We start from the raw sequence: 56588 nt of genomic DNA on the forward strand, positions 1-56588 counted from the left end.
TTGCGTTAACAGGCCCTAGGGTTTCCCCCAGCATCCGGCGTCAGTTTCCCGAATGATTGCGGGAGAGAATCCGATAGCTACCAGGACCTCTCCCATGACTCGCAAGATCCAATCCTCCCGTCTTCTCGGCCCGGGCATTGCCCTGATGCAGCGCCTGCCGATGACGGTGAAGATGCTGGCCATGAGCGCCACGCTGGTGCTGCCCCTGTTGCTGGTCAGCGTGCTGCTGGCCCGCTCCTACTGGGAGGTCAGGCAGGAGGCGCAGCAGGAGCTGGTCGGCTTGCAGCTGGTGCAGCAGGTGACCCAGCTGGCGCAGCAGGTCGGCCAGCACCAGGGTCGGCTCAACCTGGCCCTGCAGGGCAGTGCCCAGGCCCAGTCGGCCTTGCCGGCGGTGCGCCAGCAGCTCAAGACGGCGATGGCCCAGCTGGACCAGGCCGTCCAGTCAGCACCCCAGCTCGATCTGGCAACGCATTGGAAGCCGGTCCGCCAGGTCCTGGAGTCGCTGGCGGCAGCATCTGGCGGCGCCAGCGAGGCCGAAGAGCTGTATGCCCGCCACGGCGAGCAGCTCGAGCGCCTGCGTCAGCTGGCCGCCCGGATCGGCGAGGTCTCGGGCCTGCTGCAGGATGATTCGGCCACTGGCCATTTCATGAAGGACATCGTCGTCGAGCGCCTGCTGCCGATGTTCCAGACCATCAGCCATCTGCGCAACGAGGGCAGCGCCCTGCTCGCGAGCCAGGAGCGCGACGGCTACAACGCCGAGCGGCTCAATGCCGCGGTGCGGCTGGGCAGCGGCCAGACCGACCTGTTGCGCGGCCAGCTGGGTCAGCTCGAAGGGCGCCTGCAGTCGCTGCAGAACGCTGCCGAGCCTGTGCCCAAGGGCTGGCCGGAGTTCAGGTCCGCCGCGCACAGCCTGGTCAGCAAGGCCAGCCTGACCCTGGGCTATGGCGCCTTGAGCGAGGATTCCAATGCCTTCTACGACGAGGTCTCGCAGGTGGTGCAGGCCCAGGCCGTCTTCGGCCAGTCCATGGCCCAGGGCCTGCAGACGCTGTTGCAGTCCCGTGCCGACCAGGCCGGCCGCCAGCTGATCGGCGTGACTGCCGGGGCGCTGCTGGTCATGCTGTTGCTGGCCTATGCCGTGACGGCCTTCTACCATGCGACCGTCGGCGGGCTGCAGTCGCTCAACGCGGTGATCGAGCGCGCCACCCAGGGCGACCTGACCGGCGTGGTCGACATCCCGGGCCGCGACGAGATGGCCACCATGGGCGCCAAGTTCCAGCTCATGCTCGCCAGCCTGGCGGCGCTGGTGGCAGACGTGCGCAGCGTCTCGGTCGTGCTCGGGCACATGGGGCAGCAGCTGGTGCGCGACAGCGGCCAGCTCTCCGAGCGCACCCAGTCGCAGGCGGCCAGCCTGGAGCAGGCCACGGCCAGCGTGCGCGATGCCGCCGAGACCGTGACGCGCAACGGCGAATCGGTGCAGGAGATCAGCCGCGTCGGCGAGGTGCTGCACCGCGAGACCGAGCAGGCGCATGGACTGATGCAGCAGACCGTGCAGGGCATGGGCACCTTGCAGGCGACCTCGCAGCGCATGAACGAGATCATCGGCGTGATCGACGGCATCGCCTTCCAGACCAATATCCTGGCGCTCAATGCCGCGGTCGAGGCGGCGCGTGCCGGCAATGCCGGGCGCGGCTTTGCCGTGGTGGCCGCCGAGGTGCGCAGCCTGGCGCAGCGCACCCAGCAGGCGGCGGGCGAGGTGCGCTCGCTGATCGCGGCCTCGACCGGCCGGGTCAAGAACTCGGTCAGCGAGATCAGCTCGGTCAACGAGGTGATGGAGCGGCTGGTCACCGGCATCCGCGACATCGCCGTGCGCATCGACGGCATGGCCGTGGCGAGCAAGCAGCAAAGCGTCGCGCTCAAGGAAGTGGCGCAGGCGATGGACGAGATCGACCAGGTGACCTACCAGAACGCCTCGATGGCGGACCGCACCAGCAGCCGCTGTGGCCAGCTGATGGACCGCACGGCGGACCTGACCCAGGCGGTGCAGCACATGGCGCTGACCCAGGGCACTGCCGATGTCGCGATGCGCCTGGCGCAGGCAGCGCTGGCCCATATCCAGGCCAGGGGCCTGGCGCGCGCCAGCGAGGATTTCTACCAGCCGCAGGGCCGCTTCATCGACCGCGACCTCTACATCTTCGTGCTCGACCGCGAGGGCGTCTACCGCGTCATGGGCGCCGACCGCAGCAAGTCGGGCAGCTCGGTCTTCGACGCGCCGGGCGTGGATGCCGAGCGCCTGCTGCGCGACGCCTGGGAACGGATCGACCAGGACGGCGGCGGCTGGATCGAGTACAACATCGTCAACCCGCTGACCGGCGACGTGCGCGGCAAGTCCTCCTTCGTGCTGCCGGTCAACGAGCAGCTGCTGGTGGGTTGTGGCGCCTATCGCAGCGCCCTCAACCACCACTGAGCGGCGCTTGAGCGAAAATGGCGGCTTCGCCTGCCATCTGCGCGGCCGGTCCGGGTCCAGCCCGGCGCCGGACGCCACCCCCAACGTGCCCGACACCCAGAACGACCCCCATCGCATGACTGCCGGCGAACGCCGCGCCAGTGTCTCGCTCGCCGCCATCTTCGCCCTGCGCATGCTCGGGCTGTTCCTGGTGCTGCCGGTGTTCGCGCTCGAGGCCAGGCGCTATCCCGGCGGCGACGACAGCGCGCTGGTCGGCCTGGCCATGGGCATCTACGGACTGACCCAGGCCCTGCTGCAGATTCCGCTCGGCATCGCCTCCGACCGCTGGGGCCGCAAGCCGGTGATCCTGCTCGGGCTGGCGCTGTTCGCGCTCGGCAGCGCGATCGCGGCCTGGGCGCCCAGCGTGCACTGGCTGGTGGCCGGGCGCGCGATCCAGGGCGCGGGTGCGATCTCGGCCGCGGTCACGGCCTTCCTGGCCGATGTCACGCGTGACAGCGTGCGCACCAAGGCGATGGCGCTGGTCGGCATCAGCATCGCGCTGATGTTCGCGCTCTCGCTGGTGCTGGCGCCGCTGCTGGCGGCGCAGATCGGCCTGCACGGCCTCTTCGGGCTCACGGCAGCGCTGGCGCTGACCGGCATGGCGCTGGTGGCCTGGGTCGTGCCGCCCGAGCCGGCGCTGCAGCGTCAGGCCAGCCGGGGCGGCCTGCGCCAGGTGCTGGCCCACGCGGGCCTGCTGCGGCTGGATTTCGGCGTCTTCGCGCTGCACGCGGTGCAGTTGTCGATGTGGATGGCCGTGCCAGCGCTGCTGGTCCAGTCCGGGCTGGCGGCCGCCGACCATTGGCAGGTCTACCTGCCGGCCGTGCTGCTCTCCTTCCTGATCATGGGCGGCCTGTTGTTCCGGCTCGAGCGCAAGGGCTATCTGCGCGCGGTGTTCCTGGTCGCCATCGGCCTGATCCTGCTGGTGCAGCTGGGTTTCCTGACCCTGCAGCAGGCGCCTTCGCTGGCCTGGGCCGCGCTGCTGCTGTGCCTGTTCTTCACCGGCTTCAACATGCTCGAGGCCAGCCAGCCCAGCCTGGTCTCGCGGCTGGCACCCCATGCGCACCGCGGCGCTGCGCTGGGCGTCTACAACACGCTGCAGTCGCTGGGCTTCTTCGTCGGTGGCGCCGGCGGCGGCTGGCTGGTCAAGGCCCAGGGCGGTGCAGGCGTGTTTGGCGCCTGCGCCGCGCTGACGCTGCTGTGGCTGCTGCTGGCCTGGCCGATGCGGGCGCCCGCGGTGTCGGGCCCGGTGCGTCGCTGAGGAGTCCCGCCAGGCCCGCTGTCGTCCGACTCAAGCCAGGGAAGACCATGCCGAACTTTGCCGCCAACCTCACGCTGCTGTTCACCGAGCAGCCCTTCCTCGACCGCTTCGAGGCCGCGGCGCGCGCCGGCTTCAAGGCGGTGGAGTTCCTGTTTCCCTACGCCTGGGATGCGCATGAGCTGCGTCGGCGGCTGGACGACCACGGCCTGCAGCTGGTCCTGCACAACCTGCCGCCCGGCGACTGGGACGCTGGCGAGCGCGGCATCGCCTGCCATCCGGACCGCGTGCAGGAGTTCCGCGCCGGCGTCGCGCGCGGCATCGAATATGCCCGCGTGCTGGGCGTCAAGCAGCTCAATTGCCTGGCCGGCCTGGCGCCGGCCGGCTGGCCCGATGCGGTGCTGCGCCAGACCCTGGTCGAGAACCTGCGCCATGCGGCGGCGCAGTTCAGCCAGGCCGGACTCAAGCTGCTGGTCGAGCCGATCAACCGCTTCGACATGCCGGGCTTCTACCTCAACTACACCCGGCAGGCGATAGCCATCCTCGACGAGGTCGGTGCCGACAACATCTATCTGCAGTACGACATCTATCACGCCCAGCGCATGGAGGGCGAGCTGGCCGCGACGCTGCAGCACTACCTGCCGCGCATCGCGCACATGCAGCTGGCCGACAACCCGGGCCGGCACGAGCCGGGCACGGGCGAGATCAACTACGCCTTCCTGTTCGCGCACCTGGACCGCATCGGCTACCAAGGCTGGATCGGCTGCGAATACCGGCCCTTGACCAGCACCGAGGCCGGCCTGGGCTGGATCGAGCGGCTGACGACAGGCTGTGAGCCGCACGGCGCGCCCAGCCGCAACGATCAGCCCAGCTGATCCAGCGCGGCCAGCCGGTAGCCGGCCTGTTCCAGCGCCTGCCGGATCAGGCGCGCACTGGCCACCGCCTCGGGGCCGTCGCCATGCACGCAGATGCTGTCGATGCGGGTCGGCAGCCGATGGCCGCTGGCCGCGACGATGGCCTGCTCGCGCAGCATGGCCAGCACATGCTCGACGCATTGCTGGGCATCGTGCAGCACGGCGCCTGGGCGCGAGCGCGGCATCAGCTGGCCGTCGTCGAGGTAGGCGCGGTCGGCGAACACCTCGTAGCGCACTGGCAGGCCGGCAGCCTCGCCGGCGCGCGCCAGCTCGGAATGCGCCGGCGCCAGCAGGATCAGCGCCGGGTCCAGGCTGCGCACCGCCCGGGCCACGGTGGCGGCGACTGCCGCATCGGCACAGGCGATGTTGCTGAGGGCGCCATGCGGCTTGACATGGGTGACGCGGCCGCCCTCGGCCGTCGCCATCGCCTGCAGCGCGCCGACCTGGTACAGGATGGTCGCCTCCAGCTCGGCCGGGGACAGCTGCATGGCGCGCCGGCCAAAGCCCTGCAGGTCGGGGAAGGACGGATGGGCGCCGATGCTGACGCCCTGCGCCAGCGCCAGCCGCACCGTGCTGCGCATGATGAGCGGGTCGCCGGCATGGAAGCCGCAGGCCAGGTTGGCGCTGCTGACGATCTGCAGCAGGGCAGGGTCGTCGCCCATCTGCCAGGCGCCGAAGCTTTCGCCGAGGTCGGCGTTGAGGTTGATCAGTCGATGGCTCATGTCTGGATACTCCGGATCAGGGTTCGGCGCGCAGCATGCCGCTGACGAGGTTGCTGCCGTAGAGCGCCTCGAGGTCGATGAAGCCGGCCGGCACGAAGGCTTCGCGCGTGGCCAGCCAGTGTTGCCAGTCGGACCGCTGGCCTTGCAGCGCCAGCCGCGCCTCGGCCAGGCCGACGGCCTGGAAGCGCAGCCGCGTGCCGGGCTTGAGGTGGGCCAGTCGCGGCAGGTCGGCGCCGATGACGGTCGCGATCTTCGGGTAGCCGCCCACCGTCTGGCTGTCGGCCAGCAGCACGATCGGCAGGCCGTTGGCCGGCACCTGGATCGCGCCAGGCGTCACCGCGTCGGACACGATGTCGGCGGCAGCCGCATCGACATGGCTCAGCGCGCTGCCGCGCAGCCGCATGCCCATGCGGTCCTGCTCGGGCGTGGTCTCCCAGTCCTGGCCGAGCAGGGTCGCGATCGCCTCCGGGCTGAAGTGGTCCTGCTGCGGGCCCAGGATGACGCGGATCGGGCCGTCCGGCAAGCTCCAGGGCGAGGCGCTGCGCCATTCCTTCGGGTCGGGCGAGTTCCACTGGCTGCAGGGCAGCTGGTCGCCCGGGCGCAGCGCCCGGCCCAGCACGCCGGTCAGGCCGGCGCGCCAGTAGCTGGAGCGGCTGCCCAGCTGTGGCGGCAGGCGCAGGCCGCCGGCGACGGCCAGGTAGGCGCAGCCGCTTTCCGCCGCGCCCAGCTGCAGCCGGTCGCCGGCCTGCAGGGTGGCGCTTTGCCAGGCCGGCAGGGTGAGCGGCTTGCCGTCGGCGCGCAGCCACTTGGCGGCAATCGCGCCGGCCAGCGCGATCCGCACCGGGCCGGCCTGCACCCGCAGCTCGGTACCGAGTCCGCGCAGCTCGAGCACTGCCTCGCCGCCGTTGTTGCCGACCAGCGCGTTGGCTGCCTCGGCCAGCGTGCCGTCGAGCCAGCCCGACTGCGGCAGGCCCACATGCCGCTGGCCACGGCGGCCGCGGTCCTGGATCGTGGTCCCGAAGCCGGGTTGCAGCACTTCGATCAGGCCGGACATGTCTGCTCCTCCGCTTGCAGGAAGCTCTCGCGCGGCAAGGCCCCGCCCTGGATCTGCTGCTGCAGCCGTTCGTATTCGTCGCGCGAGACCGGGTACCAGCGCACCCGGTCGCCGGCGGCCAGCATGGCGGGCTGCCCGGCCTGCTCCAGGTCGAACAGCTGCACCGGCGTGCGGCCGAGCAGGTTCCAGCCGCCCGGGCTGTCCCAGGGGTAGACCGAGCACATCTCGCCCGCCACCGCCAGCGAGTTGGCCGGCACCCGCTGGCGCGGGCTGGCCAGCCTGGGCATGGCCAGCTCGGGCGGCAGGCCGCCCATGTAGGGGAAGCCGGGCAGGAAGCCGATCATGTAGACCCGGAACTCGGCCGCCAGCAGGCGCTCGATCACCATGTCTTGGCCCAGTCCCTTGGCTTGCGCCAGCCGCGGCAGGTCGGGCGCGAAGTCGCCCTCGAAGCAGACCGGCAGCCGCCAGCGCCGGCCTTCGCGTACCTGTTCGCCACCCTCCCGGGCCAGTGCCAGCAGGCGCTCGCCCAGGGCCGCGGCGTCCGTTGTCAGCGGGTCGAAATGCAGGGTCAGCGAGCGGAAGGTCGGCACCAGGTCGCTCACCGTGGCGAACAGCGGGTCGTCCTGGCGCAGCAGCGCGAAGCGCTCGGCCAGGCCCATGACGCGGGCGTTGACGGCGGCGCTGATCTCGCGCCCGAACTCCACCGTCCAGGCCGCATCACCCAGCGCCAGCAAGCGCGGCGCCAGCAAGTCGGTCGTGCTCATGGTTCAGCCCGCCATCTGCTGCGGCAGCCAGGTCACGATGCCGGGCACGAAGTAGATCAGCAGCACCGCCAGCACCATCAGCAGGAACATCGGCACCGAGTGCTTGGCCAGGTAGTTGATCTCCTTCTTGGTCATGCCCTGCAGCACGAACAGGTTGAAGCCCACCGGTGGCGTGATCTGCGCCATCTCGACCACCAGCACGACGAAGATGCCGAACCAGACCGGGTCGATGCCGGCCTTCTCGATGGTCGGCAGCAGCACGCCCATGGTCAGCACCACGATCGAGATGCCATCCAGGAAGCAGCCCAGCACGATGTAGAAGCCCATCAGCACCACGATCAGCTGCAGCTGCGACAGGCCCAGGGCACCGATCCACTCGGCGAGCTGGCGCGGCAGGCCGATATAGCCCATCGACAGCGTCAGGAAGGCGGCACCGGCCAGGATCAGCGCGATCATGCAGTAGAGCCGGGTGGCGCCCAGCAGGCTGTCGCGGAACTGTTGCCAGCCCATGCCGCCCTGCAGCGTGGCGATGACGAGCGCGCCGACCACGCCGAGCGCGGCCGATTCGGTCGCGGTGGCGATGCCGCTGTAGACCGAGCCCAGCACGGCGCCGATCAAGGCGACGACCGGCAGCAGGTTGCGCGACTCCCTGAGCTTCTCGACGAAGGTCATGGAGGGGCCCGGCGGCGGGATCTGGCCCGGATTGAGCAGCGCCCAGACCATGGTGTAGCCCATGAACAGGCCGGCCAGCAGGATGCCCGGGACGACACCGGCGATGAAGAGCTGGGCGATCGACACGTTGGCCGCGACGCCGTAGACGATCATGATGATCGAGGGCGGGATCAGCAGGCCCAGCGTGCTGGCGCCGGCCAGCGTGCCGATGGTGATGTGCTCCGGATAGCCGCGCTTGGCCAGTTCCGGCAGCGTCATCTTGCCGATGGTGGCGCAGGTTGCCGCCGACGAGCCCGACACCGCCGCGAAGATGGTGCTGCCGATGATGTTGGTGTGCAGCAGCCGGCCTGGCAGGCGCTCCAGCCAGGGCGCCAGGCCCTTGAACATGTCTTCCGACAGCTTGGTGCGGAACAGGATCTCGCCCATCCAGATGAACAGCGGCAGCGCGGTCAGGGTCCAGGACGACGAAGCGCCCCAGATCGTGACCGCCATCGCGTCGCCGACCGGGCGGCTGGTGAACAGCTCCATGCCGATCCAGGCCACGCCGGTCAGCGTCAGGCCGACCCAGACGCCGCAGCCGAGAATGAGAAACAGCGCGCCGATCAGCAGCGCGGTGATGGTGATGTCCATGGCTAGTCCTTATTCGATGCGGGACGGCTCGTCACCGGCCGAGGGATCGCGCAGCGCTTCGCCGCGCAACAGCAGGATCAGGTCGCCCAGGAAGGCGAGCGCGAACAGCGTGGTGCCGATCGCCATGCCCAGCTGGGGAATCCAGAGCGGGGTGGCGTCCAGGCCGCTGGAGACGTCATGGAACTCGCGCGACTGCAGCATCAGCCGGATCGAGAACCAGGCCAGCGCGCCGGACAGCCCGATCGCCACCAGGTGGCACAGGATGTCGAGCACCCGCTGGCCGCCAGCCGGCAGCTGGTTGAACAGCAGCGTGACGCGGATATGCTCGCCACGGCGCAAGGTCGGCGCCAGCGCCAGGAAGGCCGAAATCGCCATGCAGTAGCCGGCGTAGGCGTCGGCGCCCGGCAGGTCGAAGGTGGGGTGGAGCCGACCCAGGATGCTGGCCAGCACCGCCAGCAGGGTGCCGATCAGGAACAGACCGGCCAGGTAGCCTACGGCGTTGAAGAATCGATCGAGCAGTTGGCGCATGGCCTGCCTTTCCGAAAGTGGATTGAAAAACCCCCTCGCAGGAGGGGGCGTCGGGTGGCGCTCCGCAGGCGCTTACTTGCGGAAGGCGTCGACGATGGCCTGGCCGTCGGCGCCGGTCTGCTTGGCCCAGTCGGCCACCATGGTGTCGCCGATCTTCCTGAGTTCGGCGCGCAGGGCCGGGCTGCCGGCTTCCACCGTCATGCCGTTCTTGCGCAGCTGGTCCAGGTACCAGTTGTTCTTCTCGGCGCTGATCTTCCAGCCGCGGGCTTCGGCCTCGCCAGCTGCCTTGGTCACTGCCGCCTGGGTCGGCTGGTCCAGGCTGTCGAAGGCCTTCTGCGACACGATCACCAGGTTCTTCGGCAGCCAGGCGCTGACGTCGTAGTAGTACTTGACCTGCTCCCACACCTTGCCGTCGTAGCCGGTGGCGCTCGACGACATGAAGGTGGTGACGGCACCCGTGGCCAGCGCCTGGGTCAGCTCGGCGGCCTGCACCGTGACCGGCTGCGCGCCGACCAGCTGCGCGATGCGGCTGGTGTTCGGGTTGTAGGCGCGCCACTTGGCGCCCTTGAGGTCGGCCACCGACTGGATCGGCTTGGCGCTGAAGATGCCCTGCGGCGGCCAGGCCACCGAGTACAGCACCTTGATGCCCTGCTTGGCCAGCGCGGCCTCGGTGGCGGCGCGCGAGACCCGCCAGAGCTTCTGCGCGTCGGCATAGCTGGTGGCCAGGAAGGGGATGGAGTCGAGGCCGAACAGCGCGTTCTCGTTCGAGTAGCCCGAGATGATGATCTCGCCGAGCTGGGCCTGGCCGCCTTGCACGGCGCGCTTGATCTCGTTGGCCTTGAACAGCGAGCCGCCGTCATGTACCGCGATCTTGAGCTTGCCTCCGGTGACCGTCGTCACGTCCTTGGCGAACTGCTGGATGTTCTCGGTGTGGAAGTTGGACGCCGGGTAGCCGGTGGGCATGTCCCATTTCTGCTGCGCCAGCACCTGGCCGCCGAACGACAAGGTGGCGGCCGCCAGGCCTGCGCTGGCCCACTGTTTCACATTGACCATGGTGTACTCCGTTAATGATGAAGAGAGCGCCTGGCGGCTGCCAGACTACATCGGTATCAACATATCGATGGAAAGATGTTAATAAAACGTTGATGTTTTGTCACTAAGGTTTACCCGTAATCTGCTGCTGTTGTTAACATGAGACGATATTTCCGTCCTGCCCCTGTTCACGGAGCTGCTCTCTGATGTCCGCCCATCCCATTCCTGTCGCCCCCGCCAGTGCCCCTGCCAACGACTCGCAGCGCATCGTCACCTCGGCGCACCTGGTGTCGGACAAGTCGCCGGAACTGTCCGAGTTCGAGTTCGGCCTCATCATCGCCACCCATGCCTTCAACCGCTGGCTGACCCGCTGCATGGGGGCGGCTGGTGTCAAGGACATGACGACGGTGGACGTGCTGGTGCTGCACCACACCAATCACCGGGCGATGGAAAAGCGCCTGGCCGACATCTGCTTCGTGCTCAACATCGAGGACACCCATGTGGTGTCCTACGCGCTCAAGAAGCTGATGGCCGCCGGCTATGTGCGCAGCCAGAAGAAGGGCAAGGAGGTGTTCTTCTCCACCACCGAGGCCGGCGCCGCGCTGTGCATGCGCTACCGCGAGGTGCGCGAGGCCTGCCTGATGCCGGGTTTCTCCGGCGCGGCCGAGGAGAATCGCCAGCTGGGCGACTTTGCCAAGCTGCTGCGCACCCTGTCCGGTCGCTATGACCAGGCGGCGCGGGCGGCCACCTCTTATTGATCGCTTGCGTCCAGCCTGGCTGGACAATCAGAAACTGACCCCAATTCACGATTGCCATGAATCCTGCCAGCCCTGACATCCAGCCCTCCCTGCGCATCGCCGTGCTCGGCATCGGCATGATGGGCCAGCCGATGGCGCGCCGCCTGTGCCAGGCCGGCCATGCCGTCAGCGTCTGGAACCGCGACCGCAGCAAGGCCGAGCGCCTGCTGGACGCTGGCGCGCGCGTCGCCGCCAGCCCGGCCGAGGCGGTGGCGGGCGCCGACTGCGTCGTCACGTTGCTGACCGACGGTGCGGCGGTGGCTGACGTGCTGTTCGAGCAGGGCGCGGCGGCCGCGATGGCGCCGGGTGCCTTGCTGATCGACATGTCTTCCATCATGCCGTCGCAGGCGCGCGAGCATGCGAGCCGGCTGCAGGCCCTGGGCCTGCATCACCTGGATGCGCCGGTCTCGGGCGGCACGCTGGGCGCCGAGCAGGGCACCTTGGCCATCATGGTGGGCGGCGAGGCGGCCGACTTCGCGCGCGCCGCGCCGCTGTTCGCGGTGCTGGGCCGCGCGACCCAGGTCGGGCCGCATGGCGCCGGCCAGCTCGCCAAGCTGGCCAACCAGATGATCGTCGGCATCACCATCGGCGCGGTGGCCGAGGCCTTGCTGCTGTGCCAGCAGGGCGGTGCCGATCCGGCCCAGGTGCGCGCGGCGATCAGCGGCGGCTTTGCCGACAGCCGCATCCTGCAGGTGCATGGCGAGCGCATGGTCGGGCGCGATTTCGCCAAGCGCGGCTCGATGCAGGTCCAGCTCAAGGACATGCGCAATGCGCTGGCAACCGCCGCCGAGCTCGGCTTCGACGCGCCCATCACCGGCCTGTTCGAGCAGCTCTATGCCGCGGGCGTCGCGCACGGCCTGGGCGAGCTCGACCAGTCGGCGCTGTTCGTCGAGCTGGCGCGGCGCAACGGCCTGCAATAACTGCAGCGCCTGCACTGCCAAGCGCCAGCCGTTGACTTCAGCCCCGGCAAGGCCAGTGGTGTACCCTCAGGCCTCCGATACCCAGAACTGCCATGGCCCGCCTCCATCGACTTCCTCCCATTCACACCCTTGCGGCTTTCGAGAGTGCGGCCCGGCTCGGCGGCTTCGCCCAGGCGGCCGCCGAACTGTGCATCACGCCCAGCGCGGTGAGCCACCGGATCCGGCAACTTGAAGCCTTGCTGGGCGAGCAATTGTTCGAGCGGTCGCCGACTGGTGTCCGCCTCAGTCCGGCCGGGCAGCGCACGCTGCAGGGCGTGCGCGAAGCCTTCGACAAGCTGGCACAGCTGTTCAACACGGAAACCCAGGGCATGCGGTTGACGGTCGGCTCGCCGCCTACCTTCGCGCGCAATCTGCTGATCCCGCACCTGCACGAGTTCTACCAGCAGTGGCCGGACATCGATCTCCAGCTGGCAGTGGCCGCACCGATGCAGGAGAAGCCGGAGCGCCATGACGTCGACATCCGCTTTGGCAAGCCACCTTTCGATGACCGGCTGTCGATCAAGCTGTTCGATGACCAGCTGCTGGTGCTGGCGGCTCCGGGTTATCTGGCCCGGCGTCCCCTGGCCTGTCCGGCCGACCTGGCCCATGCCGACCTGCTGCGTTCGCCGCTGGTGCCCTGGCTGCCCTGGATGGTCGCGGCAGGGCTCGAGGCGCGAGAACCTGCCCGGGGCCCGATGTTCACCGACCTGGGCTTCCTGCTCGAGGCTGCGGCGAGCGGCCTGGGGGTGGCCATCTGTCCAGGCCGCCTGGCACAGCACTGGCAGGAGAACGGTCAGCTCGTGGCGCTTTTCGAGGTCGCGGTCCCGTCGGAAAGCACTTACTACGCCCTGGTCAATCGCGAGGCTGCGCAGCGGCCTGAAGTCGGGGCCTTCCTGGACTGGCTGTGTGCCACTTTCGCCTGAGCCGCCGCGCGTTTCATTGACAGGCCTGGCGTGACTCAGCCAGCTACTTCTACCACCAGCACATGAAGGTAGCGCGGGCCATGCGCTCCCAGCACCAGGCTGCCCTCGATGTCGGTGGTGCCGCTCGCACCGGTGATCAGGTTCAGGTTGCGCGGCATCGGCTGGCCCGCTACCAGGGCGGCATAGTCGTCCAGGTAGGGCAGCAGCTTGTCGCCCGGCAGTACCACCAGGTGGTGCAGCGGCAGAAAGTTGCCCAGCACGGCCAGGTCCGGCCCTGAATGGAACACCAGTGAGCCGGTCTCGGCGATACCCCAGCGTGCGATGCCGACGGCCACCAGCTCCTTGGCTGCGACCGTCTCGTGCACCTCGAAGGCCGACCAATCCAGCGCCCGCAGTGCCTCATTCGGTTGCAGTGCGATCGACCGGGGCAGGCCCCAGGCCTGCAGGTAGTCGCTCACCGCCGCTGGCACCGAAGCCATCGAGGGCAGCCGGGTCGTGGTGGCCGCGACCCGCGGCGAGGTGACTTTCTCGATGAAGCGGTCGGCCAGGCTGCCCGCACCGGGCGCGGGGCGGGTAGCGTTTGGTTCTGCCAGCAAGGCCTGCGCCGCGCTGCGCACACTGGCCGCATCGACGCTGCGCTTGCCCAGGGCGGCGCGGACCTTGTTCAGGATGGCTTCACGGGTATTGCTCATGAGGATTGTCCTTTGCGGCGCTGGTACTGGGCCATGAAGCTGCTTGTCTCGGAGACCGGAAAGTCCCGGTGCCGGGTCCAGGCGCCCAGGCCGGGCATGCTGCTGATCCAGCCGTTGCGACCGAACAGGCGCATGGCGCGCAGCGCCAGGCCCTGGCCGAGCCGGTACAGCCAGGGCCGCGAGGCGACGAAGGTGAACAGGCCGAGTCCGATCCGGGTCGTGGTCGGCTCCAGCCCGTCCCGCCAGGAACGGTCGCGCCAGCCGCGCAGCAGGGTCGGCAGCGGAATCTTGACCGGGCAGACTTCCTGGCATTTGCCGTTGAGCGTGCAGGCATGGGCCAGGTCGCGCGATTTTTCCAGGCCGTCCAGCACCGGGGTCAGCACGGCGCCCATCGGGCCGGGGTAGGTGCCGCCGTAGGCATGGCCGCCGAGCTGGCGGAACACCACGCAGTGGTTCATGCAGGCGCCGCAGCGGATGCAGCGCAGCATCTCGCGCAGGCTCGCATCGGCCAGCATCTTGCTGCGCCCGTTGTCGACCAGCACGATGTGGAATTCTTCCGGACCGTCTAGATCGTCAGGGCGCCTGGGGCCGCAGTGGAAGGTGGTGTACTGGGTCACCTCGGCGCCGGTGGCCGAGCGCACCAGCAGCCGCAGCATGGCAAAGGCGTGCGACAGGCTGGGCACCAGCTTCTCGATGCCGGCGGTGACGATGTGCACGCGCGGCGGCGAAGTGGTCAGCTCGGCATTCCCCTCGTTGGTCACGGTGCAGGTGGCACCCGTGTCGGCGAGCAGGAAGTTGGCGCCCGAGATTGCCACGTCGGCGCTCAGGAACTTGTCGCGCAGCTCGCGGCGCGCGCTCTCGACCATGGCCTCGATGGTCTCCTCGCTGTGCGGCTGCTGGTGCGACTGCTTGAACAGCGCCGACACCTGCTCGCGGGTGCGGTGCATCGACGGCCAGATGATGTGCGAGGGCCGGTCGCCAGCCAGCTGCACGATATGCTCGGCCAGGTCGGTCTCGTAGCGCTCGAAGCCCGCCTCGTCCAGCGCGTGCGGCAGGCCGATTTCCTCGCCCAGCATCGACTTCACACGGGTCACCCGCTTGGCATTGGCCTGCTTGCACAGGTCGACCACGATGCGCGAAGCCTCCTCGGCCGTCGCGGCCCAGTGCACCTTGGCGCCCGAGGCGGTGGCATTGCGCTCGAACTCGAGCAGGTAGTGGTCCAGGTGGGCCACCACATGGTCCTTGATGCGCTGGCCCAGGTCGCGCGCGGCCTCGAACTGCGGGAAGGCCGCCACTGCCGCGGCGCGCTTCTTCTCGGCGTTGCCGGTGGTGCGGTCGATCGCGATTTTCAGCGTCGGATCGTCTAGCGCCGCCTGGGCACGGTCGTGGAAGGAAATCACCGAGGTCTGCATCGGGTCCTCACTTTCGGGCTGCGTTGGGAGGGAGTTCTGCCTTGCCCGCCAGCACTTCGGCGGTATGGAAGACGCGCACCGGCAAGCCCTGGCGCTGCAGCTTGCCGGCCATGTTCAGCAGGCAGCCGAGGTCGCCGCCGAGCAGGACCTGGGCTCCGCTGCGCTCGATGGCAGCCGCCTTCTCGCCGACGATGGCGTTGGAGATGGCCGGGTACTTGACGCAGAAGGTGCCGCCGAAGCCGCAGCAGACATCGTTGCCCTCCAGCGGCACCATGTCCAGTCCGTCGACCGCCGACAGCAGCTGGCGCGGCTGGGCAAATACCCCCAGCTCACGCAGGCCGGAGCAGCTGTCGTGATAGGTGGCGGTGGCCGGAAAGGCGCGTCCGGCGGGCCGGTAGTCCATCACGTCGACCAGGAAGCTGGTCAGCTCGAAGCAGCGCTCGGCCAGCCGGCTGGCCCGTTCGGCCCAGGCCGGGTCGTCGGCCAGCGCCTCCGGGTAATGGGCCTTCACCATGCCGATGCAGGACCCGGAGGGCGCCACGACATAGTCGTACCGCTCGAAGATCTCGATGAAGCGTCGTGCCAGCTTGGCCGTGTCCTGGGTGTCGCCGCTGTTGAAGGCCGGCTGGCCGCAGCAGGTCTGCTGGCTCGGCACCTCGACCTGGCAGCCAGCCTCCTCCAGCAGTTGCAGTGCCGAGAAGCCGACATTGGGCCGCATCGTGTCGACCAGGCAGGTCACGAACAGTGCCACCTTAGGGGAGGAGGGCTTTGTTTTCTTGACTCGGGAGTGGTTCATCTTCTCGGCACCTTTGGATGGCTGGAAAGCAAGACTCCCGGGAGTGCCGGCGGCGCTGTGCGCATACCGACGGACCCGGGTGATGTTCAGTGAGGCTCAGGGCAGTGTGACCCCGACCAGCGGATCAGTCCAGTTCAACACATACATGGAAATCATGGTCAGCGCACCCACCAGCGTCACGTAGTACAGGGTCGGGATGATGGTGCGACGCAGGATGGCACCTTCGCGGCCCATCAGGCCGACGGTGGCGGAGGCTGCGACCACGTTGTGGATGGCGATCATGTTGCCGGCTGCCGCACCGATGGATTGCGCCGCCACCATCGAGGCGCCACTGACACCCAGCAATTGCGCCACGCTGTACTGGTACTGGCTCAGCATCAGGTTGGATACCGTGTTCGAGCCGGCCAGGAAGGCTCCCAGTGCGCCCACGGTCGGGGCGAACATCGGATAGACGTCGCCCACCGCGCCCGCCACCCAGCGCGCCATGGTGATCGGCATGCTGGCCATCTCGTTGGCATTGACGCCCGACAGGATCATGATGCGCACCATCGGCACGGTGAACAGCAGCACGAAACCAGCGCCGACCAGGGTGCCGCTGGACTCGCGTGCCGCCTGGGCAAAGTCGCTCAGCTTGGCGCGATGCAGCACGACGGTCAGCAGGCAGACGAACACCATGATGCCACCCGGCAGGTAGAGCGGCTGGATCATGCTGCTGACGCCGGTCTCGCCCAGGATGTCGCGCAGGCCGAAGCTGTAGGACTGCAGCCAGGTCTTGAACGAGGGGATGGTCCGGCTCAGCACCAGGGTCAGGGCCAGCAGGCCATAGGGCAGCCAGGCCAGCCAGGTCGGGATCGAGCGGGTGGTGATGCTGTCGAGCTTCATCTCGATATTGCCCATCCATTCAGCCGGCCATTCCTTGGCGTCGGCAAAGTCCCAGCTTTTCTTGGGCATCAGGAAGCCCGAGCGCGCGGCCAGGGTCGTGATGGCCAGGCCCACCAGGCCGCCGATCACCGACGGGAACTCCGGGCCCAGGTAGAAAGCCGCCAGGGTGTAGGGCACGGTGAAGGCGAAAGCCGCGAACAGCGCAAATGGAATGGCTGGCAGCGCCTCGGTCCAGGAGCGGTTGCGACCGAAGAAGCGGGTCATGAACATGACCAGGAACACCGGAATCAGGGTGCCCGCGATCGCATGGCCCAGTGCCACCCGTTCCACCACCAGGTGGAAGAAGTCACCCCAGGTCTGGCCCTGGGATTGCAGCAGCTCCGTCATGGTTTCACGCTGCAGGCCACCTTGCACACCCACCAGCAGCGGGGTGCCGACGGCGCCAAACGACACCGGGGAGGACTGGATGATCATGCCGAACAGCACCGCCGACAGGGCCGGGAAGCCCACCGCCACCATCAGCGGACCGGCCACGGCGGCCGGTGTGCCGAAGCCGGAGGCGCCCTCGATGAAGCAGCCGAACAGCCATGCGATCAGGATCGCCTGGATGCGGCGGTCCGGCGTAATGCGGGTGAAGCCGCTGCGGATGCTGGCAATGCCGCCGGAATGCTTGAGCGTGTTGAGCAGCAGCAGCGCGCCAAAGATGATCCACAGCACCTGCACCGTGATGATGAGGCCCTCGATCGTGGCTGCGGCGACGCGGTTGAAGCTGACGCCCCAGGACAGCAGGGCGATCAGGGCAGTGACCAGATAGACCAGCGGCATGGCCTTCTTGGCTGACCAGCCCAGGCCTATCAACAGGACGCCTGATAGGGCGATTGGCGTGAATGCCAGCAATGCTTGAATGCCAAGGTTCATTGGATGCTTTCTTTGTTTTTGATATGAATTCCCAGCCACGCACTGAAGCGACAGCTGCTGTCTCGCAAGGATGTCAGGTGAATGGGCGCCGATTCTCTGGGCTAATTACTGGGCCGGCAAACGAATTTTTTTGATCCGGAGCGACAAAAACATTCAGTGCGGGTTAACCCTGATTTCGTGCGTCCGGCGCTTCCTGCACTGCTGCCCGACTGGTTCAATTGCACCGTTCTAATCCGTATCCGCCTTGCTCTTCAGGCCTGTTCCCCACAAGGGGTCCGGCCGTCCAGATCCGAACCAACCCTGATGAATCACATGAAAACCCGACCCGTCCGTTCCCTGCTCGTCGCCAACCGAGGCGAGATCGCGATCCGCGTGATGCGGGCCGCGACCGAGATGGGACTGCGCACGGTGGCGGTCTACTCGCACGAGGACCGCTTTGCGCTGCACCGCTTCAAGGCCGACGAGGCCTACCTGGTGGGCGCCGGCCAGAAGCCGATTGCCGCCTACCTCGACATTGCCGAGATCATCCGCGTCGCCAAGGAAGCCAAGGTCGACGCGATCCACCCGGGCTACGGCTTCCTGTCCGAGAATCCCGACTTCGCCGACGCCTGCGAGGCCGCCGGCATCGCCTTCATCGGCCCCAAGGGCGACGTCATGCGCACCCTGGGCAACAAGGTGGCGGCGCGCAACCTGGCGCAGTCGGTTGGCGTGCCGGTGATGCCGGCGACGCCGCCCTTGTCACGCGATTCAGATGAGGCGCTGGCCGCCGCCGCCGAGATCGGCTATCCCGTCATGCTCAAGGCCAGTTGGGGTGGGGGCGGGCGCGGCATGCGCATCATCGCCAACGAGCAGGAGCTGCTGACCCAGATGCCGGTCGCGCGCAGCGAGGCGCTGGCGGCCTTTGGCAACGATGAGATCTACCTCGAGAAGCTGGTGCAGCGCGCGCGCCATGTCGAGGTCCAGCTGCTGGGCGATGCCCACGGCCACCTGTTGCACCTGTACGAGCGTGACTGCACCGTGCAGCGGCGCAACCAGAAGGTGGTCGAGCGCGCCCCGGCCCCTTACCTCGATCCCGCCACCCGCCACGCGCTGTGCGAAGCCGCGCTGAAGCTGGGCCGCGCGGTCAATTACACCCACGCCGGAACGGTCGAGTTCCTGATGGACGCCGACACCGGCGCCTTCTACTTCATCGAGGTCAACCCGCGCATCCAGGTCGAGCACACCGTGACCGAGCAGGTCACCGGCATCGACCTGGTCAAGGCGCAGATCGCCATCACCCAGGGCGCGCAGATCGGCGTGGAAGGCGGCGTGGTGCCGATCCAGGACGGCATCCGGCTGCGCGGCCATGCGCTGCAATGCCGCGTCACGACCGAAGACCCCGAGAAGGGCTTCGTGCCCGACTACGGCCAGCTCTCGACCTATCGCTCCACCGGGGGCTTTGGCGTGCGTCTCGATAGCGGCACCGCCTACTCGGGCGCGGTCATCACCCCCTACTATGACAGCCTGCTGGTCAAGGTCACCACTTGGGGCGCGACCTCGGACGACGCGATCGCGCGCATGGACCGCTCGCTGCGCGAATTCCGTATCCGCGGCGTGGCCACCAACCTGGCTTTCCTGGAAAACCTGATCGACCACCCGCTGTTTAGGAGCGGCGAGTGCACGACCCGCTTCATCGACCAGACGCCCGGGCTGCTCAAGGTCGCGCCCAAGCGTGACCGCGCCACCAAGCTGCTCAAGTACCTGGGCGAAGTGACCGTCAACGGCCACCCCGAGATGAAGGGCCGCGTGCTGCCCACGCTGCCGCTGGCCGCGCCGATCAAGCCGGCCTGCGACCTGAGCCAGCCGGTGCCGCAGGGCACGCGCGAGCTGTTCAAGACCTTGGGCCCGGGCAGCTTTGCCCAGTGGATCAAGGGCCAGCAGCGCGTGCTGCTGACCGACACCACCATGCGCGACGCGCACCAGTCCTTGCTGGCCACCCGCATGCGCACCCACGACATGCTGGAGATCGCGCCGCACTACGCGCGCCTGGCGCCTAACCTGTTCTCGCTCGAATGCTGGGGTGGCGCGACGTTTGACGTCGCGATGCGCTTCCTGGGCGAGGACCCGTGGCAGCGCCTGGCGCAGATCCGCGCCGCGGTGCCCAACGTGTTGCTGCAGATGCTGCTGCGCGCCTCCAACGCGGTCGGCTACACCAACTATCCCGACAACGTCGTCAAGTACTTCGTGCAGCAGGCAGCCAAGGGCGGCATCGACGTCTTCCGCGTCTTCGACTCGCTCAATTCGGTCGAGAACATGCGGGTAGCGATGGACGCGGTCAACGAGACCGGCGCGCTGTGCGAGGCCGCCATCTGCTACACCGGTGACCTGTTCGACCCGAGCCGCAGCAAGTACGACCTGGCCTATTACGTGAAGATGGCCAAGCAGCTCGAGCGCGCCGGCGCCCATGTGCTGGCGATCAAGGACATGGCCGGCGTCTGCCGCCCGCGTGCCGTGTCCGCCCTGGTCAAGGCGCTCAAGGAAGAGACCGGCCTGCCGATCCACTTCCACACCCACGACACCAGCGGCCTGGCCGGCGCCAGCGTGCTGGCGGCGATCGACGCCGGCTGCGACATCGTCGACGGCGCGCTCGACGCCATGAGCGGCCTGACCTCGCAGCCCAACCTGGGCAGCATCGTCGCGGCACTCGAAGGTTCGCCGCGCGACCCGGGCGTGAGCCAGGAGGCGCTGCGCGGCCTGTCCCACTACTGGGAAGGCGTGCGCCGCTACTACAGCCCGTTCGAGAGCGAGATCCGCTGCGGCACCTCCGACGTGTACCGCCACGAAATGCCCGGCGGCCAGTACACCAATCTGCGCGAGCAGGCCCGCTCGATGGGCCTGGAGCCGCGCTGGCCCGAGGTGGCCGAGGCCTATGCCCAGGTCAACCGGCTGTTCGGCGACATCGTCAAGGTCACGCCCACCTCCAAGGTGGTCGGCGACCTCGCGCTGTTCATGGTCGCCAACGACCTGACCCCGGCTGACGTCGCCAACCCCGAGCGCGAGATCGCCTTCCCCGAGTCGGTGGTGCAGCTGATGCGCGGGGAGCTCGGTTTCCCGGCCGACGGCTTCCCCGAGGCGCTGCAGAAGAAGGTGCTCAGGGGCCAGGCGCCGCTGACGGGTCGCCCGGGCGAGCACCTGCCCGCCGTGGACCTGGAGGCCGCGCGCGAGCAGGCGCAGAAGCTCGTCGGCCACGCAGTCAACGACCAGGAGCTGGCCTCCTACCTGATGTACCCCAAGGTCTACCAGAGCTACAGCCGCCAGCGCAGCCACTATGGCGACGTCAGCGTGATCCCGACACCGGCCTACTTCTACGGCCTGCAGGACCACGAGGAGATCGCGGTCACGATCGACCAGGGCAAGACGCTGCACCTGCGCCTCGAAGGCCGCACGCCGGCCGACGATGAAGGCCGCTGCCGCCTGTTCTTCGAGCTCAACGGCCAGCCGCGCATGACGCGGGTGGCGCTGCTGGGCGCGGCGGTCAACGCCAAGGCGTTGCGCCAGGCCGAGGAGGGCAACCCGGCCCAGGTGGCCGCACCGATGCCGGGCACGGTGGCTCGGGTGGCAGTCAAGGAGGGCCAGCGCGTGCTCAAGGGCGATGTGCTCGCCAGCATCGAGGCGATGAAGATGGAGAGCCTGGTGCTGGCCGAGCGCGAGGCGACGGTCAAGGCGATCCATGTGCGGCATGGCGATGCGGTATCGGCCAAGGCGCTGCTGATGGAGCTGGCGGACTGAATAATGGCCCTGGTGGGGCCTGTTGTCGCTATTTCAAATGCTGCACAATCCCAGCCCTGAACACAGCTTAGAGAGGTCCCAACTATGGCATCCGTCAACAAAGTCATCCTGGTCGGCAACGTCGGCCGCGACGCCGAAATCCGCTACCTGCCCTCGGGCGCGGCGGTCGCCAACGTCACGCTCGCGACCTCGAGCCGGCGCAAGGACCGCAACAGCGGCGAGATGGTCGAGGACACCCAGTGGCACCGGGTCCAGTTCTTCGACCGCCTGGCCGAGATCGCCGGCGAATATGTCAAGAAGGGCCGCCCGATCTACGTCGAGGGCCGGCTGAAGTACGGCAAGTACACCGACCAGTCCGGCGTCGAGCGCAACACGGTCGACATCATCGCGACCGAGCTGCAGCTGCTCGGCGGCCGCGAGGGCATGGGTGGCGGTGACCGCGGCGGCATGGAAGAGGGCGGCGAGCGCCCGGCCTACGCCCCGCGTGCGGCGGCCCCGGCTGCGCGTCCGGCCATGGCCGCACGTCCTGCTCCGGCACCGCGTCCGGCTCCCGCACCGGCTGCAACGCCGGCCCCGGGTGGCAGTGGTTTCGACGATTTCGACGACGACGTGCCGTTCTAAGCCTTCGCGCCCGAGCGTCAAAAAGCCCGCTGCAGGCAACTGCAGCGGGCTTTTTTTCCGCCAGCCGGCCTCAGTTCAGCCAGAGGAAGATCGCGCTGGTGACGAGGGCGCCCAGCAGCAGCGCCGCCAGCCCGTAAGCAAGGCTCTTCATCCGGTTCGGCGCCGGCGGCGCGGGCTGCTGCGGCACTGGCTCATGCCGGGCATGGTGCTCGTGCGGATGGTGATGGGCAGGATGATGCGCCGCCTGCGTCGGCCTGCTCGCGGCCTTCGATTGCGTGAGCTGGTTCACGATGGCGTTGACCTCGGCGTCCGACAGGATGACCTTCTTGAAGCTCTTGATGTAGTCGGTGAAGCCTTCCGAGATCACGTTGTCCGGCACCTCGCCCTTCAGGTAGACCTGGCCGCTGGTGAAGAACACGGCGGCATGGAAATGGCTGCCCGGCAGCTCGAGGGCTTCCTGCAAGGCATGGGCCTCGTGGCTGACCTGGCGCACCGGGTTCGGGATCTCGATCGATTGCTCATCGCGGTACTGGGTCCAGTTGATGCCGGGATTGGCCTGGAACGAGCCCGAGTCGCTGTTTTCCTCGATGACGAAGATGCCGTAGTTGGACACGATGACATGATTGGCCCGGGTCGTGACGCCCGAGTGCCGGATCGTGACCAGGCCGAGTCGGTGATAGGCCCGCGGGTCGAGAAACAGCCAGGGTATGTCCTCGCTCGAGGTCGAGGCATAGGGGGCGTGGGCGGTCGCGTGGGGATGGGACATAGGGGCTGGGATGCTTGTTCAGTCATGCGCAGGGCGGTCGAGGCGCTGTAACTGCCGCAGGGCAGGGGCAGTATTCCTCAATACCGGCACCGCTCCTTCAATCGACTTCTAGTCAAATTGCTGCGCTTCTTCGCCTGCTTGATACGCCAGGCGGCAGCGCAAGCAGCCAAAATCAGGCCGCTGCCGATCAGTCCGAGGGTCACCAGTTCCATTTCTGCCGGATTTTTGATTCATTATGCCGAATTAGGCCACATATCCTGCATGGTAGCCGAGCGCTCACGCTCTGGGTACCGAATCCGGGCCTTGGCTTCGCTGCCCGGCCGTCCCTCTTGCGCTGGACAGACAAAAAGCCAGCCCGTCCTGCGACGGCTGGCTTGGGGTTCGGTGGGCGCCACGTCGGGCGCCCGGGCGCGGGGCTTCAGCCCAGCTTGCCGGCGCGGAAGTCCTGGATCGCCTGGTAGATCTCGGCCTCGCTGTTCATCACGAAGGGACCGTATTGCGCGATCGGCTCGTTGAGGGGCCGGCCCGCGATCAGCAGCAGCTTGGCATCCGCGCTGGCCTCGATGCGCACGCCGTCGGCACCCGGATCGTTGGCCAGGATCGCCATGCGCTGCATCGGCACCGCCTGGCCGCCCAGGCTGACCGCGCCGCGGTAGACATAGACGAAGGCGTTGTGGCCCGCTGGCAGCGCCTGCTCGAAGCGGGTGCCGGCCGGCAGGTGCAGGTCCAGATACAGCGGCTCGGTCGTCTCGCGCGTCACCGCGCCGGTCACGCTATGGCTTGCGCCCGCGATCACCGTGACCGCCACGCCCTCGGCCGTGGTGAAGCGGGGCAGCTCGGCCTGCGGGATGTCGCGGTACCAGGGCGGATTCATCTTGTCGCGCGCCGGCAGGTTGAGCCAGAGCTGGAAGCCTTCCATCACGCCGGCTTCCTGTTGCGGGATTTCGGAGTGGATCAGGCCGCTGCCGGCCGTCATCCACTGCACGTCGCCGTTCTGCAGCAGGCCTTCGTGGCCTGCGCTGTCGCGGTGCAGCATGCGCCCGGCGATCATGTAGGTCACGGTCTCGAAGCCGCGGTGCGGGTGATTCGGGAAGCCGGCGATGTAGTCGTCCGGGTTCTCGCTGCCGAAGGCGTCGAGCATCAGGAAAGGGTCGAGCCGGCGCTGCAGGTCCTGCGTCAGCACGCGGGTCAGCTTGACGCCAGCGCCGTCCGAAGTCGGGTGGCCGACGATCAGGCGTTCGACGCGGCGCGGCTGGCTGACGATGGTGGAGGGGAGGGCGTTCGGGGTCATGGTCGGCACTTTCCTGATGGCAGGGCGCTATCCCGGCTGGGCGTGCCCTGCGTTCTATTCAATCGAGGGGGATCAGGCAGCCAGCGCAGCTTCCAGATCGGCTTCGGCCTGGGCGAAACCCTTGGCGGCGGCTTCGGGGCCCATGTTCAGGCCTTCGGCGAACACGAAGCGCACATCGCTCATGCCCAGGAAGCCCAGCACCGACTTCAGGTAGGGGGTCTGGCTGTCGTTCGGGGTGTCGCGGTAGATACCGCCACGGGCCAAGGCGACATAGACCGTCTTGCCCTGGACCAGGCCGACCGGGCCGGTTTCGGTGTACTTGAAGGTCACGCCGGCGCGGGCCACGGCGTCGATCCAGTTCTTCAGCTGGGTCGAGACGCCGAAGTTGTACATCGGCACGCCCAGCACGATCGCGTCATGGGCCTGCAGCTCGGCGATCAGCGCGTCGTAGCCAGCGACGGCGGCGGCCTGCTCGGCGCTGCGCTGCTCGGCCGGGGTGAACAGGGCACCCAGCATGGCTTCGTCGAGGGCCGGCACCGGCTGGACGGCCAGGTCGCGCAGGGTCACGGTCGCGCCCGGATGGGCGGCTTGCAGGCGCTCGGTGACGCGGTTGGCGACCTTGGTCGAGTTGGCACCTTCGCGGCGGGCACTGGCGTTGATTTGCAGGATCTTCATGGTCGGTTTTCCTTGGGTGGGGAGGGAATGGCGCTACTGTATTTGTTGTTTAAACCGATGTGAATCCGTCTGGATGGATATCATTGTTCCTGTAATGGAACAATCTGCCGCGATCGATCCCAATGATCTGCTGCTGTTCGCTCGCGTGGCCGAGCTCGGCAGCTTCAGCCGCGCCGCCGAGCGGCTCGGCTTGCCGAAGTCGACCGTCTCGCGCCGCCTGGCGACGCTCGAGTCGCTGCTGGGCGAGCGCCTGCTGCAGCGAACCACAAGGCGCCAGCAGCTGACCGACTTCGGCCAGCTGCTGCTGGAGCACGCGCGCCAGGTGGTGCTGGAGGTCGAGGCGGTCGCTGCCCTGCGCGAGCAGCGCCAGGCCGCGCCGAGCGGGCGGCTGCGGGTCTCGATGCCGAGCGACTTCGCCAACCTGCTGCTGGCCGACACGCTGGCGGCCTTCTGCGCGCTGCACCCGGCGATCACGCTCGAGCTCGACCTGTCGCCGCGCCGGGTCGACCTGCTGGCCGAGGGCTTCGATGTCGCGCTGCGCATGGGCGAGCTGCCCGACGACGCCTCGCTGGCGGCGCGCCGGCTCACCGTGTTCAGCAACGGGCTCTACGCCGCGCCCGACTACCTGGCCGAGCATGGCGACCCGACCTGCCCGGAGGAACTGCTGCGGCACCAGGCGGTGCGCCTGCTGGGACGCCGTGGCGAGCCCGCGCCCTGGGTGCTGCGCTGCAACGATCAGGCCTGGCAGGGCCTGCCGCCCGGGCGGGTCAGCGCCAATTCGCCCGAATTCCTGATCCGCATGGCGCGTGCCGGTGCCGGCATCGCGGCCGTGCCAGACTGGTTCGCGCAGCCCATGCTGCAGCGCGGCGAACTGCGCCGCGTGCTGCCAGCCTGGCAGTTGCCGCCGCATCCGGCCTGGGCGGTGTTCCCGGGCCGCAAGCTGATGCCGGCACGCACGCGGGTCTTCATCGACATGCTGCAGGCGGCGCTGGCCGGCAGCGTGGCGCAGGCCTAGCCTCAGACAGCGGCCACCACCCCGTCGCTGCGCGGATCGACCGCGCCCTCGATCACGCCGTCGGGGTGGCGCACCAGCGCGCCGGCATGGCCCATGGTGTCGCTGAAGGCCTCGGGCAGCAGCTCTACCAGATGGCCGGCTTCGCGCAGGGCCTGCACCAGCGCCGGATCGAAGCGCTGTTCCAGCTTGAGCGTGGTGCTGACGTCGCCCCAGGTGCGGCCCAGCAGCCAGCGCGGCGCCGTCACGGCCTGCTGCAGGCCCTGGCCAAAGCGGGCGTAGCGGGTGAAGACTGCCGCCTGCGTCTGCGGCTGGCCTTCGCCGCCCATGGTGCCGTAGGGCATGACCCGGCCGTCGTCGAACAGCGCCAGCGACGGATTCAGGGTGTGGAAGGGCTTGCGGCCCGGCTCCAGGCAGTTCAGCGCCTTCGGGTCGAGCGAGAAGCTGATGCCGCGGTTCTGCCAGCAGATGCCGCTGTCCTGCAGCACGGTGCCGGAGCCGAACTCCCAGTACACGCTCTGGATGAAGCTCACCGCACGACCCTGGCGGTCGATGGCTCCCATCCAGATGGTGTCGCCCGGGCTGGCCGGATCGGGCCAGGGCAGGGCGCGATCCGGGTCGATCTCGGCCGCCAGCGCCGTCAGCGCCTCGGGCTGCAGGAAGCCGCGCGGGTCGGCCGGCAGGCGGCCCGGGTCGGTGACGACGCGATCGCGCACCCGGAAGGCGCGCTTGGTGGCCTCCACCAGTCCGTGCAGGTGGGCAAAGCCCTCGCCCTCGGTCACGCCCAGGCGCTCGAACAGGCCCAGGATCATCAGCGCCGCGAGCCCCTGCGTCGGCGGCGGCAGGTTGTAGACCGTGCTGTCGCCCAGGCGTACCGCCAGCGGCTCGACGAGCTGGGCCCGGTAGGCGGCCAGGTCGCTGCCGCGCAGCGGGCTGCCCAGCCGTTCGAGCTCTGCGCCGATGCGCTGCGCGAGCTCGCCGCGGTAGAAGTCGTCCAGCCCGCGCTCGGCCAGCTGGCCCAGGGTGCGGCCCAGCGCCGGCTGGCGCAGCAGATGGCCGGGCGCCGGGGGTTCGCCGTTGACCAGGTAGGCCTGGGCGAAGCCCGGCGCGTCCTTCAGCCCTGCCAGCTTGGCGCGTGTCAGCGCCGACTGGCTGTCGGTCACGACGACGCCATCCTGCGCATGGCGGATCGCATCCTGCAGCAGCCGGGGCAGCGGCAGCGCCGGGCCCCAGGCCGACGCCACCTCGAGCGCGCGCTGCCAGCCGCCCACCGTGCCGGCCACGGTGAGGGCCGCAGTGGCGCCGCGCGGCGGGATCGCGTCCAGCCCGGCGTAGAAGTCCCGGCTGGCCATTGTCGCCGCAGGACCGCTGGCGTCGATGGCGACCGGTGCCCGGCCGGGCTCGTGGATCAGCCAGAAGCCATCGCCGCCGATCGCGTTCATGTGCGGATAGACCACGGCGATGGTCGCCGCCGCCGCCACCATGGCTTCGACGGCGTTGCCGCCGTCGCGCAGCACGTCGCGGCCGGCCTGGGCGGCCATGTGATGCGGCGCGACCTGCATGCCGCCCAGGGCCTTGAGGGTATGGATCATCTCGCCTTACCAGCCGCGTTGCGTCGTGCCGCCCTCATTGCCGGAACCGGCCTCGCCCGAGGTTCCGGCTCCGCCTGCAGGGGCGTCCGTGCCCGTGGCGGGCTGGCCCCCGGCCGCGCCGCCGAAGCTGTCGCCCTGCGCGCCCCAGCCGCCTTCGCCTTGGGCGTTGCCGCCGGCATCGCCCTCGACCGTGATCTCGATGGTGTCCAGGTTGACCTCGACCTTCTTGTCCAGCGTGAAGGTCACCAGACCCGGGAACACCATCAGCACGACCACCATCACCAGTTGCATGAACACGAAGGGGATCGAGCCGCGGTAGATGTCCATGGTCTTGACGCCGGCCACGCGCTTGCTGGTCACGCGGTCGATGAAGTCCTTCGCCGGCGCCACGCTGCGCAGGTAGAACAGCGCGAAACCGAACGGCGGGGTCAGGAACGAGGTCTGCAGGTTCATCGCCAGCAGCACGCCGAACCACACCAGGTCGATGCCGAGCTTGTCGGCAACCGGGGCCAGCAGCGGGATCAGGATGAAGGCGATCTCGAAGAAGTCGATGAAGAAGCCAAGGAAGAAGATCACCGTGTTGACGAACACCAGGAAGCCGATCTCGCCGCCGGGCAGCTTGTCGAACAGGTGCTCGACCCAGACCGGGCCGTCGATCGCGGTGAAGGTGAAGCTGAAGATGGTCGAGCCGATCAGGATGAACAGCACGAAGCAGGACAGCCTGGCGGTGGACTCCAGGCCTTGCTTGAGCTGCGCCATGTCGAGCTTGCCACGCGAGAACGCCATGATCATGCCGCCGACCGCGCCCATCGCGCCGCCCTCGGTCGGGGTCGCCACGCCGAGGAAGATGGTGCCCAGCACCAGGAAGATCAGCGCCAGCGGCGGGATCAGCACGAAGGTGACGCGCTCGGTGATGCGCGACAGCAGGCCCAGGCCGGTGAGCTTGTTGATCATCGCGGCCAGCCAGGCGAACAGGGTGCCACCGGTGAGCGCGACCACGATGACCTCGTCCGTCGCCGGCGTGACTTCGCTGCCCTTGAAGGCGGACAGGATCTCGCCGTAGTAGAGGCCGAACAAGACGGCCACGACCGTGACGAACAGGGTGAAGACGCCGAGCGAGCGCATGCCCGAACTGCCGTCGGGCTCGCGGTAGGTGCGCGCCTCGGGTGGCAGGGCCGGCACCATGGCGGGCTTGAAGATCGCCAGGCCGATGATGAACAGCACATACAGGCCGATCAGGATGAAGGCCGGAATGAAGGCCCCCTTGTACAGATCACCGACGCTGCGGCCGAGCTGGTCGGCGATCACGATCAGCACCAGGGAAGGCGGCACGATCTGCGCCAAGGTCCCCGATGCGGTGATGGCACCGCTGGCGACCGCCGGACTGTAGCCATAGCGCAGCATGATCGGCAGCGAGATCAGGCCCATCGAGATCACGGCCGCGGCCACCACGCCGGTGGTCGCCGCCAGCAGCGCGCCGACGAAGATCACCGCCAGCGCCAGGCCGCCGCGGATCGGGCCGAACACCTGGCCGACCGTGTCGAGCAGCTCCTCGGCCATGCCGCTGCGCTCCAGCACCAGCCCCATCAGCGTGAAGAAGGGAATCGCCAGCAGGGTGTCGTTCTGGATGATGCCGATCACCCGCAGCGGCAGCGCCTGGAACAGGCTGGGCGGCAGCAGGCCCAGCTCGATGCCGGCAAAGCCGAACAGCAGGCCGCAGGCAGCCAGCGCGAACGCGACCGGGAAGCCGGTCAGCAGCAGCATCAGCAGCGACCCGAACATCATTTCGGGCGCATGGGCAGTAAAGAGTTCGATCATTTCTGCACCTCTTCGGTGGCATTAAGCTGGGGCTGGGCCGGCGAGTCGGCGTTGCCGTCATGGCCGCCCTCGAGCAGCGGATTGGGGGCCTTGCCCTGCAGGAAGGCCAGGCGCTTGATCAGTTCCGAGATCGCCTGCAGGCCGAGCAGGGCAAAGCCGGCCGGCACCAGGGCGTAGACCGGCCAGCGGATCAGGCCGCCGGCGTTGGACGACATCTCGCCCGAGGCGTAGGCGCCGGCCACGACAGGCCAGGCAAACTCGATCATGAACCAGCACATCGGCAGCAGGAACAGGAGGATGCCGACGATGTCGATGTAGGTGCGCACCCGCATCGACAGCTTGCCGGCGACCACGTCGATGCGGACATGGGCGTTCTGCAGGAAGGTGTAGCCGGCGCCCAGCAGGAAGACCGCGCCGAACAGGTACCACTGGATCTCGAGGAAGGCGTTCGAGCCGACGTTGAAGGCCTTGCGCGCCACCGCGTTGCTGGCGCTGATCACCGCCGCGGCCAGCACCAGCCAGATGATGAACTTGCCGAAGAACCGGCTCACGGCATCGATGATGCGTGACAAGCGAAGTAGGGTGTCCATGGGGATCGCTTTTGAGCTTGCAAAAAACAAAATGCCGAGCTAGGCCTGGGCTTCGCTCGGCGGAAGGATGAGATGCTTGAAGGCCCGGGCCGGCGATCAGCGGGTGACAGGGTCAGTCCCCGCTGATCGTCCCGTCACAGCTTCTGGGCCGCCAGGTACTGGGAATAGTTGCCCTCGGCCACCGCCTCCCAGCGCACCTGGTCGGACAGGTAGCGGCTGTAGTCGGCGTAGATCTTCTTCCAGTTGGCGTTCTTCTCGTTCAGCTCGGCATAGACCTCGCGCGAGGCCTTGAAGGCACTGTCCATGAAGTCCTTCGGGAAGCGCGACAGCTTGGTGCCTTCGGCAATCAGCTGCTTGAGCGCAGCCGGGTTGCGACCGTCGTAACGCGCCTGGCAGGTAACGTGGGCGGCGCGGGAAGCCTGCTCGATGATCGACTTGTACTCGGCCGACAGGCCTTTCCACTGCTTGTCGTTGATGTAGAGCGAGAACTGCGTGCTGCCTTCCCACCAGGCCGGGAAGTAGTAGTTCTTGGCGACCTTGTGCAGGCCCAGGCGCAGGTCGTCGTAGGGACCGATCCACTCGGCAGCATCGATCGTGCCTTTTTCCAGTGCCTGGTAGATCTCGCCCGCCGGGATGTTCTGCGGCACCACGCCGAGCTTGGCCAGCACGCGGCCGCCGAAGCCGCCGATGCGCATCTTCAGGCCCTCGAAGTCCTTGACCGACTTGATTTCCTTGCGATACCAGCCGCCCATCTGGGTGCCGGTGTTGCCACAGGGGAAGTTGACGATGTTGAACTGGGCGTAGAACTCGCGCATCAGCTTCATGCCGTTGCCCTCGTACATCCAGGCGGACATCGCACGCGAGGTCATGCCGAACGGGATGGTGCAGTCGAGCGCGAAGGTCTCGTCCTTGCCGAAGAAGTAGTACGGCGCCGTGTGGGCGCAGTCGATGGTGCCTTGCTGCACCGCGTCGACCACGCCGAAGGCGGGCACCAGTTCACCGGCCGGGTGGACCGAGATCACGAACTTGCCGCCGGTCGCATCCGACACGTACTTGGCGAAGGCTTCGCTCGCGCCATAGACGGTCTCGAGCGACTTCGGGAAACTGGATGCCAGACGCCAGCGGATCTGCTGCTGGGCCTGGGCAACGGCCGGCGCAGCACCAACGGCCAGAATGCCGGCCATGCCGGCGCCTTGCACGAATTTACGACGTTCCATTAGGTATCTCCTGGTGGCGTGGAATCAATAAAGCTGTCAATATCTTATTGATCCTCCCTGCCTAGCCGGCACCCATGGAAACCCTAGTCGGCCGCTGAAAAATATTAACCGGCCCGATGAAAAAAATGAGGGGCGATCGAGGAATCCGCCTGCCAATACTGAGCCACCCTCGCCGTCGGTCAGCCGCCTGCCGGCTTGCCCTGCGGCTTGCGCCGCGCCTTGGGCTTGCGCTTCGTCGGCTCGGGCGGCAGCTCGGGCAGCGCGGCTTCGGTCGCGCTGGCGGAATGGATCACGCCGCCGCCCAGGCAGACATCGCCGTCGTACAGCACCGCACTCTGGCCCGGCGTGACCGCCCATTGCGGCTCGTCGAAGCCGAGCGCGAAGGCGCCGTCGCCGTTCGGCGCCAGCAGGCAGGCCGCGTCGGCCTGGCGGTAGCGGGTCTTGGCGCCGTAGCGGCCCGGCGCCGGCGGCTCGCCCGCGACCCAGCTCGCGTCCTCGGCCTGCAGCAGCGGCGACAGCAGCCAGGGGTGGTCGTGGCCCTGCACCACCCAGAGCGTGTTGCTCGCGACATCCTTGCGCGCGACGAACCAGGGCTGGTGCTCGCTGCCGCCCTTGGCCGATCCCTGTTCCTTGACCCCGCCTATGCCCAGACCCTGGCGCTGGCCCAGGGTGTAGAAGCTCAGGCCCACATGCTGGCCGATCACCCGGCCCTGGTCGTCGCGGATCGCGCCGGGCTCCTTCTGAATGTAGCGGTTCAGGAAGTCGCGGAACGGTCGCTCGCCGATGAAGCAGATGCCGGTCGAGTCCTTCTTCTTCGCGTTCGGCAGGCCGATCTCGTCGGCGATGCGGCGCACCTCGGTCTTGGGCAGCTCGCCGACCGGGAACATCGCCTTGGACAGCTGCGCCTGGTTCAGGCGGTGCAGGAAATAGCTCTGGTCCTTCAGCGGGTCGCAGCCCTTGAGCAGCTGGTGCCTGCCGCTGGCCTCGTCGAAGCGCACCCGGCAGTAATGGCCGGTGGCGATCTTGTCGGCGCCCAGCCGCATCGCGTGGTCGAGGAAGGCCTTGAACTTGATCTCGGCATTGCACAGGATGTCGGGGTTGGGCGTGCGGCCGGCCTGGTACTCGCGCAGGAACTCGGCAAAGACGCGGTCCTTGTACTCGGCCGCGAAGTTGACATGCTCCATGTCGATGCCGATCACGTCGGCCACGCTGGCCGCATCGAGGAAGTCCTGCCGCGACGAGCAGTATTCGCTGTCGTCGTCGTCCTCCCAGTTCTTCATGAAGATGCCGATCACCTCGTAGCCCTGCTGCTTGAGCAGCCAGGCGCTGACCGCGGAGTCCACCCCGCCCGAGAGACCGACGACGACACGTTGTTTGTTTGCCATGGCGGGATTATCCCAGCGCGGGCGGTTCCTGGCTTGGCGGGTGCCCGGCATGACTGGCGTAAAGCGTCTGCTGGAAGGCCTGGGTCAGGCGCGAGCTCTTGGGCGACTGCCGGCTGATGGCCATGAAGCGGCAGGGGTAGCGCAGCACGGCGGGCGCGATCGCGCGCATCCGGCCGGCCTGCACGAAGGCCTCGGCATAGTGGTCCGGCAGAAAGCCCACGAAGCAGCCGGACAGGATGAAGGTGGCGACCGCCTCCTGGTCCGAGGCGGTGGCGGCGCGCTCCAGCTGGTGCCGATGTGCCAGCTCCATGTTCGGCGAGTGGTAGCCCAGCGCCGCCAGCTTCTGCTGCCGCAAGTCATCCCAGCCCAGTCCGGACTGCGGCGACCCGAACCAGGGGTGGCCCTGGCCCGCGTACAGCAGCATGGTCTCGCCAAACAGTTCCCGGTAGCACAGCAGTTCGGAGCTGCGATGCTCCGGGATGATGCCGAGCTGGAACTGGCCGTCGATCACGCCGCGCTCGATGCTGCCGATGCTGCCGACATGCAGGTGCAGCCGCGCGCTGGGCACCTGGCGCTGGAAGCGGGCGATGGCCTCCGCGATCCGGGCTTGCGGGTTGGAGGCCGTCTTCTCGAACACGGCGACATGCAGGTCGCCACCGAGCCGGCGGTGGATGTCATGCAGCCGGGTCCGGAATGTCTCCGTCGCGGACAGCAGGCTCAGCGCGGCTTCGTAGACCTGCTGGCCCTCGGGGGTGAGGTCGAAACCGCTGCGCCCGCGCCGGCACAGCACCAGCCCGAGCCGGGTCTCCAGATCCTTGATGTGCCGACTGATGGTCGACAGCGCGATGTTGAGCTCGAGCTCGGCCGCCGCCATGCCGCCGCATTCCACCACGCTCTTGAAGACCCGCAGCAGCCGCAGGTCGACATCGCCCAGCTGGCCGAGCAGGGTCACATTCCTTGCTTGCATAAAACGTCAACTGTAATGAGACATAGGGTGCTTCATGAGAGTTTAGCCATTGCCCAGAATCGGTCCGTCATTCCTCCTTCGCACTGGATTTACCGATGAACATGTCCGACGCCCAGCGGGTCAATGCTGTCCCTCGTACCGACCCGGCCTGGCTGGAGGCGCACTGGATGCCCTTCACCGGCAACCGCGACTTCAAGGCCCATCCGCGCCTGATCACCTCGGCCCAGGGCGCCTATTACACCGACGCCGGGGGTCGCCAGTTGTTCGACGGCCTGTCCGGCCTCTGGTGCACCGGCCTGGGCCATGCGCGGACCGAGATCGTCGAGGCCATTGCCCGCCAGGCGGCCACGCTGGACTATTCGCCGGCCTTCCAGTTCGGCCATCCGCTGTCGTTCGAGCTGGCCAACCGGATCGTCGAGCGCATGCCGGCCGGGCTGGACCATGTGTTCTTCACCGGCTCGGGTTCGGAGTCGGCCGACACCTCGCTCAAGATCGCGCGCGCCTACTGGCGCACCAAGGGCCAGGGCAGCAAGACGCGCCTGATCGGCCGCCTGAAGGGCTATCACGGCGTCAACTTCGGCGGCATCTCGGTCGGCGGCATCGTCGGCAACCGCAAGCTCTACGGCCAGGGCCTGGAAGCCGACCACCTGCCGCATACCCAGCCGCCGGCGGGGTCCTTCTGCCGCGGCATGCCCGAGCAGGGCGCCGAGCTGGCCGACGAGCTGCTCAACCTGATCGGCCTGCACGATGCGTCCAACATCGCGGCCGTGATCGTCGAGCCGTTCTCGGGTTCGGCCGGCGTGGTGATTCCGCCCAAGGGCTATCTGCAGCGCCTGCGCGAGATCTGCACCGCGCACAACATCCTGCTGATCTTCGACGAGGTGATCTCGGGCTTTGGCCGCAGCGGAGCCTGGACCGGCGCGGAAGCCTTCGGCGTCAAGCCCGACATCCTGAACTTCGCCAAGCAGATCACCAACGGCGTGCAGCCGCTCGGTGGCGTGGTGGTGAGGCGTGAGATCTACGACACCTTCATGGCCGCGGGCGGGCCCGACTACATGCTCGAGTTCCCGCATGGCTACACCTACTCGGCGCATCCGGTGGCCTGCGCGGCCGGCCTCGCGACGCTGGACCTGCTGGAGCGCGAGCAGTCGATCGAGCGGGTGGCCGCGCTGGCACCGGTGTTCGAGAACGCCGTCCACAGCCTGCGCGGCGCGCGCCATGTGGCCGACATCCGCAACTTCGGCCTGGCCGCCGGACTGACGATTGCCGCCGCACCGGGCGAGCCCGCCAAGCGCCCCTACCAGGTCGCGATGGCGATGCTGGACAAGGGCTTCTACGTGCGCTATGGCGCCGACACCATCCAGCTGGCGCCGCCCTTCATCAGCACGCCGGCGCAGATCGACAGCCTGGTCAATGCGCTCGGTGAGGCACTGGGGCAGCTTGATTGATCAGCCCGCGTTGCGGTTCAGCCAGCCCTTGAGCCCGGCCGGATCGCCGGCCTGTTCCAGCCAGGCTTGCGCCTCGTGCAGCTGGCGCAGCAGCTCGAGCTCCTGTTCCTCGAGCCGGCGCTGCAGCAGGGCCGCATCGATCCGGCTGCCGGCCGGCAGGTCGAGCTGGTGCAGCCAGCGCTGCTGCTCGCCCTGGCGCTCGCGCTCCAGGCTGGCCGCCTGCTCCTTCAGCAGCCTTGTGACGGCCTGCAGCCGCTGCGCCGACAGGCGCTCGAGGTGGGTGGGGTCGGCCAGCTCGGCCTGCAGCTGCAGGTCGAGCAGCGCCAGCAGGTCGCGCCGGTCGTAGGCGGCGTTGGCCGCGCTCATCAGCGCAGTCATGCGCTGGCGTTCGGCCTCGTCGCTCGCGCGGTCCGGGTGCAGCGCGCTGGCAAGCTGGCGGTAGAGCGTACGCAGCGTGGCGCCGGCGTCCTGTTGCGCCTGCTGTTCCAGCAGCGCGGCCGGTGCCGGTTCGCGCTGGGCCTTGCGCGCCTCGCGCTTGGCCTGGCGGGCGTCGCGCCTGGCCTGCTGGGCTGCGGATTCGGTCTGCCACTGCCGATGCGCGGCGCGCAGCAGATCATCCGGATCGGCGGCAGCCTGCACCGCCTCGTCGTCGGGCGCCAGCCAGTCGGACAGGCGTGCGCGCAGCGCATCGGCGGCGCTGCGGCGCTTGTCGGCCAGGCTTTGCGGGCTGTAGCGGTCGTGCAGCGCGGCCATGTCGGCATCGCCACCCTCGGCCAGCAGCTGCGCCAGCCGGCACAGCAGGCTGCGCGCCTTGCCCTGTTGCGCGCGCGACAGGCCGCGTGCGTCGGGTTCGAGCCAGGGCGCCAGCGCCAGCGCCAGGCCGCGCCTGGCCAGCCGCAGCCGTTCGCGCAGCGGCTGCAGGCGTTGCGCGCAGCCGTTCAGGTAGTCCTGGCCGATCGACTCCATCTGGGCCAGCTGGGCCTTGAGCCGCTCGACCCGGGCCAGCTCGCGCTGCAATTGCTGCGCGGCCGGCGACAGCGGTGCGCCTGCCTCAGCCGGCGCGCGCAGCGAGCGCGAGCCGGAGCGGCTGCGCGCGGCCGCGGCTATTTCGTTGGGGCCGGGCTCATGCTCCGCCAGGCCCGCGTCGGCGTCATCCGGCCCGGCGGCGAAGCGCGGGTCGCTGGCTGGGGGCTTGGGCTTGCGGTAGGGTTTGGCGGGCTGGCGTCGCTCAGCCACGCACTTCGCCTTCGCCCAGCACGACGTACTTGAGCGAGGTCAGGCCCTCGACGCCGACCGGTCCGCGCGCGTGGAACTTGTCGGTGCTGATGCCGATCTCGGCGCCCAAGCCGTACTCGAAGCCGTCGGCGAAGCGGGTGCTGGCGTTGACCATCACGCTGCTCGAGTCGACCTCGCGCAGGAACTGCTGCGCATGGCGGTGGTCGGTGGTCAGGATGGCCTCGGTGTGGCCGCTCGAATACCTGTTGATGTGCGCGATCGCCTCGTCCACGCCGGCCACGACCTTGACGCTGATGATGGGGGCCAGGTATTCCTCGGACCAGTCCTGCTCGGTCGCGTCCTTGAGCTGGGCACCCGAGACCTGGCTCAGGATCGCCTTCGAGACCGGGCAGCAGCGCATTTCCACGCCTTTCTGGGCGTAAATGGCGCCAATCTTCGGCAAAAATTCGGCCGCGACGCCGCGCGCGACCAGCAGGCTTTCGGTCGCGTTGCAGGGGCTGTACTTCTGCGTCTTGGCGTTGTCGGCCACCTTGACCGCCATTGCGATATCGCAGGGGTCGTCGACATAGGTGTGGCAGTTGCCGTCCAGATGCTTGATCACCGGCACCTTGGCGTCGCGGCTGATGCGCTCGATCAGGCCCTTGCCGCCGCGCGGGATGATGACATCGACATACTGCGGCATGGTGATCAGCTGGCCCACCGCCTCGCGGTCGGTGGTGGGCACCAGCTGCACCGCGTCGGCCGGCAGGCCGGACTGTTCGAGCGCCTGTTGCACCAGCTTGGCCAGCGCCTTGTTCGACTCGATCGCCTCCGAACCGCCGCGCAGGATGCAGGCGTTGCCGCTCTTGATCGACAGGCTGGCGGCCTCGATCGTGACATTGGGCCGGCTCTCGAAGATCATGCCGAAGACGCCGATCGGTACCCGCATCTGGCCGACCCGGATGCCGCTGGGCTGCTGCTTCATGCCGAGGATCTCGCCGATGATGTCGGGCATGGCGGCGAGCTGCTCGCAGCCCTCGGCACAGGTCTCGATCACCTTCGGTGTCAGCTTGAGGCGGTCGACCATCGGCTCGGACAGGCCGGCGGCGCGTGCGCGCTCGAGGTCCTTGGCATTCTCGACCTGCAGCGGCTCGATGTTGGCGCGCAGCAGGGCGGCCAGCGCGCGCAGCGCGGCGACCTTGCGCGCGCTGCTGGCGCGCGCCATCAGGGCGGAGGCGACCTTGGCCTGCTGGCCCAGGCGGTTCATCAGTTCGGCGGTGGTTTCGGCGTTCATGCCGGGGATTTTCGCACCGCGCGTGTCGATCCGTGCCGAGCCGCGCGGATCGGGCGGACTTATCAGCGCGGGCGCTTGCCCGGCGCGCGCGACAGGTCGTTGTTTTCCGTCACGAGCTGCAGCAGCAGCGCCATGAACTGCTGCCGCTGTTCGGGGTTCAGCGGCTCCAGGATGCGTTCCTGCGTGCGCTCCATGCCCGGCAGGGTCTGGGCCAGCAGCAGCTCGCCGGCCGGCGTCAGCGCGAGCAGGCGCACGCGCCGGTCCTCGGGCGAGACGCGGCGCCGCAGCAGGCCGCGCGCCTCGAGCCGGTCGACCACGCCCGCGGTGGTCGAGGTGTCGAGCGCGATGCGTCCGGCCAGGGTGCGCTGGTCGCAGCCGGGCTGGTCGCGCACCGTCTGCAGGATGGCGTATTGCACCGGGGTGACGTTGAGATCCTCGGTCTCCTGGTGAAAGATGCCGACCGAGATCTGGTGCAGGCGGCGTATCGCGTGGCCGGGTTGCGCGTCGAGTTGTACGGCTTGTGGTCGAGTGGACTCCATGCGTCGGCAGTCTAGCGCAAGCCAACCTAGGGAAAACCCTCTTGCCAAATCTCAATTTGTACCTATACTAATCATCTGTGTACTGATTATTCCGGAGCGGCAACCGCCGGCCGGTCCAAACCCTGTTTTTTCCTGGAGCATAGATATGAGCGAAATCAAATCCCAGTTGCCCGTCCTGGTGTCCGGCGGTGGCATTGGCGGCCTGGCGGCAGCGCTGGCGCTGGTGCGCCAGGGCTTCCAGGTCCAGGTGTTCGAGCAGGCGCCCGAGATCGGTGAGATCGGCGCTGGCATCCAGCTCGGGCCCAATGCCTTCCACGCCTTCGACGCGCTCGGCGTCGGTGAAAAGGCCCGTGGCCGCGCCGTCTACACCGACTACATGGTGATGCACGATGCGCTCGACGAGTCCCTGGTCGGCAAGATCGAGACCGGCGAAGCCTTCCGCAAGCGCTTCGGCAACCCCTACGCCGTGATCCATCGCGTCGACGTGCACAAGTCGCTGCTCGAAGGCGCCGTCGAGACCGGTCGCGTCGAATTCTTCACCAACACCCGCATCGAGAAGATCGAGCAGGACGAGGCCAGCGGCACCGTCACCGCGATCGACCAGAACGGCAAGCGCTGGACTGGCCAGGCCCTGATCGGCGCCGATGGCGGCAAGTCGGTGGTGCGCGCCCAGTATGTCAACGACCCGCCGCGCGTCACCGGCCATGTGGTCTATCGCGCCGTGGTCGACAAGGCCGACTTCCCGGATGACCTGAAGTGGAACGCCGCCAGCCTGTGGGCCGGCCCCAAGTGCCACCTGGTGCACTACCCGCTGCGTGGTGGCGAGCAGTACAACGTGGTCGTGACCTTCCACAGCCGCGAGCAGGAGCAGTGGGGCGTGACCGACGGCTCCAAGGAAGAGGTCGAGAGCTATTTCCAGGGCATCTGCCCGAAGGCCCGCCAGCTGATCGAGCTGCCCAAGACCTGGAAGCGCTGGGCCACCGCAGACCGCGAGCCGATCCCGAACTGGGTCTTCGGCCGCGCCACCATCCTGGGCGATGCCGCCCACCCGACCACCCAGTACATGGCGCAAGGCGCCTGCATGGCGATGGAAGATGCCGTGACCCTGGGCGAGGCGCTGCGCGTCTCGAACAATGACTGGGATGCCGCCCTGCAGCTGTACCAGAAGAACCGCATCGCCCGCACCGGCCGCATCGTGCTGTCGGGCCGCGAAATGGGCCGCCTGTACCACGCCGCTGGCGTCGAGCGCCTGATCCGCAACAGCCTGTGGAAGGGCCGCAGCCAGGAGCGTTTCTATGACGCGATCGAATGGCTGTACGGCTGGAACGTCAACAACTGCCTGCAACAGGGCTGATACTCGTCACCTGTCACTTCAAAGGACAAGAAGATGCAAGACACCGGCCGCTTTGACACCCTGGGCCGTCTGGAAGACCTGCCGCAGGACTACCGCGACGAGCTGACTGCCAACAACCTGGTCCCGCTGTGGCCCAGCCTGCGCGCGGTGCTGCCGCCGCATGTGCCGGCACGCAAGACCCAGCCGACCCACTGGCCCTATGCCAAGCTGCGCGACCTGCTGCTGAAAGCCGGCGAGCTGACCCCGATCGAGAAGGCCGAGCGCCGCGTGCTGGTGCTGGCCAACCCGGGCCATGGCCTGGAGAAGATGCAGGCCAGCGCCGCCATGTACCTGGGCATGCAGCTGCTGCTGCCGGGCGAGCTGGCGCCGGCGCACCGCCACACCCCGAACGCCATCCGCATGGTGGTCGAGGGCGAGGGCGCCTGGACCCTGGTCAACGGCGAGAAATGCCCGATGAGCCGTGGCGACCTGATCCTGACCCCGACCGGCCTGTGGCACGAGCATGGCCATGACGGCACCGATCCGGTGATCTGGCTCGACGTGCTGGACCTGCCGCTGGTCTACTACATCGAGGCCTCCTACCACGAGGAAGTGCCGAGCCAGACCGTCGTGCCGGGCCAGGGCGTCAAGGCCTATGCCCGCGGCGGCGTGGTGCCGACCCCGGTGTTCGGTCGCTCCGACAAGGCCTACCCGATGCTGCGCTACCCCTGGGCCGATGCCAAGGCCGCGCTGCTGTCGCTGGCCGAGGACCAGCCGGAGCTGGAAGCCGTGCAGGTGACCTATGTCAACCCCGAGACCGGCAAGGACGCCGAGAACATCCTGGGCTTCTACGCGCTGATGCTGCGTCCGGGCCAGACCCTGCGCCTGCCGGCCCGCTCGCCGGCCCAGGTGCTGCACCAGATCGAAGGCAGCGCCGATGTCCAGGTCGAAGGTTCCGCCTTTACCCTGGCCGAGGCCGACACCTGCGCCGTGCCGGGCTACACCGCCGCCACGCTGACCAACCGCTCGGCGACCGAGCCGGCCTTCATCTTCGTGGCCGACGAATCGCCGCTGCACCGCAAGCTCGGCGTGTACGAGAACCGCGGCTGATCAGCCCTCACTGAAGGCCGGGGCCTCTTATATAGTGGCTCCGGTTTTCCGTCGTTTTGAAACCGATTTTTTAGGAAGCACTGCAATGGCCCAGTACCTGTTCAACCCGCCCGAAGTCCAGTCCCTGCCGATCCAGGGCAAGGAAGAGCGTTTCCCGATCAACCGCCTGTTCTTCGTCGGCCGCAACTACCATGCGCACGCCGTCGAGATGGGCCGCCCGGTCGACAAGTCGGTCGAGCGCGCCTTCTACTTCACCAAGTCGCGCGACACCCTGGTCGACAGCGGCGCCACCGTGGCCTACCCGCCCGAGACCCAGAACTACCACTTCGAGATGGAGCTGGTGATCGCGATCGGCAAGCCGGGCTTCCGCGTGCAGGAAGACAAGGCGCACGAGCTGATCTACGGCTACGCCACCGGCCTGGACATGACCCGCCGCGACCTGCAGCTGGTCGCGCGCGACAAGGGCCGTCCCTGGGATACCGGCAAGGACATCGAGCAGGGCTCGGTCTGCTCCGAGATCGTGCCGATGGAAGGCAAGGTCATCGAAAGCGGCGAGATCGCGCTCGAAGTCAACGGCGTGACCAAGCAGAAGTCGGACGTCAACAAGCTGATCTGGAACGTGCGCGAGATCATCGCCGACCTGTCGCTGTACTACCACCTGCAGCCGGGCGACCTGATCTATACCGGTACCCCCGAAGGCGTCGGCGCCGTGGTGCCGGGCGACAAGATCACCGGCCATGTCGAAGGCGTGGGCCAGATCGAGCTGACCATCGGTGCCGCAGAGTAAGCGCCTGCCGTGATGTCATTCCCCTGCGCAGGTCCGCCCGTGCAGGGGTTTTTTTCGTGGTCGGCGTGCTAGGCTGTGCGCCCGTCCCCCAGTCTGAATCAGGATTTCTCATGAAGCTCTACAACTTCTGGCGCAGCGGCACCTCGCACCGCACGCGCATCGCGCTCAACCTCAAGGGCCTGGACACCGAGTACGTGGCCGTGCACCTGGGCAAGGAAAAGCACCTGAGCGACGAGTTCAAGGCCGTCAACCCGCAGCAGCTGGTGCCCGCGCTCGACACCGGCAGCGACGTGCTGATCCAGTCGCCCGCCATCATCGAATGGCTGGAAGAGCAGTACCCGACCCCGGCGCTGCTGCCGGCCGATGCCGCCGGTCGGCAGAAGGTGCGTGCGCTGGCCGCCATCGTCGGTTGCGACATCCATCCGATCAACAACCGCCGCATCCTCGAGTACCTGCGCAAGACCTTCGGCGCCGACGATGACGCGATCAACGCCTGGTGCGGCACCTGGATCTCGGCCGGCTTCGACGCCTACGAGGCGCTGCTGGCCGCCGACACCCAGCGTGGCCGTTTCAGCTATGGCGACGCGCCGACCATCGCCGACTGCTACCTGATTCCGCAGGTCGAGAGCGCGCGCCGCTTCAAGGTCGACCTGAGCCGCTGGCCGCTGATCAGCGCGATCGATGCCGCCTGTGGCGAGCTCGAGGCGTTCAAGCAGGCCGCGCCTTCGGCCCAGCCCGACGCGGCCTGAGCGCCATGCTCTGCGTCGGGCTGGCGGTCAGTACGCGCCTTCCCGACGCAGCACGGTCCTGACCGTCTTGGCCAGGATCGCGATATCGGTCCAGAGCGACCAGTTCTTGATGTACCAGTCGTCGTAGATCACGCGCTCGGAGAAGGTGGTCTTGCTGCGCCCGCTGACCTGCCACAGGCCGGTCAGTCCGGGGCGTACCTGGCCGTAGAGCTGCAGCGCCTCGCCATATTCGCTGACCTCGCGCGGCAGCAGCGGGCGCGGTCCGACCAGGCTCATCTCGCCGCGCAGCACGTTGAGCAGCTGCGGCAGCTCGTCGATGCTGCTGCCGCGGATGAAGCGGCCGACCTGCAGCACGCGCGGATCGTCCTCGAGCTTGAAGTTGCTCGCGACATAACGTTGCCATTCGGGGCTGTTCTCGGCTTCCCAGCGGCGCAGCAGGCCTTCGGCGTCATTGACCATGCTGCGGAACTTGTAGAAGCGGAACGGCTTGCCGCCGGGCCCCACGCGCTCCTGGATGAACAGGACCGGCCCGCCATCCTCGCGCCAGATGCGCCAGGCCACCCAGGCCAGCAGCGGCGAGAGCCATGCCAGCAGCAGGCTTGCGCTCACGAGGTCGAAAGCCCGCTTGACCAGCCGCAGGTGCGGGCGCAGCAGCTTGTTGGGCAGCGTGAGGCTGAACAGTTCCTGGCTGAAGAAGAACTGCATCTCGGCGCCATAGAGCGGTATGCCACGCATCGCGGGGATCACCCTCACGTCGTACACGCGGTGCAGCAACAGCTGCCTGATGAGCCGGTCGCGCGGGTCCTGCTGGCTGGCCTCGAGCGCGATCACGCACCTGAAGCGACGGAAAACCTCCCAGTCGTCCGGCAGGCCCTGCCAGACCAGGCAGGGCACGGGGCCCTGGCCGGGTTCGGCCGGGGGCCCGAGATCGGCCGGCTGCAGCAAGGCCTGCACCCTCATGCCCAGCCAGCTGTCGCCGTGCAGCGCCTTGAGCGCGAGCGCCGCGGTACGGCCCGACCCGAACACGAGCACGGGCTGGTACCAGAGGCCGAGCTGCTTGAGGGCCAGCCTGGCCAGTGCGCGGCCCGGCACGATGCTGCAGACCAGCAGCGGATAGAGCAGCAACGCGCTGCGGATCTGCTCCCAGTTCGGGATCTGGTTGAGCAGCCGGCTCGACAGCATGGTGAACACCATGGCGGCCAGCACGGTCTGGCGCAGTTCCTCCCAGAAGGTCTGGCGCCGGACATAGGCCTTGCGGTAGAAGCCGAACCAGGCCAGCCAGGCCAGGCAGATCACCAGGTGATGGCGGTCCTGGCCGGTCAGCGTCCACAGGCCGTTGAGCCACAGCACGCCGGACTCGACCCCCAGCAGCATCAGCAGCTGCGCGGTCGAGCGCCGGAGGTTGCTGTGCCGGGCGGGAGGTAGCTGCTGGCACAGCAGCGAGGGCGGGGCAGCGTGGTCCATGCTTATCTTGGGGCAGACCGGAAACCGGCCAAGGGCCACAGTATGGACCGGAATGTTCCGCCGGGGGAGCTGGCCTGCGCTGCCGGCCAGCCAGCCGGGTATCAGCCCGCCCCGTGCTTCAGCGGTTGCCGGCGCTGCGCGACATCGGCACCAGCAGCGTCAGCGTGATGCCGAACACGCCGATGCAGGCCAGCACGTAGAAGATCGAGTCGAGCGCGATGCCGGCGCTGATCAGCAGGCTGCCCAGCATCGGGCCGCCGATGCCGCCCAGGCGGCCGAAGCCCGCGCACCAGGCCACGCCGGCGGCGCGCACATTGGTGCGGTAGTAATTGGCGACGAAGCCGTAGATCAGCGTCTGGGTGCCGCTGGTCCCCAGGCCGACGATGGCGACAATGCACAGCAGCGCGGCCAGCGGCAGGCCCAGGGTCAGCAGGATCAGCGCGACCGCGCCGATCGCGAAGGTCGCTGCCACCACCGGCTTGGGGCCGAAGCGGTCGGCAAAGCGCGAGGCCAGCAGGGCGCCGAACAGCGAGCCACCGTTGAGCACCAGCAGGAAGGACAGCGAGCCCTTGGCATTGAAGCCGGCGCGCAGCATCAGCTCGGGCAGCCAGGTGTTGAGCGAATAGACCAGCACCAGGCCGGTGGCGCTCATCAGGCCCAGGATCAGGGTCGGGAACAGGTAATGCGCCGTGAACAGGCCAGCGAAGCCGGTCTTGTCATGCCCGCTGGGCTCGTGCTGGGCGCTGCCAGGGGCGGCGAGTTCGGGAATCGGCACCCCGGTGCGCTCGGACATCGCGCGCGCCTCGTCCATGCGGCCGCGCGCGGCCAGCCAGGCGACCGACTCGGGCATCTTGAAGTAGGCCAGCGGCAGCAGCGTGACCAGCGGCAGCGCGCCGATCCAGAACATGCCGCGCCAGCCGATATGTTCCATCAGCAGGATGGCCAGCAGCGCCGACAGCAGGCTGCCGAGCGGGATGCCGCCGTTGGTGATCGCGTTGATCATGTTCTTCTTGCCCTTGGGCGCGTATTCGGCCACCAGCGCGGCGGTCGTCGCGACCAGCGAGCCCACGCCCATGCCGGTGAAGAAGCGCAGCCAGCCGAAGGTGTCGGTGGCCATGGCCGACAGCGCCATGCCGAGCGAGAACCAGGCGTAGGAGGTCAGGATCACCTTGCGGCGGCCCAGGATGTCACCGACGGTGCCAGCCAGCAGCGCGCCGACCATCACGCCGACCAGCGCGTAGCTGCCGAGCGCGCCGGCGATGGCGGGGGTCACGGTGCCGATCTGCGACGGGTCGCGCAGGAAAGTCGAGACCACGGCGCCGTAGACGACGAGGTCATAGCCGTCGAACACCAGGCCCAGGGTCGCGAGAGTCACGACCCAGATGACGGTGCGCATGCGGCGGGCGTCCTGCCCAGGATCAGAAGGGTTTGCCATGGTTTGCTCCAGAAGGGGGGGGCTGTGGACGGTGCCAGCGCGAGCCGAAGGAGGCGCCGGACAGTTTCAGGATAGATATTCAGTACACATTAAATAAGCATACTTATCATAAGTTTACTTTTTAAACTTGCGCAAAGCTTACAGTAACCTTACAAAATGAGTCTCTCGGACCTGCGGGTGGGGACGGACAGGGCGCCGTGCGGCCTTGTCAGGGCTGGCGCTGGGCCGCCCAGCGCACCAGGGCCTCGAGCGCCGGTTTGGCGGCGCGGGCCTCCGGGTGGTTGACGATCGCGACCAGCACCAGGCGCTGGCCGTTGGCGCCATGGACATAGCCGGCCAGCGCCTGCACGTCGCGCAGGCTGCCGGTCTTGAGGTGGGCCTGGCCGGCGTCGAGCGCGCTGCGCCGCAGCGTGCCGTCCACGCCGCTGACCGGCAGCGAGGCTGCCAGGTCGGGCATCAGGCCCGAGTTCCAGGCCTGCTGCAGCAGGCGCGCCAGCGCGCTGGCGCTCAGGCGTACCTCGCGGCCGAGTCCGCTGCCGTTGCCGACCTCGGGCAGCCGGGTGCCCGGCCCGAGCTTGTCCCGCCACCAGTCTTCCAGCGCCTGCCGGGCTTCGGCCAGCCCGGTCGGCGTGCCGTCATGCCCGGCCTGGCCCAGGGTCAGGAAGATCTGCTGCGCCATCACGTTGTTGCTGTACTTGTTGGTCTCGCGCACGACTTCGGCCAGCGGCGGCGACTCGAAGCTCAGCCGCAGGCTGGCCTGCGGCGGCACCCGGCCCTCGCGCACCTGGCCATCGAGCTGGCCGCCCAGCGACTGCCACATGCCCGCCACCGCGCGCGCGGCCAGGCGGGCCGGTTCGGGATGGGCGATCGGCCATTCGCGCGCGCCGCAGGCCGCCCGGTAGCGGCCGGCGAAGCGCGGCCGCAGCGGGTCCGAGAAGTCGGCGCGCAGTGCGCCCCGCCAGTCGCCGCAGGCCTCATCGGCGCGGCTGGCCTCGAGCGGCACGCTGGCGGGCGGTTCGACGCCGGCCAGCGGCGGCTCCAGCGTCACGCGCGCGACGCCGGCCTCGGTATCGGGCATGAAGCCGAACACCTGGCTGCGGTAGTTGATCAGCAGCGCGTCGGGCGCGGCGTTGTAGGGCTTGAGCGGTTCGCTGTCGAAGGCGCCCGGGTCGGTCTCGGGCAGGGCGAAGGCGCTGCGGTCGAGCCAGATGTCGCCCGTGATGCGCCGGATGCCCAGGCCCTGGACCCGGCGCAGCAGCAGCCAGAGCTTTTCGCTCACCAGCTTGGGGTCGCCGCCGCCCTGCAGGTAGAGGTCGCCTTGCAATACACCGTCGCGTACCGGCCCGTCGCTGTAGACCCGGGTCTGCCAGCGGAAGTCGGGTCCGAGCCGGTCCAGCGCCGCATAGGTCGTGACCAGCTTGAGGGTGGAGGCCGGGTTGACCGGTACTTCGGCGCGCCAGGCCAGCAGCGGCGCGCGCCCGGGCCGTGTCTCGAGCAGGACGGCGGACAGCGCGTCGGCCGGCAGCTTGGCGCGCGCCAGCAGGCTCGCGACCTCGGGTGGCAGCGCCGGCTCCGCCCTGGCTGCCGCGGTCAAGGTCATGGCCAGCAGCGCGGCCCCCGCGAGTTTGATGATTCCGGATCGCTCGAGCATGGCGGCGATTATCCGCGCCAAGGATAATCATGCCATGTCCGTTTCCGCCGCGCCCTCCATCTCCCCCTACGCCGACCTGCCCGCCACCCTGCCGCCCGGGGCGCGGGTGCTGGCGCTGGACACCAGCACCGATCGCCTGAGCGTCGCGCTCGGCAGTCCGGATCAGCCCGAGGGCTGGCTGCTGCACGAGGGCGCTGGCGGCGCCCAGGCCTCGGCTGCGCTGATCCCGCTGATCCGCCAGCTGCTGGAGCAGGCCGGCTGGCCGCTGGCCGGGCTCGACGCGATCGCCTTCGGTTGCGGGCCCGGCTCCTTCACCGGCCTGCGCACCGCCTGCGCGGTGGTGCAGGGCCTGGCCTACGCGGCCCGTCCGGGTGGCATTCCGGTGCTGCCGGTCAACACCCTGCTGGCCGTCGCCGAGCAGGCGCGCTGGCAGCGCGAGCAGCGCGGCGAGCCCTGCCCGCAGCGCCTCGTTGCCGCGCTCGACGCCCGCATGGACGAGCTCTATGTCGCCGAATTCGCGCTGGCAGGCCGTCCGGCCCAGCCGCGCCTGGCCAGCGGGCCCTGGCTCAGCGCGCCCGAGGCGCTGCAGCTGGCCGATGGCTGGCCCGAGGCCGGCACCGGCCCGACTCCGCTGCTGGCCGGCAACGCGGTGCCGGTCTACGGCCCGCGCCTGCCCGCTGCCTGGCAGGCCGCACCCCAGGAGGCTGCATGGCCCACTGCTGCCGCCATGCTGCGGCTGGCGCCTGCGCTCTGGGCCACCGGTGCAGCGGTGCCGGCGGCGGCCGCGCAGCCGCTCTATGTGCGCGACAAGGTGGCGCAGACCACCGAGGAGCGCGAGCGCATCAAGGCCGAGAAGCTGGCGGCGGCTGCAGCGGCAGCGAATGCGGGAGCTGGCGCGTGAGCCAGCACATCGCCCCCGGCAGCACGCCGTCCTGGCTGGCCGCCGACCCCGCCGCAGCCGGTCGTCCCTGGGCGCTGCTGGCGCTGGACGAATCGACCTTGCCCCTGGTGGCCGAGGTCGAGCGCAGCACCCACGACCATCCCTGGGGCGAAGGGCATTTCCGCGACTCGATCGCGGCCGGCTACTGGTGCCAGCTGCTGGTCACGCCGGCGCTGCCCGGCGATCCGGAGGCCTGGGCCGGCGCGCCGCGCCTGGCCGATGGCCGCCTGCTGCTGGCCTATCTGGTCGCGATGCCGGGCTATTGCGAGGCGCATCTGCTCAACATCACCACCGTGCCGCTGCACCGGCGCCAGGGCTGCGCGCGGCTGCTGCTCGAGGCGCTGCAGGCCTGGTCGCTGTGCCAGGGCGCCGAATGCCTGTGGCTGGAAGTTCGTGCCGGCAATCTGGGCGCGCGCGCGCTCTACGAGCGCCAGGGCTTCCGCCAGGTCGGCCTGCGCCGCGGCTATTACCCGATGGATGGCGCGCAGCGCGAGGATGCCGTGATCATGAGCCTGCCGCTGGTCCCGGCCGCTGCCGAGACGGAGGTCGGCGCATGAGCGGGATCGAACTTCAGCCCCCGGCCGCCAGCGGCGACGCCGAGACCAGCCCGGCCTGGCCCAGGCTGGATGCCCGCCAGGCCGCGATGCTGGCCGAGATGGGGATCAATTGCTGGTGGCAGGAGCTGCTGGCGCCGGAACCGGCGGCACGCCCGTCCGCTGGCGCTGCGCCCGCTCGCAGCGCCACGGCAACCACCCCGGCGGTCGCGCGCGTGCCGCAGCAGGAGGCGAGGGCGGCGCAGCCGGCAGCCGCCCGTCCTGTGACTATTCCACCGGTCGCCGCACCCACCGTCGCGACCCAGTCGCCGATGCGGCCCGCGTCGGCGGCATTGCCATCGCATCAGCCTGCCGTGCCGCAGGCGTCGCCGCCTGCCGTCGCGACACCGGCTGCATCGGCCCCGGTGACCCGTGCCCCCGCACGCGCCGTCATCCCGCTGGCCGTGGCGCCGGCCGAGGTGCCGGCCGACCAGTCCGCGCTGGTGGAGGCGATCCGCGCCTGCAGCGCCTGCGAGCTCGGCAGCCGGCGGCGCCATGCCGTGCCCGGCATGGGTGATCCTGCGCCCGACTGGCTGGTTGTCGGCGAGGCGCCGGGCGAGGAGGAGGACCGCCAGGGCCTGCCCTTCGTCGGCCGCGCCGGCCAGCTGCTCGACCGCATGCTGGCCGCGATGGGCCTGGACCGCCAGCACAAGGTCTATATCGCCAACGTGATCAAGTGCCGCCCGCCGCACAACCGCAACCCCGATCCGGTCGAGATCGCGCAATGCGAGCCCTGGCTGCTGCGCCAGATCGAGCTGCTGCAGCCGCGCTTCGTCCTCGCGCTCGGGCGCTTCGCGGCGCATACCCTGCTGGCCCATTCGACCCGGCCCGGTGCCGAGGCGCTGGCCAAGCTGCCGCTGGGCAAGCTGCGCGGCCAGGTGCACGAGATCGAGATCGCGGGTCGGCGCCTGCCGCTGGTGGTGAGCTACCACCCGGCCTATCTGCTGCGCAGCCCGGGCGAAAAGGCCAAGTCCTGGGCCGATCTCTGCCTGGCGCTCGATGCCTTCGGGCGGCTGCCGCCGCGCGGCTGACCTGGATCAAGGTGCTGGCCGGGCTGGCTTGCGCATGACGGCGGCGGGCTTCAGCCCTCGCCCAGCGAGACCCCGATCTGCCTGGCCGTGCGCAGCAGAGGATGGTCGAGCGGCACCTGGCGCGACTGGTGCGCGACCTCGGCCAGCGGCAGGCTGGCCAGCCGCTCGCCCTGCAGCGTGACCATGCGGTTGAACTGGCCGGCCATGACCAGCTGCGCGGCCTCGTTGCCGAACTGCGTTGCCAGCACGCGGTCGAACGGGGTCGGCGTGCCGCCGCGCTGCACATGGCCGAGCACGGTCGCGCGCACTTCGCTCTCGAGCAAGGGCTGCAGCTGTTCGCGCAGCGCGTGCGCCACGCCGCCGAGCCGGACCGGGTCCGGGCTGTCGGCCACGCGGCGCTCGACCGTCATCGCGCCGCCGCGCGGCTTGGCGCCTTCGCCGATGCAGACCAGGCTGTGGCGGCCGCGCCGCTCGCGCTCGCGGCAGACCGCCGCCACCGCCTCGACCGAGTAGTCGATCTCGGGCAGCAGGATCACGTCGGCGGCACCCGCCAGTCCGGCCTCGAGCGCGATCCAGCCCGCGTAGCGGCCCATGGTCTCGACGATCATGACCCGGCCGTGGCTCTGGCCGGTGGTCTGCAGGCGCTCGATCGCCTCGGTCACGGTCGCGACCGCGGTGTCGAAGCCGAAGCTGCGTTCGCAGCCGACGATGTCGTTGTCTATCGTCTTGGGCACGCCGACGATGGGCAGGCCGCGCTGAGCGATGCCATGCGCGATCGCCATCGTGCCGTCGCCGCCGATCGCGACCAGCGCGTCCAGGCCCAGGCTGCGCGCGTGCGCCATGGCCTGCTCCGCGGTCGCCTCGTCGCGCAGCGGATTGGCCTTGTTGCTGGTGCCCAGCATGGTGCCGCCCTGCATCAGGATGCCGCTGACGCTGTCCCAGTCGAGTGGCCGGGTCTGCGGCACTTCGCCCATCAACCCGGCGAAGCCGTTGCGGATGCCGATCACCTCGGCGCCGCATTGGCGCAGCAGCGACTTGGTGACCGCGCGGATCACCGCATTGAGTCCGGGGCAGTCGCCGCCACCGGTCAGCACGCCTATGCGCATATTGGCCTTCCTGTTCTGGCCCGCCAGCGGGCCGACGTCACCGACTGTTACTGGCTGCGTGGCCACAGCGCCCAGAGCTCGAGCGGCTGCTTGAGCCCGGCGGCCAGGGTATAGGCCTCGTCGCCCCAGCCGGTGAAGTAGTCGGCACGCACCGCGCCGACGATCGCGCTGCCGGTGTCCTGCGCCAGCACCAGCTTCTCGATCTGCGCCGCCGGGCCGGCGCTGCGCAGCCAGACCGGGGTGCCGTAGGGGATGCTGTCGCGGTCGACCGCGATCGAGCGGCCCGGCGTCAGCGCCACGCCCTGGGCGCCGCGCGGACCGAAGCGGGCCTCGAATTCGCCCAGCGCTTCCTCGCGGAAGAACACCATGCGCGGGTTGGCGGCCAGCATCTCGGGCACGCGGCTCGGGTTCTGCTGGGCCCAGGCGCGGATCGCCTCCCAGGTGCCGCTGCTGATCAGCTTGCGATCGAGCAGCCAGCGCGCGACGCTCTGGTAGGGCTGGCCGTTGGTGCCGGCATAGGCCAGTCGCACCTGGCGCTGGCTGCCGTCGGGTTCGGTGATGTTGAGCCGGCCCGAGCCCTGGATCTGCAGCAGCAGCGCATCGATCGGGTCGGCCAGCCAGGCGATCTCCTGGCCCTTGAGCGCGGCCCTGGCCTGCGGCGAGCGCTCCATCTCCTGCCGGCTGTACCAGGGCGTGCCGTTCTTGACGCCGGCCGGCAGCCGGTACAGCGGCACGCCGAAGCTGGCATTGGGCAGCCGGCTCGCGTTCATGACCGGCTCGTAGTAGCCGGTCAGCAGGCCCTTGGTCTCGCCGGCCGGTGCGCTCAGGCGGTAGGGCTGCAGGCGCCGCATCAGCCAGTCATGCTGTTCCTCGGCGCTGGCCAGCGTGAGCTGGCGCACCTCGGCGCAGACCGGGCCGAAGCCGGGCGCGGGCCGCTCGCAGCTGCGCAGCCAGGCGTTCCAGGCCTCGTGCAAGGCGTCATAGCCCCAGCCCGGCAGTTCGCTCCAGCGCGCCGGGGTCCAGACGCTCTTGCCGCGCGCGATCGCCTCCGGCAGCGGCTGGCTGTCGGCCCATTGCCAGGCCACCGAGCTCTGCGGCGTGACCACGGCGGTGCGCCCCGCCGGGTCGAGCGGCGCGCTGCGGCTCGCTGGCAGGCGGTCCTGCACGGGGGGCAGCACCGTGCTGCAGGCCGCCAGCAGCGTGGCGCTGGCGAACAAGGCCGTCCGGCGCAGCAGGGCCGCGCCAGGCCGGCGCGCCAGCTCGCCTGGCGGCGTCGGGGAGGACAGGATCGGGCTGTGCATGGCTGGAATTTTCTCACGCGCGGGCGCTGCCGGGGCGCCCGTCGGGCTCAGAGCCGGCGATGCTGCAGCGCCGGCAGCTGCTGGCGCACCGATTGCAGCCGCTCGCGCTCGAGCTCGCAGACCACCAGCCCGGCGCCGACCGCATGCTGGCCCAGGATGGCGCCCCAGGGATCGACCACCAGGGTCTGGCCCCAGGTGTGACGGCCGTTCTCGTGCAGGCCGCCCTGGGCGCTCGCGATCACGAAGGCCTGGTTCTCGATCGCACGGGCGCGCAGCAGGACTTCCCAGTGCGCCTGTCCGGTGGTGTAGGTGAAGGCCGAGGGCACGACCAGGATGTCGGCCGCGAGCTGGCGGTACAGCTCGGGAAAGCGCAGGTCGTAGCAGACGCTCAAGCCCACGCGCCAGTCCTGGCCGCTGCGGTCCTTCAGCGTGAAGGCGGTCGGTTGCTCGCCCGCGACCAGCGCGGCGGCCTCGTCGTAGCGTTCGCGGCCGTTGTCGTAGCGGAACAGGTGGATCTTGTCGTAGCGCGCCGCGACCTTGCCCCGGGGGTCGTAGACCATGCTGGCATTGGCCGCATGCTCGGGGTCGTCGGTCGCCATCGGCAGCGTGCCGCCGACGATCCAGAGCCCGAGCTCGCGCGCGGTATCGGACAGGAAGTCCTGCACCGTGCCCAGGCCGGGCGTCTCGGCCAGCAGCAGCTTGTCGCGGTCGCTGCGACCCATGAAGCAGAAATACTCGGGCAGCACGGCGAGTTCGGCGCCGGCCGCGGCCGCCTGGTCGAGCAGGCGGTGCGCCTGGGCCAGGTTGCGGTCCACGCTGATTTCCGAAACCATCTGGATGGCGGCGACTTTCATGGTTGTACTCCTTGGGGTTTTTCTGGCGGCTTGGTGCTGCCGGGTTCGACTGTCTCGACTTTCGGGTCGTACCACGATCCGCTGATGTGGAACTGCTGGGTGGTCGCCGCTCGCAGCGGCTTGCCGATCAGGTATTGCGCCACGAAGCTGCCGAGCCCGATGGCCGGATTCACCAGTCCGGCCATCAGCGAGGCGCCGCCTGCATTGAGCTCGGGGATCACGAGGGCCGAGATGTCCTGGGTTTCCTGGCCCAGGTCGGCCGATCCATCGAGGAAGACCGCCGCGTTGACCCCCTTCATCTGCAGGTTGTCGCTGCTGATCACGCCCTGGGCGATGCGGGCGCTGCCGCGCACCGAATCGAAGGCAAAGCCCTCGCTGAAGATGTCGCGGAAGTCCAGCGTCAGGCGGCGCGGCAAGGCCTGCAGGCTCAGCACGCCGAGCAGCTTGGCCAGCCCGGGGTCGGCCTGCAGGAATTGGCCGCGCTCGAGCGCGAGCTGCAAGGCCCCGTTCAGGCTCGGCGGGTGCAGCGCCAGCGGCGAGCCCAGCCAGCCCGCCTGGCCGGTCAGCGAGCCCTGGCCGCCGCGCACCACGCCCGGCATGCCCAGCCTGGCCAGCAGCGCGCCGGCATCCTCGATCTCGAGCTTGAACTGCAGCGAAGTGCGCCGCTGCACCGCGCTGGCAGTGCCGCTTGCGTTCCTGGGCTGTGGCGCGATGGCCCAGTGGCCCGTCGCCTGCAGCCGGGCCTCGGGCGAGCTCAGATTCAGCTTCTCGAGCCGCCAGACGCTGCCGGCCTCGCGCTGGGCCGGACTGGGCTGCTGGTTGACGGCCTCGATCTCGAGCCGGCCCAGCTTGCGCGAGCCGAGCTCGAAGTCCTGCACCACGATGTCGAGCGCCGGCAGCCGCACCGGTGCCTGCTGGGTCAGCTGCTCGATCTCGCTGGCGGCGCTGTGCGGCAGCATCAGGTGCTCGAGCCGGGCATAGATGCGCCCGGGCGAGTCGGCGTCGGCCGGCTGGTACTCGACCCGGCCCTTGAGCTGGCGTGCCGCGATCGTGCCGCGCCAGCTGTTGCGCTCGAGCTGGCCCTTGAGTTCGAGCTCATGGAAGCTGCGGCCCTCGTGATCGATCTGGCGTGCGCGCAGCGCCACGGTTCCGGGCCAGTAGGCCCGGCTGTCGCCGGCCAGGCTGGCAGCATTTCCCGGTGTGCCGACAGGTGCGGCAAGTGGCGGCGCGGCAGCAGGCGCCGCCTGCACCGCATCGAAGGCGTCCTGCCAGTCCTCGAGCGAGAGCCGGTCGAAGACGAGCTGCGCCTGCACGCCCCGGGCCGGCAGTGCCGGGCGCTCGGCCCCGAGCGCCAAGGCGCCGCGCAGCACCCGGGTCTGTCCCGCCTGATGCTCGCGCTCGTAGCGCGCGCTCACCAGCGGCTTGGCCGCCGGGCCCAGGTCCAGGCTCAGCAGGTCGCGCCAGCGGCCATGGCTGGCGGCCTGGGGCGCGACCTCGTAGCGCATCGGCAGGCTTTCGGCAGCGCTCTTGCCCAGCGGGGCGGGCAGGGCCAGCGCCAGGCCCTGCAGGTTCGAACTCACCGCCAGCGCGCTGGCCTCGCCCTGGAACTCCAGCGTCACCTGGTAGCCGGTGCTGCCGCTGGCGATCTGTCCCAGCGCCTGCAAGGCATCCCAGGGGGCAGCCCGCAGGCCGGCGGCGCTGGCGCTGCCCTGGCCGCTGAAGCTGACCACGCCCCCCTTGCCCGGCGCCATGCTGCCCTGGAACACCAGTTCGCCACCGAGTAGCTGGGTGCGTGCCTGCGGCACGTTGAAGCCCTGTTCGCTGAAGCGCAGCGAGCCGCTGGTGCTCGCCAGCGTCGGCGTTTCCGGCGTGAACTGCATGTCATTGCCGGGGAACTGCACCAGGCCCTCGACCCGGCTGGCCTCGATCTGCTCGAGCGGCAGCTCGAGCCGCAGCTGGACCTGGGTCTGGCCATCGATGCGTGCCTGCTCGAGCGCGCCCGCGGTCATGCCCCGCAGCGGCGAGCGGTTGACGAAGGCCAGCGCATCGGCCGCCGGTCCCGCGATCTGGCCCTTGATCTGCAGCTGCGGCGCATGCGTCAGGTCCGGAATCCGGGCCTCGACCTGGCTCGCGCGCAGTTGCGGCAGCTCGGCAAGCTGGGCCCGGCCCTTCACGATCGCGAGCGAGTTGCCGTCGATCTGCAGTTCGGCATCGATCTGGCTCAGCGCCGGCCAGGCCGGCCGGCCCTCGGCATTGCGCATGGCCGGCACATAGTCGAGCTCGACCCCGCTCAGGCTGGCCTGCACGCTGAACTCGCCGCTGCCGGGGCGGCTGAAGGGAAAGTCCGCCAGATCGCCGCGGACCTTGAACCGGGCCGAGCGCGAGTGGCCGTGCCGGACGGCATCGCGCACATAGTGGCGCGCCTCGGCGTTCACGCCCAGCGGCAGGTAGCGATGCACGCGGGTGCCGTCGGCGCGCGACAGCGTGGCATCGAGCTCGAGCCGGCCCGGGAAGCGGCTGTGCGGCTGGCCACTGGGCGGGCTGCCGGCCGGATCGCTGGTCTGCCAGCGGCCCCTGGCCTGGCCTTCGGCATCGGCGTTGGCAAAGCGCAGTTGCGGGACTTCGACCTGGATGCTGTCGCCAGCGACCGTCCATTGCAGCTCGGTCTGCAGCCGGTCGAAATCCAGCCTGGGCTGTTCGAACAGGCCCGGGAAGTCGAGCGCGCCATGCTCGAGCTGCAGGCTGGCCTGGCCGCCGCTGTCGCTGGCATCGAAGTCCAGGCTGGCCCCGCTCAGTCCGGGTCGGCCGTCGCTGGCGCTGCCGGCGGCCAGGCTCAGGTCGCTGACCCGGCCCTTGGCCTGCCAGCGGCCCTGAAGCTGCGGGCCGGCCTGCCATTGCAGCTCGAGCTGCTCGACCAGTCCGGCCGGCTGCAGCCGGTCCAGCCAGTCGCGCCCCCGGGCCGGCAGCGGCAGATGCCCGGCGAGCTGGCGCAGCGCCAGCAGGTCGAGCCGGTCGCCGTCGAGCCGCAGCTGCTGGACCGCCCCGCCGGCTGCTGGCGCAGCCCGGCTTTCGCGGTAGCGCAGATTGCCGCCCGGCCAGCTCGTGCCCTGGTCGGTGCGGAAGGCCAGGTTCCGGGTCGCGATCTCGAGCTCGCCGGCCTGCTGCTTCAGCTCGATGCGGCCGCCGAGCTGCTGCAGCTTGAGCGGCGCGAGCTCGGGCGCCAGCCGCAAGGCCAGCTGGCGCAGTGCCAGGTCGCCCGTGAAGCCGGTCCACTGGCCACGGCTCAGCTCGCTCCAGAAGGTCAGCGAACCCTCGCCGTCCTGCAACTCCAGCTGTTGCAGCAGGCCGGGATCGAGGTACTGGCGCAGCGGCTGCAGCCTGAGTTCGCCGAATTCGCCGTAGAGCTCGCCGCTCCAGTCCTTCAGCTCGCCTGCGCCGGCCAGCGACAGCAGCGGCTGGCGGAAGCGCCCGCGCAGGCTGAAGCGCGATCCCCAGTCCGCCGGTGGGGTGGCGTCCAGCCGCAGCTGGTGCTGGCGGCCCGGATTGCGCAGCAGCAGGCTGACCGCGCGCAGCTCCAGCGGCGGCGCCTGTGGGCGCAACTCGTCGGTCCAGCGCAGCAGGCCGTCGCGCAGCATGAACTCGCGCTGGGCAAAGAACCAGTCGGCAGCAGCGCTCGGGCCGCCGCGGCTCGCCAATTCGATGCCGGCGACCGTGATCCTGCCGTCGGCCAGGCGGCGCAGCTCGAGCTGCGGCCCGTCGATCACCAGCTGCTCGAAGCCCCGGCCCAGCAGCGAGCGCAGCGACAGGCTGCCGAGCACGCGCGGCAGGCGCAGCGCCTCGCGTCCCTGCGCGTCGTACAGGCGCAGCTCGTGCAGCGTCAGCTGCGGCAGCAGGCCGGCCGATTCGGCCTGCAGCGCGCCGATCTCGACCCGTAGCCCCAATGCCTGCGTGGCGGCTTGTTCCAGCTCGGGCTTCCAGTTTTCGATTCGGGGCACAATGATCCAGTGCAACAGGCCCCAGCCGAGCGCGACCAGGCAGCAGCTGGTCAGCAGCAGCCAGAGCAGGGCGCGTGCCGATCCCGCTGCCAGGCGCAGCATGGCGGTGGGAGGGCGGGTTACAGGATTCATAGGCTAAGAATTATGATGGTCAACGATGTAGCGGACAGTGCCGCTTCGGAGCAATTCGCGCTCAGACATCCCGGTGCGGCCGGGCAGTCGCGCTTCGTGCAGCGCATTCGCCGCCGCTATGAGCAGGAGCTCGCGCTGCTGCCTCCCGGCGCCCCGCGGCGCGCACAGATGCTGCAGACGCTGGCCGCGCTGCGCGCGCGCGGCCTCGACCTCGGCTCCGCCCTGCGCGTGCTGCGCCATCTGGTGCTCGAGCGCCTGGCCGTGCTCGATACCGAATGCGAGGCCCCGCTGGCCATCGTCACGCTGGCTGTCACCGAGCTGGCCGAGATCGCGCTCGACCAGGCCCTGATCCAGGCCCAGCAGGAACTCGACGAGCTGCACGGCGCCCCGCTGTTCCAGGACATGTCGGTGCCTGCGGCCCAGGGCGCGCAGTTCAGGCGCGCCACGCTCTGGGTC

The 56588-nt window shown here is 69.1% G+C and carries 48 protein-coding genes (1 of these 48 running past the window's edge); 18 read left to right on the forward strand and 30 right to left on the reverse strand.

Annotated features, from left to right (window positions below; genetic code table 11):
- Positions 1–94: 94 nt before the first annotated feature.
- From C6P64_RS01135 to hyi, 3 genes are all read left to right on the forward strand, one after another.
- Positions 95–2464 (forward strand): methyl-accepting chemotaxis protein, encoded by a 2370-nt coding sequence (locus C6P64_RS01135; RefSeq protein ID WP_146115838.1) that lies wholly within the window; start codon positions 95–97, stop codon positions 2462–2464.
- Positions 2465–2579: 115 nt separating this feature from the next.
- Positions 2580–3761: an MFS transporter gene (locus C6P64_RS01140; RefSeq protein WP_105746981.1), complete on the forward strand. Its 1182-nt coding sequence runs from the start codon at positions 2580–2582 to the stop codon at positions 3759–3761.
- A 47-nt stretch (positions 3762–3808) separates the two neighbouring features.
- Positions 3809–4633 carry a hydroxypyruvate isomerase gene (gene hyi / locus C6P64_RS01145; protein ID WP_105746761.1) on the forward strand — a complete coding sequence of 275 codons (825 nt, stop codon included), beginning with the start codon at positions 3809–3811 and terminating at the stop codon, positions 4631–4633.
- On the opposite strand, the gene C6P64_RS01150 is transcribed toward hyi, so the two are convergent.
- From C6P64_RS01150 to C6P64_RS01175, 6 genes are all read right to left on the reverse strand, one after another.
- On the reverse strand, positions 4621–5394 hold the full coding sequence (locus C6P64_RS01150) for a LamB/YcsF family protein (RefSeq protein WP_105746762.1): 774 nt from the start codon (positions 5392–5394) through the stop codon (positions 4621–4623). The two genes, hyi and C6P64_RS01150, sit on opposite strands and share 13 nt — an antisense overlap.
- 16 nt (positions 5395–5410) lie before the next feature.
- Positions 5411–6448, reverse strand: coding sequence for a 5-oxoprolinase subunit C family protein (locus C6P64_RS01155; RefSeq protein WP_105746763.1), 1038 nt, complete (start codon positions 6446–6448; stop codon positions 5411–5413).
- Complete coding sequence (gene pxpB / locus C6P64_RS01160; RefSeq protein ID WP_105746764.1) at positions 6436–7212, reverse strand: 5-oxoprolinase subunit PxpB; 777 nt, start codon at positions 7210–7212, stop codon at positions 6436–6438. The genes C6P64_RS01155 and pxpB overlap by 13 nt, the downstream gene beginning before the upstream one ends.
- Before the next feature lie 3 nt (positions 7213–7215).
- On the reverse strand, positions 7216–8514 hold the full coding sequence (locus C6P64_RS01165; protein WP_105746765.1) for a TRAP transporter large permease: 1299 nt from the start codon (positions 8512–8514) through the stop codon (positions 7216–7218).
- 9 nt (positions 8515–8523) lie between these two features.
- A complete protein-coding gene (locus C6P64_RS01170) occupies positions 8524–9042 on the reverse strand; it encodes a TRAP transporter small permease (protein ID WP_105746766.1) in 519 nt (172 codons plus the stop codon).
- A gap of 72 nt (positions 9043–9114) precedes the next feature.
- Positions 9115–10095: a TRAP transporter substrate-binding protein gene (locus C6P64_RS01175; protein ID WP_105746767.1), complete on the reverse strand. Its 981-nt coding sequence runs from the start codon at positions 10093–10095 to the stop codon at positions 9115–9117.
- 185 nt (positions 10096–10280) lie between these two features.
- Here C6P64_RS01175 and C6P64_RS01180 point away from each other — a divergent pair, with 185 nt between their 5' ends.
- The 3 genes from C6P64_RS01180 (at position 10281) to C6P64_RS01190 (ending at position 12753) form a co-directional block, all read left to right on the forward strand.
- Entirely contained in the window at positions 10281–10832 is a 552-nt protein-coding gene (locus C6P64_RS01180; RefSeq protein WP_105746768.1) for a winged helix DNA-binding protein, read from the forward strand.
- Positions 10833–10888: 56 nt separating this feature from the next.
- Positions 10889–11791 (forward strand): NAD(P)-dependent oxidoreductase, encoded by a 903-nt coding sequence (locus C6P64_RS01185; protein ID WP_105746769.1) that lies wholly within the window; start codon positions 10889–10891, stop codon positions 11789–11791.
- 92 nt (positions 11792–11883) lie between these two features.
- Complete coding sequence (locus C6P64_RS01190; RefSeq protein ID WP_211296774.1) at positions 11884–12753, forward strand: LysR substrate-binding domain-containing protein; 870 nt, start codon at positions 11884–11886, stop codon at positions 12751–12753.
- Between the two features lie 35 nt (positions 12754–12788).
- Here the strand turns inward: C6P64_RS01190 and C6P64_RS01195 are convergent, their stop codons facing one another.
- From C6P64_RS01195 to C6P64_RS01210, 4 genes are all read right to left on the reverse strand, one after another.
- A complete protein-coding gene (locus C6P64_RS01195) occupies positions 12789–13445 on the reverse strand; it encodes a LutC/YkgG family protein (RefSeq protein WP_105746770.1) in 657 nt (218 codons plus the stop codon).
- On the reverse strand, positions 13442–14857 hold the full coding sequence (locus tag C6P64_RS01200) for a LutB/LldF family L-lactate oxidation iron-sulfur protein (protein ID WP_105746771.1): 1416 nt from the start codon (positions 14855–14857) through the stop codon (positions 13442–13444). The genes C6P64_RS01195 and C6P64_RS01200 overlap by 4 nt, the downstream gene beginning before the upstream one ends.
- A gap of 7 nt (positions 14858–14864) precedes the next feature.
- Entirely contained in the window at positions 14865–15653 is a 789-nt protein-coding gene (locus C6P64_RS01205; protein WP_105746772.1) for a (Fe-S)-binding protein, read from the reverse strand.
- A gap of 96 nt (positions 15654–15749) precedes the next feature.
- On the reverse strand, positions 15750–17453 hold the full coding sequence (locus tag C6P64_RS01210; RefSeq protein ID WP_105746773.1) for an L-lactate permease: 1704 nt from the start codon (positions 17451–17453) through the stop codon (positions 15750–15752).
- Between the two features lie 312 nt (positions 17454–17765).
- Here C6P64_RS01210 and C6P64_RS01215 point away from each other — a divergent pair, with 312 nt between their 5' ends.
- Positions 17766–21221: a pyruvate carboxylase gene (locus C6P64_RS01215; protein ID WP_105746774.1), complete on the forward strand. Its 3456-nt coding sequence runs from the start codon at positions 17766–17768 to the stop codon at positions 21219–21221.
- An 84-nt stretch (positions 21222–21305) separates the two neighbouring features.
- Positions 21306–21842, forward strand: a complete 537-nt coding sequence (locus C6P64_RS01220) for a single-stranded DNA-binding protein (protein WP_105746775.1) — start codon at positions 21306–21308, stop codon at positions 21840–21842.
- Positions 21843–21912: 70 nt separating this feature from the next.
- Here C6P64_RS01220 and C6P64_RS01225 read toward each other — a convergent pair whose 3' ends face one another.
- From C6P64_RS01225 to C6P64_RS01235, 4 genes are all read right to left on the reverse strand, one after another.
- Positions 21913–22608, reverse strand: a complete 696-nt coding sequence (locus tag C6P64_RS01225; protein WP_105746776.1) for a nuclease-related domain-containing protein — start codon at positions 22606–22608, stop codon at positions 21913–21915.
- A gap of 77 nt (positions 22609–22685) precedes the next feature.
- Entirely contained in the window at positions 22686–22820 is a 135-nt protein-coding gene (locus tag C6P64_RS18675; protein WP_281257926.1) for a hypothetical protein, read from the reverse strand.
- A 206-nt stretch (positions 22821–23026) separates the two neighbouring features.
- Positions 23027–23899 carry a pirin family protein gene (locus tag C6P64_RS01230; protein ID WP_105746777.1) on the reverse strand — a complete coding sequence of 291 codons (873 nt, stop codon included), beginning with the start codon at positions 23897–23899 and terminating at the stop codon, positions 23027–23029.
- A 72-nt stretch (positions 23900–23971) separates the two neighbouring features.
- Positions 23972–24574: an FMN-dependent NADH-azoreductase gene (locus C6P64_RS01235; RefSeq protein WP_105746778.1), complete on the reverse strand. Its 603-nt coding sequence runs from the start codon at positions 24572–24574 to the stop codon at positions 23972–23974.
- A gap of 94 nt (positions 24575–24668) precedes the next feature.
- Here C6P64_RS01235 and C6P64_RS01240 point away from each other — a divergent pair, with 94 nt between their 5' ends.
- The gene (locus C6P64_RS01240; RefSeq protein ID WP_105746779.1) at positions 24669–25589 is read left to right on the forward strand and encodes a LysR family transcriptional regulator; all 921 of its coding nucleotides are present in this window, start codon (positions 24669–24671) and stop codon (positions 25587–25589) included.
- Between the two features lie 2 nt (positions 25590–25591).
- Here the strand turns inward: C6P64_RS01240 and C6P64_RS01245 are convergent, their stop codons facing one another.
- The 6 genes from C6P64_RS01245 to C6P64_RS01270 form a co-directional block, all read right to left on the reverse strand.
- Complete coding sequence (locus C6P64_RS01245; protein ID WP_105746780.1) at positions 25592–27178, reverse strand: gamma-glutamyltransferase family protein; 1587 nt, start codon at positions 27176–27178, stop codon at positions 25592–25594.
- Positions 27179–27184: 6 nt separating this feature from the next.
- On the reverse strand, positions 27185–28993 hold the full coding sequence (locus tag C6P64_RS01250; RefSeq protein ID WP_425436668.1) for a TRAP transporter large permease: 1809 nt from the start codon (positions 28991–28993) through the stop codon (positions 27185–27187).
- Positions 28993–29586 (reverse strand): TRAP transporter small permease subunit, encoded by a 594-nt coding sequence (locus C6P64_RS01255; protein WP_105746782.1) that lies wholly within the window; start codon positions 29584–29586, stop codon positions 28993–28995. Before C6P64_RS01255 ends, C6P64_RS01250 begins: the two co-directional genes overlap by 1 nt.
- A 134-nt stretch (positions 29587–29720) precedes the next feature.
- The gene (locus tag C6P64_RS01260) at positions 29721–30803 is read right to left on the reverse strand and encodes a TRAP transporter substrate-binding protein (RefSeq protein ID WP_105746783.1); all 1083 of its coding nucleotides are present in this window, start codon (positions 30801–30803) and stop codon (positions 29721–29723) included.
- Between the two features lie 179 nt (positions 30804–30982).
- The gene (gene mnmA / locus C6P64_RS01265; protein WP_105746784.1) at positions 30983–32188 is read right to left on the reverse strand and encodes a tRNA 2-thiouridine(34) synthase MnmA; all 1206 of its coding nucleotides are present in this window, start codon (positions 32186–32188) and stop codon (positions 30983–30985) included.
- Positions 32189–32195: 7 nt separating this feature from the next.
- Positions 32196–33155 carry a LysR family transcriptional regulator gene (locus C6P64_RS01270; protein ID WP_105746785.1) on the reverse strand — a complete coding sequence of 320 codons (960 nt, stop codon included), beginning with the start codon at positions 33153–33155 and terminating at the stop codon, positions 32196–32198.
- Positions 33156–33250: 95 nt separating this feature from the next.
- On the opposite strand from C6P64_RS01270, the gene aptA reads away from it, so the two are divergent.
- Positions 33251–34603, forward strand: coding sequence for an omega-aminotransferase AptA (gene aptA / locus C6P64_RS01275; RefSeq protein WP_105746786.1), 1353 nt, complete (start codon positions 33251–33253; stop codon positions 34601–34603).
- Here aptA and C6P64_RS01280 read toward each other — a convergent pair whose 3' ends face one another.
- From C6P64_RS01280 to C6P64_RS01290, 3 genes are all read right to left on the reverse strand, one after another.
- Positions 34604–35839: a hypothetical protein gene (locus tag C6P64_RS01280; protein ID WP_105746787.1), complete on the reverse strand. Its 1236-nt coding sequence runs from the start codon at positions 35837–35839 to the stop codon at positions 34604–34606.
- Positions 35832–37112, reverse strand: coding sequence for a glutamate-5-semialdehyde dehydrogenase (locus tag C6P64_RS01285; protein WP_105746788.1), 1281 nt, complete (start codon positions 37110–37112; stop codon positions 35832–35834). Before C6P64_RS01285 ends, C6P64_RS01280 begins: the two co-directional genes overlap by 8 nt.
- 62 nt (positions 37113–37174) lie before the next feature.
- Positions 37175–37651 carry a MarR family winged helix-turn-helix transcriptional regulator gene (locus tag C6P64_RS01290; RefSeq protein WP_105746789.1) on the reverse strand — a complete coding sequence of 159 codons (477 nt, stop codon included), beginning with the start codon at positions 37649–37651 and terminating at the stop codon, positions 37175–37177.
- Between the two features lie 145 nt (positions 37652–37796).
- Between C6P64_RS01290 and C6P64_RS01295 the strand changes: the two genes are divergently transcribed.
- From C6P64_RS01295 to maiA, 4 genes are all read left to right on the forward strand, one after another.
- Positions 37797–39005: a 3-hydroxybenzoate 6-monooxygenase gene (locus C6P64_RS01295; protein WP_211296776.1), complete on the forward strand. Its 1209-nt coding sequence runs from the start codon at positions 37797–37799 to the stop codon at positions 39003–39005.
- A gap of 33 nt (positions 39006–39038) precedes the next feature.
- A complete protein-coding gene (locus C6P64_RS01300; protein ID WP_105746790.1) occupies positions 39039–40094 on the forward strand; it encodes a cupin domain-containing protein in 1056 nt (351 codons plus the stop codon).
- A gap of 85 nt (positions 40095–40179) precedes the next feature.
- Positions 40180–40881, forward strand: a complete 702-nt coding sequence (locus C6P64_RS01305; RefSeq protein WP_105746791.1) for a fumarylacetoacetate hydrolase family protein — start codon at positions 40180–40182, stop codon at positions 40879–40881.
- 110 nt (positions 40882–40991) lie between these two features.
- The gene (gene maiA / locus C6P64_RS01310; protein WP_105746792.1) at positions 40992–41630 is read left to right on the forward strand and encodes a maleylacetoacetate isomerase; all 639 of its coding nucleotides are present in this window, start codon (positions 40992–40994) and stop codon (positions 41628–41630) included.
- Positions 41631–41657: 27 nt separating this feature from the next.
- Here maiA and wbaP read toward each other — a convergent pair whose 3' ends face one another.
- The 3 genes from wbaP to dacB all read right to left on the reverse strand — a co-directional run bounded on the left by wbaP (position 41658) and on the right by dacB (position 46180).
- Positions 41658–43094, reverse strand: coding sequence for an undecaprenyl-phosphate galactose phosphotransferase WbaP (wbaP, locus tag C6P64_RS01315; protein ID WP_105746793.1), 1437 nt, complete (start codon positions 43092–43094; stop codon positions 41658–41660).
- Between the two features lie 118 nt (positions 43095–43212).
- Positions 43213–44529 (reverse strand): MFS transporter, encoded by a 1317-nt coding sequence (locus C6P64_RS01320; RefSeq protein ID WP_105746794.1) that lies wholly within the window; start codon positions 44527–44529, stop codon positions 43213–43215.
- A 208-nt stretch (positions 44530–44737) separates the two neighbouring features.
- Positions 44738–46180, reverse strand: a complete 1443-nt coding sequence (dacB, locus tag C6P64_RS01325) for a D-alanyl-D-alanine carboxypeptidase/D-alanyl-D-alanine endopeptidase (RefSeq protein ID WP_105746795.1) — start codon at positions 46178–46180, stop codon at positions 44738–44740.
- A gap of 34 nt (positions 46181–46214) precedes the next feature.
- Here dacB and tsaB point away from each other — a divergent pair, with 34 nt between their 5' ends.
- From tsaB to C6P64_RS01340, 3 genes are read left to right on the forward strand one after another with little or no spacing between them, the layout of a single operon-like run.
- Positions 46215–47081, forward strand: coding sequence for a tRNA (adenosine(37)-N6)-threonylcarbamoyltransferase complex dimerization subunit type 1 TsaB (tsaB, locus tag C6P64_RS01330; RefSeq protein WP_105746984.1), 867 nt, complete (start codon positions 46215–46217; stop codon positions 47079–47081).
- Positions 47078–47677: a GNAT family N-acetyltransferase gene (locus C6P64_RS01335; protein ID WP_245911587.1), complete on the forward strand. Its 600-nt coding sequence runs from the start codon at positions 47078–47080 to the stop codon at positions 47675–47677. The genes tsaB and C6P64_RS01335 overlap by 4 nt, the downstream gene beginning before the upstream one ends.
- Positions 47674–48744 (forward strand): uracil-DNA glycosylase, encoded by a 1071-nt coding sequence (locus C6P64_RS01340; protein ID WP_105746796.1) that lies wholly within the window; start codon positions 47674–47676, stop codon positions 48742–48744. The genes C6P64_RS01335 and C6P64_RS01340 overlap by 4 nt, the downstream gene beginning before the upstream one ends.
- Positions 48745–48794: 50 nt before the next feature.
- Here the strand turns inward: C6P64_RS01340 and C6P64_RS01345 are convergent, their stop codons facing one another.
- From C6P64_RS01345 to C6P64_RS01360, 4 genes are read right to left on the reverse strand one after another with little or no spacing between them, the layout of a single operon-like run.
- Positions 48795–49850, reverse strand: coding sequence for a 6-phosphofructokinase (locus C6P64_RS01345; protein WP_105746797.1), 1056 nt, complete (start codon positions 49848–49850; stop codon positions 48795–48797).
- 47 nt (positions 49851–49897) lie between these two features.
- Entirely contained in the window at positions 49898–51151 is a 1254-nt protein-coding gene (gene mltA, locus C6P64_RS01350; RefSeq protein WP_105746798.1) for a murein transglycosylase A, read from the reverse strand.
- 47 nt (positions 51152–51198) lie between these two features.
- Positions 51199–52005 (reverse strand): carbon-nitrogen hydrolase family protein, encoded by an 807-nt coding sequence (locus C6P64_RS01355; protein ID WP_105746799.1) that lies wholly within the window; start codon positions 52003–52005, stop codon positions 51199–51201.
- Positions 52002–56102, reverse strand: coding sequence for a YhdP family protein (locus tag C6P64_RS01360; RefSeq protein ID WP_170073018.1), 4101 nt, complete (start codon positions 56100–56102; stop codon positions 52002–52004). Before C6P64_RS01360 ends, C6P64_RS01355 begins: the two co-directional genes overlap by 4 nt.
- 45 nt (positions 56103–56147) lie before the next feature.
- Here C6P64_RS01360 and glnE point away from each other — a divergent pair, with 45 nt between their 5' ends.
- Positions 56148–56588, forward strand: the beginning of a protein-coding gene (gene glnE / locus C6P64_RS01365) for a bifunctional [glutamate--ammonia ligase]-adenylyl-L-tyrosine phosphorylase/[glutamate--ammonia-ligase] adenylyltransferase (protein ID WP_105746986.1). It continues 2337 nt past the right edge of the window; only the first 441 of its 2778 coding nucleotides appear in the window; it begins with the start codon at positions 56148–56150; its stop codon lies off the right edge, out of view.

This window comes from Malikia granosa (assembly GCF_002980595.1).
Taxonomy (GTDB): domain Bacteria; phylum Pseudomonadota; class Gammaproteobacteria; order Burkholderiales; family Burkholderiaceae_C; genus Malikia; species Malikia granosa.

Coding starts and splice junctions, on each gene's coding strand:
- C6P64_RS01135 (WP_146115838.1), top strand. CDS start 95: ATGACTCGCAAGATCCAATCCTCCCGTCTTCTCGGCCCGGGCATTGCC.
- C6P64_RS01140 (WP_105746981.1), top strand. CDS start 2,580: ATGACTGCCGGCGAACGCCGCGCCAGTGTCTCGCTCGCCGCCATCTTC.
- hyi (WP_105746761.1), top strand. CDS start 3,809: ATGCCGAACTTTGCCGCCAACCTCACGCTGCTGTTCACCGAGCAGCCC.
- C6P64_RS01150 (WP_105746762.1), bottom strand. CDS start 5,394: ATGAGCCATCGACTGATCAACCTCAACGCCGACCTCGGCGAAAGCTTC.
- C6P64_RS01155 (WP_105746763.1), bottom strand. CDS start 6,448: ATGTCCGGCCTGATCGAAGTGCTGCAACCCGGCTTCGGGACCACGATC.
- pxpB (WP_105746764.1), bottom strand. CDS start 7,212: ATGAGCACGACCGACTTGCTGGCGCCGCGCTTGCTGGCGCTGGGTGAT.
- C6P64_RS01165 (WP_105746765.1), bottom strand. CDS start 8,514: ATGGACATCACCATCACCGCGCTGCTGATCGGCGCGCTGTTTCTCATT.
- C6P64_RS01170 (WP_105746766.1), bottom strand. CDS start 9,042: ATGCGCCAACTGCTCGATCGATTCTTCAACGCCGTAGGCTACCTGGCC.
- C6P64_RS01175 (WP_105746767.1), bottom strand. CDS start 10,095: ATGGTCAATGTGAAACAGTGGGCCAGCGCAGGCCTGGCGGCCGCCACC.
- C6P64_RS01180 (WP_105746768.1), top strand. CDS start 10,281: ATGTCCGCCCATCCCATTCCTGTCGCCCCCGCCAGTGCCCCTGCCAAC.
- C6P64_RS01185 (WP_105746769.1), top strand. CDS start 10,889: ATGAATCCTGCCAGCCCTGACATCCAGCCCTCCCTGCGCATCGCCGTG.
- C6P64_RS01190 (WP_211296774.1), top strand. CDS start 11,884: ATGGCCCGCCTCCATCGACTTCCTCCCATTCACACCCTTGCGGCTTTC.
- C6P64_RS01195 (WP_105746770.1), bottom strand. CDS start 13,445: ATGAGCAATACCCGTGAAGCCATCCTGAACAAGGTCCGCGCCGCCCTG.
- C6P64_RS01200 (WP_105746771.1), bottom strand. CDS start 14,857: ATGCAGACCTCGGTGATTTCCTTCCACGACCGTGCCCAGGCGGCGCTA.
- C6P64_RS01205 (WP_105746772.1), bottom strand. CDS start 15,653: ATGAACCACTCCCGAGTCAAGAAAACAAAGCCCTCCTCCCCTAAGGTG.
- C6P64_RS01210 (WP_105746773.1), bottom strand. CDS start 17,453: ATGAACCTTGGCATTCAAGCATTGCTGGCATTCACGCCAATCGCCCTA.
- C6P64_RS01215 (WP_105746774.1), top strand. CDS start 17,766: ATGAAAACCCGACCCGTCCGTTCCCTGCTCGTCGCCAACCGAGGCGAG.
- C6P64_RS01220 (WP_105746775.1), top strand. CDS start 21,306: ATGGCATCCGTCAACAAAGTCATCCTGGTCGGCAACGTCGGCCGCGAC.
- C6P64_RS01225 (WP_105746776.1), bottom strand. CDS start 22,608: ATGTCCCATCCCCACGCGACCGCCCACGCCCCCTATGCCTCGACCTCG.
- C6P64_RS18675 (WP_281257926.1), bottom strand. CDS start 22,820: ATGGAACTGGTGACCCTCGGACTGATCGGCAGCGGCCTGATTTTGGCT.
- C6P64_RS01230 (WP_105746777.1), bottom strand. CDS start 23,899: ATGACCCCGAACGCCCTCCCCTCCACCATCGTCAGCCAGCCGCGCCGC.
- C6P64_RS01235 (WP_105746778.1), bottom strand. CDS start 24,574: ATGAAGATCCTGCAAATCAACGCCAGTGCCCGCCGCGAAGGTGCCAAC.
- C6P64_RS01240 (WP_105746779.1), top strand. CDS start 24,669: ATGGAACAATCTGCCGCGATCGATCCCAATGATCTGCTGCTGTTCGCT.
- C6P64_RS01245 (WP_105746780.1), bottom strand. CDS start 27,178: ATGATCCATACCCTCAAGGCCCTGGGCGGCATGCAGGTCGCGCCGCAT.
- C6P64_RS01255 (WP_105746782.1), bottom strand. CDS start 29,586: ATGGACACCCTACTTCGCTTGTCACGCATCATCGATGCCGTGAGCCGG.
- C6P64_RS01260 (WP_105746783.1), bottom strand. CDS start 30,803: ATGGAACGTCGTAAATTCGTGCAAGGCGCCGGCATGGCCGGCATTCTG.
- mnmA (WP_105746784.1), bottom strand. CDS start 32,188: ATGGCAAACAAACAACGTGTCGTCGTCGGTCTCTCGGGCGGGGTGGAC.
- C6P64_RS01270 (WP_105746785.1), bottom strand. CDS start 33,155: ATGCAAGCAAGGAATGTGACCCTGCTCGGCCAGCTGGGCGATGTCGAC.
- aptA (WP_105746786.1), top strand. CDS start 33,251: ATGAACATGTCCGACGCCCAGCGGGTCAATGCTGTCCCTCGTACCGAC.
- C6P64_RS01285 (WP_105746788.1), bottom strand. CDS start 37,112: ATGAACGCCGAAACCACCGCCGAACTGATGAACCGCCTGGGCCAGCAG.
- C6P64_RS01290 (WP_105746789.1), bottom strand. CDS start 37,651: ATGGAGTCCACTCGACCACAAGCCGTACAACTCGACGCGCAACCCGGC.
- C6P64_RS01295 (WP_211296776.1), top strand. CDS start 37,797: ATGAGCGAAATCAAATCCCAGTTGCCCGTCCTGGTGTCCGGCGGTGGC.
- C6P64_RS01300 (WP_105746790.1), top strand. CDS start 39,039: ATGCAAGACACCGGCCGCTTTGACACCCTGGGCCGTCTGGAAGACCTG.
- C6P64_RS01305 (WP_105746791.1), top strand. CDS start 40,180: ATGGCCCAGTACCTGTTCAACCCGCCCGAAGTCCAGTCCCTGCCGATC.
- maiA (WP_105746792.1), top strand. CDS start 40,992: ATGAAGCTCTACAACTTCTGGCGCAGCGGCACCTCGCACCGCACGCGC.
- wbaP (WP_105746793.1), bottom strand. CDS start 43,094: ATGGACCACGCTGCCCCGCCCTCGCTGCTGTGCCAGCAGCTACCTCCC.
- C6P64_RS01320 (WP_105746794.1), bottom strand. CDS start 44,529: ATGGCAAACCCTTCTGATCCTGGGCAGGACGCCCGCCGCATGCGCACC.
- dacB (WP_105746795.1), bottom strand. CDS start 46,180: ATGCTCGAGCGATCCGGAATCATCAAACTCGCGGGGGCCGCGCTGCTG.
- tsaB (WP_105746984.1), top strand. CDS start 46,215: ATGTCCGTTTCCGCCGCGCCCTCCATCTCCCCCTACGCCGACCTGCCC.
- C6P64_RS01340 (WP_105746796.1), top strand. CDS start 47,674: ATGAGCGGGATCGAACTTCAGCCCCCGGCCGCCAGCGGCGACGCCGAG.
- C6P64_RS01345 (WP_105746797.1), bottom strand. CDS start 49,850: ATGCGCATAGGCGTGCTGACCGGTGGCGGCGACTGCCCCGGACTCAAT.
- mltA (WP_105746798.1), bottom strand. CDS start 51,151: ATGCACAGCCCGATCCTGTCCTCCCCGACGCCGCCAGGCGAGCTGGCG.
- C6P64_RS01355 (WP_105746799.1), bottom strand. CDS start 52,005: ATGAAAGTCGCCGCCATCCAGATGGTTTCGGAAATCAGCGTGGACCGC.
- C6P64_RS01360 (WP_170073018.1), bottom strand. CDS start 56,102: ATGCTGCGCCTGGCAGCGGGATCGGCACGCGCCCTGCTCTGGCTGCTG.